This window comes from Halomonas organivorans, assembly GCF_014192055.1.
Classification (GTDB): domain Bacteria; phylum Pseudomonadota; class Gammaproteobacteria; order Pseudomonadales; family Halomonadaceae; genus Halomonas; species Halomonas organivorans.
The window spans coordinates 221,077-271,720 of the sequence record NZ_JACHXM010000005.1; the positions used below are offsets into that span (position 1 = coordinate 221,077).

The window sequence follows — 50,644 nt, forward strand, 5'->3', positions numbered from 1 at the left end:
TGCGCGATAGCGGTGGGCACGGGCGTGGCTTGCCACCGGAGGCGCCTGTCGGCGCCAATCGCTCAGACAACTGAGCTCCCACAGGGGGGAGTGCCACCGAACAGGCCTTCGTAGGAGCGCAGCTCCGCTGCGCGATAGCGGTGGGCACGGGCGTGGCTTGCCACCGGAGGCGCCTGTCGGCGCCAATCGCTCAGACAACTGAGCTCCCACAGGGGGGAGTGCCACCGGGCAGGCCTTCGTAGGAGCGCAGCTCCGCTGCGCGATAGCCCTGGGTCGAAGATGCGGCCGTGGCCGCGGCCATGTTAATATCCGAGTGAATTTCTCAGGAAAATCCACGATATATCCATGCCCAAGCTCAAGATCTTCGTTGGCACCATGTACGGCGGTGCGCTGGATGTCGCCGAGCAGGTCCAGCCACTGTTCGAGGACGCCGGCTACGCGGTCGAGATCCATGACCAGCCGACCCTGGACGATCTCGTCGACTCGCCCACCGACCTGGCGCTGTTCTGCGTGTCCACCACCGGCAGCGGCGACATTCCCGGCAACCTGGTGCCCTTCGTGCGCGACCTGGAGGCTCGGAGCCCGGGGCTCAACGAGCTACGCTACGGTCTGATCGCCCTGGGCGACAGCTCCTACGTCGATTCCTACTGCGGTGCCGGCCGTGCCCTGGACGAGACGCTGCAGGGCCAGGGGGCTACCCGCCTGGGCGAGCGACTGGAGATCGATGCCATGGAGACCTTCATGGCCGACGACGCGGCCGTGCCCTGGGTCGAGGAGTGGATCGCCAGCCAGCAGCTCAAGGTGGCCTGACATGGGCGCCACCTCGAGTCCGGAGCGGCTCAGCCTGCTGGTCGGGTTGGCGGTGATGATGGCGGCGACCCTGCCGCGCTATCTGGCCGGCGGCCACCAGACGCGGCTCACCCTGATCGTGATGGCGATCGTGGCGGTGCTCGGCGTGGCGCTGGCCCAGTGGCGGCTGCTGGCCGCCGAGGCCCGAGTACGCCTGCCGGCGCTGCTGCGCCGCCTGCTGGCCTGCCTGGCCCTGGGCCTGGTGGCGATGGCGGCCTGGCAGCTGGCCGTCGCCGGCTGGGGAGGCTGGGTGCTGCTCGCCTCCCACGGCACCACCCTGGGCCTGCTGCTGCATGCCGTGGGGCTATGGTGGAAGCCGGTGGCCGAGAGGTGAGTCGTTGGGGGTGAATGGTGAGCGCGCTTTGCGCTTGAGTATGAGTGAGTAGTGAGCGCCGCTTCGCGCCTTGTAAGTGGTAAGTGGCACCACTCACCACTCACCACTCACTTACGAATTCAGCCCAGCGTATAGCAGGGCTCGTACTCGCCGGCGAGCTTCATACGGCCCTGGGCGACGAACGAGTTCAGCAGCTCGTCGAGCTTGGCCATCAGCTCGGGTTCGGCGCTGAGGCGGAAGGGGCCGTGGGCCTCGATCAGCCTGATGCCGCGCTCCTTGACGTTGCCGGCGACGATCCCCGAGAAGGCCCGGCGCAGGTTGGCGGCGAGTTCGTGGACCGGCTGATTGCGGTGCAGGGCCAGGCCGGCCATCGACTCGTGGGTGGGCTCGAAGGGCGCCTGGAAATCGCGCGCCACGGTAAGCCGCCAGTTGTAGTAGAAGGCGTCCTGGCGGGCGCGGCGATACTCGGTGACGCCGTCGATGCCCTTGCGCATGGTGCGGGCTACCTCGATGGGGTCGTCGATAATGATGTCGTACAGCCGCCGTACCGACTCGCCTAGGGTGTAGACCAGGAACTCGTCGATGCGCCGGAAATAGTCGGCGGAATCGGCCGGGCCGGTCAGGATCACCGGCAGCTCCATATCGACGTTGTCCGGATGCAGCAGGATGCCCAGCAGGTAGAGGATCTCCTCGGCGGTGCCGACCCCGCCCGGGAACACGATGATGCCGTGGCCGAGACGCACGAAGGCCTCGAGGCGCTTCTCGATGTCCGGCATCACCACCAGCTCGTTGACGATCGGGTTGGGGGCCTCGGCGGCGATGATGCCGGGCTCCGACACGCCCAGGTAGCGGCCTTCATGGCGTCGCTGCTTGGCATGGGCGACGTTGGCGCCCTTCATCGGCCCCTTCATGGCCCCGGGGCCACAGCCGGTGCAGATGTCCAGCTCGCGCAGCCCCAGGTGGTAGCCGACGTGCTTGGTGTAGTCGTACTCCTCCCGGGAGATCGAGTGCCCGCCCCAGCAGACCACCATGCTCGGATCGCGGCTGGGCTTCAGGGTACCGGCCTTGCGCAGGATGTGGAAGACGGCGTTGGTGGTGCCCTCGCCGGTGGTCAGGTCGAAGCGGTCGTGGGTCTGGATCTCGTTGTAGACGTAGACGATGTCGCGCAGCACCGAGGAGAGGTGCTCGCGGATGCCGCGAATCATCTTGCCGTCGACGAAGGCTTCTGCCGGTGCATTGGTGAGCTTGAGCCGTACGCCACGATCCTGCTGGATGACCTCGATGTCGAAATCGGGATAGGTCTCCATCAGGGCCAGGCCGTCGTCGGTCGGGTTGCCGGAGTTGAGTACCGCCAGCGCGCAGCTGCGCAGCAGATCGTGCAGCCCGCTGCGGGAGGTGTCGTGCAGCCGGTTCACCTCGTGCTGGGAGAGAATCTCGAGGCTGCCTTCCGGAGAGATGATGCTGGAAATGGTATCGGCCATGCAGCGCGTCCGTGTCACTGAAGAAGGGAAGGGCGGCGATGCGCCGCCTGTCTCGATGCTATCACGCGACCGGCCGCGGCGCAGCGCTGCGGCGCCTCGGACGAGCTGATAGAATGAGGGCGCCCCGGTCCCCCTGGCCACGATGCGATCCGCCATGTTCAATGCCCAGTACTTCCGCACCTTCATCACTCTCGTCGAGACCGGCAGCTTCACCCGGACGGCGCAGCGCCTGGAAATGACCCAGCCCGGGGTCAGCCAGCACGTCCGCAAGCTGGAGCGCTACCTGGGCAAGTCGCTGATCGATCGCCAGGGGCGTCGTTTCGTCTTGACCGAGGCCGGGCGTCGCGCCTACGACTACGCCCTCAAGCTGTTCGCCGAGCATGAGCAGTTCCGCCACTCCCTGGACGACGAAAGCCTCGACAGCGGCGAGTGCCGGATTGCCTCGCCGGGCAGCGTGGGGCTGATGTTCTACCCCTTCATTCTCGGCCAGCAGCAGATGCATACCGGGCTGACGGTAAGCTACAGCTTTGCCTTCAACCACGAGATCGTCACCGACGTGCTGGCCGGCCGTCACGACCTTGGCATCGTCACCGAGGCGGTGCGCCACCCCGAGATCGACTGCGAGGCCTGGCATCAGGAGTCGCTGTGCCTGGTGGTGCCGGCGGACTTCTCCGGCACCGGGCTCGCCGACCTGATGGCGCTGGGCTTCATCGGCTATTCCGACGGCGTCAATCGGGCCGGGGGCATGCTGCGCCAGAACTTCCCCGGCGAATTCCGCTCGATGAGTCACTTCCCGCGCCAGGGTTTCACCAACGAGGTGAGCATGGTGCTCGACGCCGTGGCCCGCGGTCTCGGATTTACCGTGGTCTCCCGGCTGGTGCTCGAGACCTCGCCCTGGCAGCGCCAGGTCAAGGAACTGCCGCTGCCGAACCCGGTGCAGGAAACCCTTTACCTGATCAGCCGTCGCGGCATGCGCATGCCGCGACGCTACACTCGGCTGCTCGAGGCCTTCCGCGAGCATCGCCTGCACGAGCGCTACGGCCATGGCGAGCCGAGCCTGGGCGAGAGCGGCGAGCTGGGGCAGGGGCCCCTGGCTCAGGCCAGGGAGGAGAGGGCCGGGTAGCGGCGGCTGGACTGACGCCAAGCGCCGCCCACAATGCAATGCGCCCCGCCGGTTGGCGGGGCGCTTGTCGTTCAGGAGGAGGGGGTCACTCCCGGTAGGCGTCGATGCTCGGGCAGGAGCAGATCAGCTGCCGGTCGCCGAGCACGTTGTCGACCCGGTTCACGGCCGGCCAGTACTTGGCCGCCTTGACCGCCTCGGAGGGGAAGGCGCCCAGCTCGCGGGAGTAGGGGCGTTCCCAGCTCGCATCCATCAGGTCGGCCATGGTGTGCGGTGCGTTGACCAGCGGGTTGTCGTCGGCGGGCCACTCGCCGGCCTCGACCCGGGCCACTTCCTCGCGGATGGCGATCATGGCGTCGCAGAAGCGGTCCAGCTCGAACAGCGACTCCGATTCCGTGGGCTCGATCATCAGCGTGCCGGGCACCGGGAAGGACATGGTCGGCGCATGGAAGCCGTAGTCCATCAGGCGCTTGGCGATATCCTCCTCGCTGATGCCGGAGTCGGCCTTGAGCGGGCGAATGTCGATGATGCACTCGTGGGCCACGGTGCCGTTGGTGCCCTTGTAGAGCACCGGATAGTGGGCTTCCAGGCGCTTGGCGATGTAGTTGGCGCCGAGGATGGCCAGCTCGGTGGCCTCGCGCAGGCCGCGGGCGCCCATCATCTTGATGTAGGCCCAGGAGATCGGCAGGATCGAGGCGCTGCCGAAGGGCGCCGCCGAGACCGCGCCTGAGCCGGCTTCCACGCCGTCCAGCGGGCGCACCACGTGATTGGACACGTAGGGCGCCAGGTGCGCCTTGACGCCGATCGGGCCCATGCCCGGGCCGCCACCGCCGTGGGGGATGCAGAAGGTCTTGTGCAGGTTGAGGTGGCTGACGTCGCCGCCGAAGTCACCGGGCCGGGCCAGGCCGACCTGGGCGTTCATGTTGGCGCCGTCGATGTACACCTGGCCGCCATGCTGGTGGACGATCTCGCAGGCCTCGCGCACGCCCTCCTCGAACACCCCGTGGGTCGACGGATAGGTGAGCATGATCGCCGAGAGGTCATCGGCATGCTGCTCGGCCTTGGCGCGCAGGTCGGCGAGATCGATGTTGCCGGCCTCGTCGCACTCCACCACGACCACCTTCATGTGGGCCATGGCCGCCGAGGCCGGGTTGGTGCCGTGGGCGGAACTCGGGATCAGGCAGACGTCGCGATGCCCCTGGCCCTCGGCCTGCTGGTAGCGACGGATCGCCACCAGGCCGGCGTACTCGCCCTGGGCGCCGGAATTGGGCTGCATGGAGATATGGTCGTAGCCGGTGATTTCCACCAGGAAGTCGGCCAGTTCGTCGATGATCTGCTGGTAGCCGGCCACCTGGTCCTTGGGCGCGAAGGGGTGGATGCGCGCCAGCTCCGGCCAGGTGATGGGGATCATCTCGCTGGTGGCGTTGAGCTTCATGGTGCACGAGCCCAGCGGGATCATGGCGTGGGCCAGCGACAGGTCCTTGTTCTCTAGGCGCTTGAGGTAGCGCAGCATTTCCGTCTCGCTGTGATAGCGGCGGAAGGTCGGGTGGGTCAGGAAGTCGGATTCGCGGCGGCTGGCCGCGGGAATGCCGCTCTTGCCGGCCTCGACGATCTCGGCGTCGAGCGCGGCCACCGACTGGCCGTGTTCCTCATCGAGCAGTACGTCGAACAGCAGGTCCAGGTCGTGGGCGGTGGTGGTCTCGTCGAGGCTGACGCCGATGTCGCCGCCCTCGAAGTAGCGCAGGTTGACGTCATGGGCCATGGCGCGACCGTGGATCTTGCGCGCGTCGACGCCGGTCAGGCGCAGGGTGTCGAACCAGCTGTCGTGGACCAGGCTCACGCCGCAGCGGGTCAGGCCCTCGGCGAGGATGGTGGTCAAGCGGTGGATGCGCCCGGCGATGGTGCGCAGGCCCTCGGCGCCGTGGTAGACGGCGTAGAAGCCGGCGATGTTGGCCAGCAGCGCCTGGGCGGTACAGATGTTTGAGGTGGCCTTCTCGCGGCGGATGTGCTGCTCGCGGGTCTGCATGGCCATGCGCAGTGCGGTCTCGCCGCGACTGTCCTTGGAGACGCCGATGATGCGGCCCGGGATCGAGCGCTTGAGCTTGTCGGTGGTGGCGAAGAAGGCGGCATGGGGGCCGCCGAAGCCCATCGGCACGCCGAAGCGCTGGGCGCAGCCGACCACCATGTCGGCGCCCAGGGCGCCGGGCTCGCGCAGCAGCACCAGCGACATGATGTCGGCGGCCACGCAGGTCATGATGCCCTTGTCCTTGGCGGCCGCAAGCAGCGGCGCCAGGTCGTGGACCCGGCCGCTGTCGCCCGGGTACTGGAGCAGGGCGCCGAACACGTCGTGCTCGGCCACTTCCGCCGCCGGGGCGACGACCAGCTCGAAGTCGAAGTAATGGGCGCGGGTGCGCACCACGTCCAGCGTCTGCGGAAAGACGTCGTCGGCGACGAAGAAGGCGTTGGTCTTGGCCTTCTTGTTGGCGCGGCGACACAGCGCCATGGCCTCGGCGGCGGCGGTGGCCTCGTCGAGCAGCGACGCGTTGGCGAGGCTCATGCCGGTGAGGTCCATGACCATCTGCTGGAAGTTCAGCAACCCCTCCAGCCGGCCCTGGGAGATCTCCGGCTGGTAGGGCGTGTAGGCGGTGTACCAGCCGGGGTTTTCCAGCACGTTGCGCTGGATGACCGCCGGCAGGTGGGTGTCGTAGTAGCCCTGCCCGATGTAGCTCTTGGCCACGCGGTTCTGGCGGGCCAGGCGATAGAGGTAGTCCAGGGCCTCGGCCTCGCTGCGCGGCGGATCCAGGTCGAGTTCACGACCCAGTCGGATGCCGGCCGGCACCGTGCGTTCCAGCAGGCTGGCCAGGCTGTCCATGCCCAGTGTGTCCAGCATGGTGGCCACGTCGGAAGCCTCGGGGCCGTTGTGGCGGCGGATAAAGGCGTCATGGTTGGCCAGTTCGGCCAAGCGGCGAGTGTCGAAAGCCATGGAATACCCTATTGCGAAGTCGTCACCGGGGACGGGAAGGACGGGCCCGACGCTGGCGGGCCCGGCGGGCTGGGATCAGTCGTCGGCGTCGGCCACCGCCTGATAGGCGTCGGCGTCCAGCAGGTCGTTCAGGGCGCTGGCATCCTCGAGGCGCAGCTTCAGGATCCAGCCCTGCTCGTAGGGTGACTCGTTGAGGGTCTCGGGAGCGTCTTCCAGCTCCTCGTTGACCGCTACCACCTCGCCGGCGAGCGGGGCATACAGGTCGGAGGCGGCCTTGACCGATTCGACCACGCCGAACTCATCGCCCTTGGCCAGGGCGGTGCCTACTTCCGGCAGCTCGACGAAGACCACGTCGCCCAGCGACTGTTGAGCGTGATCGGTGATGCCGATGGTCACCGTGCCGTCGCCATTCTCGAGGATCCATTCATGGCTTTCGGCGTAGCGAAGATTGGCAGGGATAGCACTCATGGCATTTTCCTATACGAAAAAGGTTTTCTGATAACGGGGGCATCCTAACGCCCCCGACACCGTTTGGCGAGCCCCGTAGGGGCGAGAAGGCCGCCGCAAGGCGTCGTACCCTCCATAGCGTAGGCGTCTCGCGCGGCTCTTGCTCGCTCGCCGGCCTGTCATCCGCTCTGCGGGAACTCTCGGCCCCGCCGCCTCGCAGGTCGGCCAGTCCGCCGACGGGGCTTGCCCGGCCTCGAACGTGTCGCTAGAGTAGCCTGTGTTTCTTATAGGAAACAAGTTTCTTTGTTGGTCGTCTCGGGGCGCTCGTCGCCGCGGTGAGCCCGGTGCAGCGTGGTCGTCTATGCTTCGCACTGTGATGCTTCGTACTGCGACGGACGGCAATAGCCGAAATTTCCTATAGGAGACTAGAGCGCCAACGGAAGGATCCGCTATGGTACGCGGGTTCGTATCATCGGTGGTATCGCCCGCCCATGTGGCATGCACGTTGGTGCATAACAATAAGCTTTAGGGAGACAAGACGTGGAAACCTTGACCAATATCCTGTCAGCCATCGAGGGGGTCGTCTGGGGCCCGCTGATGCTGGTGCTGCTGCTGGGGGTCGGCCTCTACCTGCAGGCCGGCTTGAAAGTGTTGCCCATCCGCAAGCTGGGTATGGGCTTCAAGCTGCTGTGGCAGGGACGCAGCAGCGCCAAGGGCGATGAAAGCGAGGGTGAGGTATCGCCTTTCAACGCTCTGATGACCTCGCTGTCGGCGACCATCGGCACCGGCAATATCGCCGGTGTGGCAACCGCCATCTTCCTCGGCGGGCCGGGCGCGGTGTTCTGGATGTGGATCACCGCCCTGGTGGGCATGGCCACCAAGTTCTCCGAAGCCGTGCTCGCCGTGCGCTATCGTCAGGTCGACGAGGCCGGCGACCACGTCGGTGGCCCGATGTATTACATCCGCAACGGCCTCGGCAAGAAGTGGGCCTGGATGGGCGGCGCCTTCGCGCTGTTCGGTGCCGTGGCCGCCTTCGGCATCGGCAACACCGTGCAGTCCAACTCGGTGGCCGACGGCCTGGGCGAGTCCCTCGGGCTGCCGCACTGGATCACCGGCCTGGTGATCATGGTGCTGGCCGGCGCGGTCATCCTCGGCGGTATCAAGCGGATCGCCAAGGTGGCGGGCAAGCTGGTGCCGATCATGGCGGTGGCCTATATCGTCTGCGGCCTGCTGGTGCTGATCATCAACGCCGACCAGATCGGCCATGCCCTGGGCATGATCTTCGGCCACGCCTTCACGCCGATCTCGGCGGCGGGCGGCTTCGCCGGTGCGGCGGTGGCCAAGGCCATCCAGTTCGGCGTGGCGCGAGGCGTGTTCTCCAACGAGGCGGGCCTGGGCAGCGCCCCGATCGCCCACGCCGCGGCCCAGACCAAGAACCCGGTGCGCCAGGGCCTGATCGCCATGCTCGGTACCTTCATCGACACCATCGTGGTGTGCTCGATCACCGCCCTGGCGATCCTGACCACCGCCTGGACCTCCGGTGAGACCGGCGCCGCCCTGACCACCATGTCGTTCAACGAGGCGCTGCCCGGCATCGGCCAGTACGTGGTGTCCTTCGCCCTGGCGGTGTTCGCCTTCACCACCATCCTGGGCTGGGCCTTCTACGGCGAAAAGTGCTTCGAGTACCTGTTCGGCGTGGGCGCCATCAAGTACTACCGCGTGATCTACATCCTGGCGATCTTCGTTGGCTCGGTGCTGCCGCTCGGCTTCGTGTGGCTGCTGGCCAGCGTGTTCAACGCCATGATGGCGATTCCCAACCTGATCGCCCTGGCGCTGCTGTCGCCGGTGGTGTTCAAGCTGACCCGCGACTACTTCGACGGCAAGGAAGTGCTGCCCGGCGAAGAACTCAACAAGTGAGCCCTTGGCGGCCGGCCCTGGGCCGGCCGCCCAACCCGATTCCATGGGAAGAGCGATACGACACCGATGAACGAACCACGCAAGACCCCGCTTTACGACCTGCATCTCGAACTGGGTGGCAAGATGGTGCCCTTCGCCGGCTACAGCATGCCGGTCCAGTACGCGCTGGGGGTCAAGAAGGAACACGAGCATACCCGCCAGGCCTGTGGCCTGTTCGACGTCTCGCACATGGGCCAGGTGGTGCTGCGCGGCCCGCAAGCCGCCGAGGCGCTGGAGACCCTGGTGCCCGCCGACCTGGTGGGGCTGGGCGAGGGCATGCAGCGCTACGGCCTGTTCACCGCCGAAGACGGCGGCATCCTCGACGACCTGATGATCGTCAACGCCGGTGACCACCTCTACCTGGTGGTGAATGCCGCCTGCAAGGAGCAGGACATCGCGCATCTGCGCCGCGGGCTGCCCCATCACGAGATCGAGGTGCTGGATCGCGGCCTGCTGGCCCTGCAGGGGCCCAAGGCGGCAGAGGTCATGGCGCGGCTGTGCCCCGCGGCCTGCGAGATGGTCTTTATGCAGCATGGCAAGTTCACCATCGAGGGCATCGACGTGTGGATCAGCCGCAGCGGCTATACCGGGGAGGACGGCTTCGAGATCTCGGTGCCCGCCGAGCAGGCCGAGGCCCTGGCGCGACGCCTGCTCGCCGAGCAGGAGGTCGAGCCGATCGGCCTGGGGGCCCGCGACTCGCTGCGTCTCGAGGCCGGGCTATGCCTCTACGGCCACGATATCGACACCGGCACCACGCCGGTGGAAGGTGGGCTGATCTGGGCGATCGGCAAGCCGCGTCGCCGCGGCGGCGAGCGCCAGGGCGGTTTCCCGGGGGCCGACCTGATCCTGCATCAGGTGGCCGAGAAGGATCACCGTCGCAAGCGCGTGGGCCTGCTGGGCGAGGGGCGCGCCCCGGTGCGCGAAGGCGCCGAACTGTTCGATGCCGAAGGCCATGCCATCGGGGTGGTGACCTCCGGCGGCTTCGGCCCCAGCGTCGGCAAGCCGGTGGCGATGGGCTATGTGGTCATCGACCACGCGGCGGTCGACACCACCGTCTATGCCGAGGTGCGTGGCAAGCGCCTGCCGATGGTGGTGAGCAAGATGCCCTTCGTGACGCCCGGCTATTACCGCGGCTGACCTTATACCGTTATCTACCAAGGTCCGTGCCGACGGCCATCCAGATACCTGGGTGGCCGTTTTTTATTATTGGAATCAAAGGGTTGATAGTGTCTATCGGACGGTATCGAGGTTTCCCCTCAACCTGCCTGGCGCACCGGCACCCGGCTCAGGTGATTGTTCTCGTCGGCGATGCGTTGCAACAGCCGGCATAGCGTCTCCCGCTCGGCCTCGCTCAAGGGGGCCATGATCTCCTCCTGCACCTCGTCCACCGAAGGCTCGGCGGTGTGGCGCAGCCGTTGACCTTCCTCGGTCAGGGTGACCAGCATCGAGCGACGATCCTCCGGGTTGCGGCGCCGGGCGATCAGGCCGCGCTCCTCCAGCTTGCGGATCACCACCGCCACGGTATTGCGATCCAGCGCCGTATGGCCGCCGAGGGTGATCTGATCGCTGGGACCCAGTTCCTCGAGGGCACAGAGCAGGATGTACTGCAGCTGCGTCAGCTGGTAGGCCTCGCACTTGCGCAGGAAGATCGCGACGCTGATCTGGTGGCAGCGCCGCAGCAGGCTACCGGGAAAGCGGCTGGCGCTGGTGAAGGGAGCGGTGGTCATGTCATGGCGTCTCTTGGTAGTGAAGGCGTCAGGTGCAGCCTGGCGGCGGCCGCATCTCCACGGCAACGGCTGTCGGGGCAGGGGATACCGTAGCAGAGTCGACCCTGTCGGGCACCCGACGACGGCGGCCCGGGTGGCGAGCGAGGCACGCCGTCTGGCGGCTTCGGTGGCCAGGGCCGCTGTCGAAACCGCTCTTGGCCTCGCTGGCGCCAGTCGCCATCGAGCATGAATCCGCTGTGGTGTCGATAAAAGTCTAATTGTTCAGCGTGATATTAATCACAATACTGATCAATATCGTGGTGACGAGATAGCGACACCGCTGTCAGCGGCGCCATCGGTTTTCCCATCAACATTAACGAAACCCCGTAGCGCACGGGATGGAGAGCGAGCAGATGCAGTACTTCCTCGGTGGTTACCGCAGTGGCGACCCGCGGATTCAACCCGCGGCCGACGGTCGTGGCAACGGGCAGGGGCCGCTGCCTGACGAGGTGGACGTACTCATCGTCGGCACCGGCCCGGCCGGACTGCTGCTGGCGGCGCAGCTGTCGACTTTCCCCGATATCGTCACCCGCGTGGTGGAGAAGGCCGAGGGGCCCCTCGAGGTAGGCCGCGCCGATGGGGTGGCCTGCCGTACGGTGGAGATGTTCGAGGCCTTCGGCCTGGCCGAGCGGATGACCACCGAGGCCTACTGGATCAACGAGACCCACTTCTGGGGGCCGGATCCCGATGACCAGGCGCGCATCTCCCGGCTCGGCCGCGTGCAGGACGTGCGCGACGGCCTCTCCGAATTCCCGCATGTGATCGTCAACCAGGCCCGACTGCTCGACTTCCTGCTGGAGTACATGCACAACGCTCCCAGCCGCCTGCGGGTCGACTATCGTCATGAGACGCTCAAGGTGGACGTGCCCGAGGCCGCCGACGAGCGGGTGTCCGTCACCCTCGACACGCCCGACGGCGAGAAGACCGTGCGCGCAAGATACGTGGTCGGCTGCGACGGCGCACACAGCGTCGTGCGACAGTCCATCGGCCGGGTGCCGCAGGGCCACGGCGAGGACAAGGCCTGGGGCGTGATGGACGTGCTGGCGGTGACCGACTTCCCGGATATCCGCTTCAAGTGCACCATCCAGTCCGCCGATGCCGGCAACATCCTGCTGATTCCCCGCGAGGGCGGCTACATGGTCCGGCTGTACGTCGACATGGGCAGCATCGCGCCGGACGCCTGGCTGACCAAGGAGCAGGTGCTGGAGAAGGCTCAGGCGGTGCTGGCGCCGTACACCTTCGAGGTCAAGGAGACCGCCTGGTTCTCGGTGTATCGCGTCGGACACCGGGTCACCGACAAGTTCGACGATGTCGACGACGAGCGGATGGAAAGCCACACGCCTCGGGTGTTCATCGCCGGCGACGCCTGCCACACGCATACCGCCAAGGCCGGCCAGGGCATGAACGTGTCGATGCAGGACACCTTCAACCTGGGCTGGAAGCTGATCTCGGTGCTCGAGGGACGCAGCCCGGCCAGCCTGCTGCACACCTACAACGCCGAGCGCCACGTCATCGCGGAAAACCTGATCGAGATGGATACCCGCTGGTCGCGGGCGATCGGCGCCGCGCAGGATGCCGACGACCCCCAGGCATTGATGAAAGGCCTGGCCGAGGTGCAGCGCCAGTTCGTCACCAACAGCGAGTTCACCGCGGGGTTCGCCACCCACTACGCACCGGACCTGCTCACCGGTGACGATACCCACCTGGGCCTGGCCACTGGCTTCCCACCCGGGCGGCGCTTCCACTCTGCCGAGGTCATCCGCCTCGGCGATGCCAAGCAGGTCCATCTCGGCCACGTGCATCGCGCCGACGGTCGCTGGCGGCTCTATGCCTTCGCCGACATGGTCGACCCCAGAAGCTCGGGCTCTCGATTGAACAAGCTGATGGATTTCCTGGCCAGCGAGGCGTCACCGATTCGCCGCTTCACCCCCGAAGGGAGCGATCCGGACGCGGTCTTCGACGTGCATGCCATCATCCAGCAGTCCCACCTCGAGGTCGACTGGGCCGACATGCATGCCGTCGTCAAGCCGCACAAGGGGCCGCTCGGGCTCCAGGACTACCAGAAGGCCCATGCGCCGGTGCTCGGCACCGACCAGGACATCTTCGACTTGAGGGGCATCGATCGCGGGGCCGGCGCGCTGGTGGTGGTGCGCCCGGACCAGTATGTCTCGCTCGTGCTGCCGCTCGATGGCGTCGAGGAGCTCAGCGAGTTCTTCTCCCGCTTCATGGTGGAGCCGAGCTGATCGTGCGTCAGCGGGCCCTAGAGGCACTCAGTGGGAAGAGCCTTCAGCGTGACGTGAAGAGCCCTCAGCGTGATGTGAGCCTTCAGCGCGAAGAGACCCAGCGGAAGGTCAGGCTGATCCTGAGCTCCTGACGCCGACGCGGCAGCAGGGCATGCTCGAGCTCCGCCTGCACGCCCGGCCCCATCAGCAGCAGGCTGTCATGGGGCTGGTCGACGTTGAAGGCCGGAGCGCGGCGGTCCTTCCAGCGGAAGCGCAGCGGGCGGTCGGCGCCGAGGCTGACGGCGGCAATCAATGGCGCCTCGCCCAGCTCCGGCTCGTCGTCGCAGTGCCAGCCCATGCGCTCATCGCCGTCGGCGTAGCGGTTGAGCAACACGCTGTTGAAGCGCGCGTCGTGGCCCGCGGCGGCCAGTCTTGCGACGGCGGCGTCGCGGATGATCAAGACCGTAGGGTGCCAGGGATCCGGGGCGAAGTCTCGGCCCGAGTAACGGTAAGTGGCGTCGCCCATCCACACCTGTCGACGCGGAATGGGATGATCGCGCCCGTAGAGGCGCAGCACGGGGCGCTGCCAATCCAGCTCGGCGTCGAGTCGCGCCAGGGCATCATCGGCGGCCGGGCCGAGCAGGTCGGGAAATCGCTGCAGTGGCGGAGTCTCCAGCAGGCGCTCGCCGTCGCCGGGAGAACCCGCGGAAGTGAACAGATCCATCCACGCAGCGTGCCAGCGCCGGGCCCGATACGCCAGAGCGAGGCGCTAGGAGGCGCTAGCAAGCCTCAAGGCGTGAGTGCGAGGCTCGCCAGCGCCATGCCGTAGCCGATCGCGGCGCCGGCGGCCACGTCGCTGATGTAGTGCAGCCCGAGCCCGACCCGTGACACCGCGATCAGGGCGACCACCGGAATCAGCGACGGCAGCAGCCAGGGGGTGTGAGCCGCCACCAGGGTGCAGAACATCACCGCGTGCATGGTGTGCCCGCTGGGAAAGCTGTAGCGATCCCTGGCCGGTTCCTGGCAGGCGATGGTCGAGAAGGTGATGAAGGGCCGCTCGCGGCACAGCCGGGTCTTGACCAGCCGATAGAAGGCGATCGCCACCAACGCGGTGAGCGTGTATTGCAGGGCAATCCGCCAGCCCTCGCGGCCCTGCAGCCAGGGCTGGGCGGCGATCAGCGCCACCCACAGCGGCCAGTCGCCGGCCTTGCTGGCCAGGCGCAGCAGCCACAGCCAGGGGCGATGGATGCTGAACCCGGCCAGGCGCTGGCACAGGTGCCACTCGAGCAGGTCGAGGCGTTCAAACACCACAGGGGCGCGAGGCTTCATCGGACATCTCCCGGGCATGGGTGAGGGCGGCGAGAAAGTCGTCAGTGATGGCGGGCCAGCGATACTGCAGCGCTCGGTCGCGGGCGGCTCGGCCCAGACGGCCATAGCGGGCCGGCTGCTGGCACAGCGCGACGGCGGCTTCGCGGAAGCCGGCCTCGTCGCCGATGGCCAGCTGCACGCCGTTGGCATCATCGTCGATCAGTTCGGCCCCGGCGGCATGGCGGAAGGCAATCACCGCCAGGCCGCTGGCCATGGCCTCGAGCAGCACGTTGCCCCAGGTCTCGGAGATTGACGGGAAGACGAACAGGTCCGCGCTGGCGTAATGGCGGATCAAGTCGTCCGGCGAGACGAATCCGGTGAAATGGGCCTGGGGCAGGGCCCGCTCCAGCGCGGCACGGCCGGGGCCGTCGCCGACCACCACCAGCTTCATGTCCGGGCGGGCGTCGAGCATGGCAGCGAAAGTGTCGCGCAGCAGGTCGAGGTTCTTCTCCGGGGCCAGGCGGCCGACATACAGCGCCACCGGGTGATGAGGATCCGCGCCCCAGGCCTCGCGCAGGGCGGGGTCGCGATGCTCCGGCGAGAAGCGCGCGCCGTCGATGCCGCGGGCCATCACCTTTACGCGCTCGAAGCCCAGCGCCGTCAGGGTCCGCGCCTGGGCATGGGTCGGCACCAGGGTAGTGGCGCAGCGGTTGTGGAAGCGCCGCAGCCGCTGGGTGACCAGCGGACGCAGCCAGCCCACCCCGTAGTCGCGACAGTAGTGATCGAAATTGGTATGCCATCCGCTGACCACCGGAATGCCCAGCTTCTCGGCGACCGCCAGGGCGGACCAGCCCAGCGGCCCCTCGGTGGCCACGTAGACCGCGTCGGGGCGCTCGTCCTGCCACATCCGGCGGATCCGACGTGCGGCCGGCAGCCCCAGTCGCACTTCGCGGTAGCCCGGCACGGAAAACCCCTGGACCTGCAGTTCACGGCTCATTCCCTCGTCGCGATGCTGCCCGTCGACGGGGCATGGGCGAACCAGCTGCAGCGTGATGCCGCGCTGCCTCAGCTGGTCACTGAGCCGCGCCAGGGTATGGGCGACGCCGTTGATGTCGGGTGTCCAGGTTTCGCTGACCAGGCAGATGCGCATGACCGTCCTCGTGCCGTCGGAAGCCGGGATGGCTCCGTCAGCATCGAGAATGCCGAGGCCCGGTGACAGGCCTGAGACATCGGCATGACGCGGTGATGACAGTGGTTGAGAGCCATCGTTGTGAACGGCCGCTCAGCGCAGGATCGTGCGCGGGTCGATGGGCTTGCCGCCGTGGCGCATGTCGAACAGCAGGTCATGGCGCCCGGTGGCGGCATGCGGGCCCACGGTGCACAGCGGCGTGCCGCGACTCACGCGCTGGCCGCTGTCGACCAGCAGGGTGTCGCACAGCGCATAGACGCTCTGCAGATTGTCCGGATGGTGGACGATCACCACCCGGCCGAGTTGCCGCATGCTGCCGGCGAAGCGTACCTCGCCGTCGGCCACCGCCTTGGCCCGGGCGCCTTGCTGGGTCGCCAGCAGCATCGGCTGCAGGGTGCCGCGCGCGTCCTTGCCGAAATTGCGCGCGACCCGGTAATCGTCGAGCGGCCACGGCCAGTGCTTGGCGCTGCCGGGCACCGGGCCCGGGTCCGGTCGCGGTGCCGGGCGTGACGGCGTCGAGGAGGACGCGTGCTGGCGGCGGCTCGAGGACGCCGTCGCGCCGTGCAGCGGCACCGACACCAGCTGTCCGACGCGCAAGTCGGTCGGGGTGACCCCGGGGTTGGCCGAGGCGATGTTCACCGGCGAGGTGCCGAAGCGCCGGGCGATGGCACTGTAGGTATCGCCCGGCCGGACCTGGTAACGATAGGGGCCGCCGGACGGCGCCCGTTCGCGGCGGCTCGGCACCAGGATGCGCTGCCCCACGGCCAGGCCGCGCGGATCGACGCCGGGATTGAAGCGCCGTAGCCGCACCAGAGGGACATCGGCGCGCTTGGCGATCTCACCGAGCGTATCGCCGCGCTGGATGGTCACCCATTTGCCCGCCGGCGAGCCGTGCAGGGCAGAGGGGCCGGCACAGCCGGCCAGCAGGGTCATCAGCGACAGCAGTGCGATCAGAGCGAGTCGAGGCCGGCGTCCTTGGCCTGCCACAGGGCGTTGAGCCATGAGTGGAAGCGTTCCTTGTAGTCCGAGTCCTGGTGATAGTCGCCCTGGGTCATCCACTCGGGGACGGCGAGGCGACGGGCGCTGAGGTAGATAGTGCCTTCGCGGGCGCAGAGGAAATCCCAGAAGCTGGGATCTGGGCGCGAGTAGCGCAGCGTCACGTCGAGGATCCCTCCCAACCGGTCGCCGAGCAGGCCCAGGACCTGAGCGATACCGCCGGCACGAGGCGGCAGCAGGTGTTGGTAGGGGCTGTGCCGGGCCGCATGCTTGGCGGGCGTGAAGCGGGTGCCCTCGACGAAGTTGTAGATGGCGATCGGCCGCTCCCGCGCATGCTGGCACATGCGTTCGGTGGCCTCCTGATCGCGTCGGGCCAGGTGAGGATGGCGTTCGCGCTGCTCACGGGTCAAGCGGCGCAGCATCGGGAACTCCAGGGCCCAGAAGGCCAGCCCGACCACGGGAATCCAGATCAGTTGGCGTTTGACGAAGAAGTGCGGCATCGGCAGGCGACGATGCAGGGCCAGGAACAGCGCGAAGATATCGGTCCAGCTGCGATGGTTGGCCAGCACCAGCCACCATTCGTCACGGCTCAGCCCGTCGGGCAGGTCGAGGCGCAGATCGGGCCGGATCCAGTGGCGGATCCACCATAGATTGACACCGACCCAGCCCAGGGCCACGGCCTGGAGGCCACGCAGCACCCGGCGACGCAGCGGACGCCCCGGCGTCACCAGCTTGAGCAGCGTCAGCGCGATCAGGGGTACCGCCCAGATCAGGGTGTTGAGGGTCAGCAACAGCAGGCTGACGATCCCCCTGAGGGTCGACATGCCGATCTCCTTGGTGATGGCCGCAAAGCGACAATGCTAATGGATCGCGGCGGGGGTGCCCAGCGGTACGAGTCAACTGGCCCGTGCATTCTGGGGCTCTGAGGGGCGCTTTCGCGGGAGCGATCTTCAGATCGCGAAATGGCGCCGACAGGCGCCCCGGGTGGCAGGAAAAGCCTGTGCCCACCGCTATTCGCGCAGCGGAGCTGCGCTCCCACGCAAACCTGCCTGGGGGCTCCGACTTGCTGAGGGGGCTCTTCGTGGGAGATCAGCATGAAGCCGCTGCCGAGCCCAATGTGGCATGGTAAGAGCGCCCTTCGTGGGAGCGCTCTTCAGATCCGGTCCGACGCATCGGCGATCCGCCGCGTAGCGGCGGTGATAGCGGCACTGCTTCAGGATCTCACCCGGGCGCCTATCGGCGCCATTCGCGCAGAAGATCCGGAACGCCGGACCGTGTGCTCCCACGAAAACCTGCCTGGGGGCTCCGACTTGCTGAGGGGCTCTTCGTGGGAGCGATCTTCAGATCGCGAAATGGCGCCGACAGGCGCCCCGGGTGGCAGGAAAAGCTTGTGCCCACCGCTATTCGCGCAGCGGAGCTGCGCTCCCACGAAGACCTGCCTGGGGGCTCCGACTTGCTGAGGGGCTCTTCGTGGGAGATCAGCATGAAGCCGCTGCCGAGCCCAATGTGGCATGGTAAGAGCGCCCTTCGTGGGAGCGCTCTTCAGATCCGGTCCGACGCCTCGGCGATCCGCCGCGTAGCGGCGGCGATAGTGGCACTGCTTCAGGATCTCACCCGGGCGCCTATCGGCGCCATTCGCGCAGAAGATCCGGAACGCCGGACCGTGCGCTCCCACGAAGACCTGCCTGGGGGCTCCGACTTGCTGAGGGGCTCTTCGTGGGAGATCAGCATGAAGCCGCTGCCGAGTCCAATGTGGCATGGTAAGAGCGCCCTTCGTGGGAGCGCTCTTCAGATCCGGTCCGACGCATCGGCGATCCGCCGCGTAGCGGCGGTGATAGCGGCACCGCTTCAGGATCTCACCCGGGCGCCTGTCGGCGCCATTCGCGCAGAAGCTCCGGAACGCCGGACCGTGCGCTCCCACGAAGACCTGCTCATTGGCACAAATTCGCTGAGGGGGCTCTTCGTGGGAGCGATCTTCAGATCGCGAAATGGCGCCGACAGGCGCCCCGGGTGGCAGGAAAAGCCTGTGCCCACCGCTATTCGCGCAGCGGAGCTGCGCTCCCACGAAGACCTGCCTGGGGGCTCCGACTTGCTGAGGGGGCTCTTCGTGGGAGATCAGCATGAAGCCGCTGCCGAGCCCAATGTGGCATGGTGATAGTGCCCTTCGTGGGAGCGCTCTTCAGATCCGGTCCGACGCCTCGGCGATCCGCCGCGCAGCGGCGGCGATAGTGGCACTGCTCTCTCACGCAAACCTGCCTGGGGGCTCCGACTTGCTGAGTGGGGCTCTTCGTGGGAGCGATCTTCAGATCGCGAAATGGCGCCGACAGGCGCCCCGGGTGGCAGGAAAAGCCTGTGCCCACCGCTATTCGCGCAGCGGAGCTGCGCTCCCACACAAACCTGCCTGGGGGCTCCGACTTGCTGAGTAGGGCTCTTCGTGGGAGCGATCTTCAGATCGCGAAATGGCGCCGACAGGCGCCCCGGGTGGCAGGAAAAGCCTGTGCCCACCGCTATTCGCGCAGCGGAGCTGCGCTCCCACACAAACCTGCCTGGGGGCTCCGACTTGCTGAGTAGGGCTCTTCGTGGGAGCGATCTTCAGATCGCGAAATGGCGCCGACAGGCGCCCCGGGTGGCAGGAAAAGCCTGTGCCCACCGCTATTCGCGCAGCGGAGCTGCGCTCCCACGAAGACCTGCCTGGGGGCTCCGACTTGCTGAGGGGGCTCTTCGTGGGAGATCAGCATGAAGCCGCTGCCGAGCCCAATGTGGCATGGTAAGAGCGCCCTTCGTGGGAGCGCTCTTCAGATCCGGTCCGACGCCTCGGCGATAGTGGCACCGCTGCCACGGTATTCACGCCAAGGTGCGGAGAACCCCTTCCTGGCAAGTTTATTCCCTCAACTCAGGCAGATCCTCGAACAGCGCCAGGGCCTCTGGGTTGGCCAGCGCTTCGCGGTTCTTGACCGGCCGGCCATGCACCACGTTGCGCACCGCGAGCTCGACCAGCTTGCCCGACAGGGTGCGCGGCAGGTCCTCGACCTGGAGGATTTTCGCCGGCACGTGGCGCGGCGTGGCATTGGCGCGGATGGTATCGCGAATGCGCCGGCGCAGGGCGTCGTCCAGGGTCAGCCCCTCGCGCAGGCGCACGAACAGCACCACGCGGATGTCGTCCTGCCACTCCTGGCCGATGCACAGCGATTCCAGCACCTCCTCGACCTTCTCCACCTGGCGGTAGATCTCGGCGGTCCCGATTCGCACCCCGCCGGGGTTGAGCACCGCATCGGAACGGCCGTGGATGATCAGGCCGTCCTCCGCGGTGATCTCGGCGTAGTCGCCGTGGGCCCAGATACCCGGGAAGGTGGCGAAGTAGGCCTCGTGGTAGCGCTCGCCCTGCGGGTCGTTCCAGAAGCCGATGGGCATTGCCGGGAAAGGGCGCGTGCACACCAGTTCGCCTTTTTCGCCGCGCAGCGGCCGGCCGTCGTCGTCGAACACGTCCACTGCCATGCCGAGCCCGCGGCACTGCAGCTGTCCGCGGTACACCGGGCGTATCGGACAGCCCAGCGCGAAGCAGGACACGATGTCGGTGCCGCCGGAGATCGAGGCCAACAGCAGGTCGGCCTTGATGTCGCGATAGACGTAGTCGAAGGACTCATGGGACAGCGCTGACCCGGTCGACAGCACCGCGCGCAGCGACGACAGGTCGTGGTCGTACCCGGGACGCAGTCCCGCCTTCTCGCAGGCGGCGAGGTAGCGGGCGCTGGTGCCGAATACCGTGACGCCCTCGCGCTCGGCCATGGCCCACAGCGCATCCGGCGAGGGTGCAAAGGGTGCCCCGTCGAACAGCACCAGGGTGGCCCCGCTGGCCAGGCCCGAGACCAGCCAGTTCCACATCATCCAGCCGCAGGTGGTGTAGTAGAAGACCACGTCCGTGGCGTCGATGTCGGTGTGCAGCCGATGCTCCTTGAGGTGCTGCAGCAGCGTGCCGCCTGCCGAATGCACGATGCACTTGGGCGTGCCGGTGGTGCCGGAGGAATAGAGGATGTAGAGCGGATGATCGAAGGGCAGGGCGACGAAGTCGACGCCCTCGGCCTCGTTGTCCAGGAAGTCGTCCCAGGCCACGGCCTTGGGCATGTCGGTGAGGTCGGGGGAATCCGCCAGGAAGGGAAACACCACCACGCGTTCCAGGCTGTCGAAGGCCTCGGCGATCTCGGCCAGCCGATCGCGGGTGTCGATGGCCTTGCCGTTCCAGGTATAGCCGTCGGCGGCGATCAGCACGCGAGGCTCGATCTGGCCGAAGCGGTCGAGCACGCCCTGGAAGCCGAAGTCCGGCGAGCAGGAAGACCACACCGCCCCCAGGCTGGTGGTGGCCAGCATGGCGATCACCGCATGCTCGCTGTTGGGCACGAAGCCGGCGACCCGATCGCCCGGCGCGATGCCCAGCTCGCGCAGCGCCTTGGCCAGTGCCGCCACCTGGCGGTATAGCTCGTCGTAGCCCAGCTCGCGACGGCGCCCGCGTTCGTCGTGGGCGATCAGCGCCGGGTGCGCGTCGCGTCGGCTCAGCAGGTTGGCGGCGAAGTTGAGTCGCGCGTCCGGAAACCAGCGGGCGCCGGGCATGGCCTCGGGGTGCTCCAGCACGCGCTCCCCGCGGGTGTCGGCGACGATGTCGACGTCGTCCCACAGCAAGCACCAGAACGCTTCTGGGTGGTCGACGCTCCAGGCATGCAGGGCGGCATAGTCGGGCAGGGCGACGCCGTGTACCTGCTCGATGCGGCGCATCAGCGCGGTCATGTGGGACGCCTCGACGGCATCGGGAGACGGTTGCCAGAGCGGTTTGGCCATGGGACATCCCTCCAGATCGCACTTGCTTATCTGGAGCTTAGGAGGTACCCCGGACAACGGCGAGCCGAGCGGTTTTTCCTGGGCGCTGCCCGGAAGTGGACGAGTACCTGGGCTTATCGGATGCGGCTAGTCCGCGCCCAGCACGGGAGTGGCGATCGTCTCCTGTATCACCTCCCGCAGCGCCTGCGCGGCCACCGACAGGGCATCGGCGTTGGCCGACAGCACGCCGACGGCGCGCTGGATCACCGGCGCCTCGAGGGCCAGGCAGCGCGCGCCCAGCTCGTGCATCTGCTCGATGCACAGCGAGGGCACGGCGCTGACGCCGAGCCCGGCGGCGACCATGCGCCCCACGGTGGTCAACTGATGGCTCTCGAAGGCGACCGGCAGCTCGATACCCTGGGCGGCCAGCTGGCGCTCCAGCAGCAGTCGCACCATGGAGGGCCGCTGCAGGGTGATGAAGGCCTCGCTGAGCAGCGTCGTCCAGTCGATGGTGCTGCCCTCGGCCAGCGGCGAATTCGCCGGCACCACGGCCACGAAACGATCCTCGAACAGCGGCGTGAAATGCAGCGACTCGGGCGCCTCCGGGGCAAAGGCGATACCCAGCTCCACCCGTTCCTGGCGTACCATGTCGATGACCTGCTCGTTGATCACGTCGTGGACGGTGACGTTGATCTGCGGGTAGCGGGCGCGAAAGGCCTTGAGCACCGCGGGCAGTTGATTGCCGGCATACGACGGCATGGCGGCCAGGGCGACGCGGCCCAGGCGCAGGGTGAAGCGCTGGCGCAGCAGCTCTTCGGTGTTGTCCCAGTCGGCCAGCAGGCGCTTGGCCAGCGGCACCAGCGACTCGCCCTCCGGGGTCAGCCGCACGCTGCGGGTGCTGCGGATCAGCAGGTGGCCGCCTAGCGACTCTTCCAGATGCTTGATGGCCAGGCTCAGCGCCGGCTGGGAGAGATGCAGGCGTTCGCAGGCCTGGGTGAAGCTGAGGGTCTGGGCCACGGCGAGGAAGGCGCGAAGCTGCTTGACGGTCATGGGTGGCGACTCACGAGCATTTATTATAAAAATAAAAGAATCTATAAAAAAAACAAACTTAACAAATATATTGGCGGTCGCGACACTGCCGATATCCGCGACAACAATCACCTTCCAACCAGGCGAGGCAGCGATATGGCCGGATTCGACAAGCGAGTGAGTTCCTATGAAGAGGCGATGGACGGCATCGAGAGCGGCATGACCGTCATCGCCGGCGGCTTCGGGCTGTGCGGCATTCCCGAGAACCTGATCGGCGAGATCAAGCGCCGCGGCGTCAAGGACCTGACCATCTATTCCAACAACTGCGGCGTCGACGGCTTCGGCCTGGGCCTGCTGCTGGAGGATCGTCAGATCTCGAGCATCCATGCGTCCTACGTGGGCGAGAACGCGCTGTTCGAGCAGCAGATGCTCGAGGGCGACATCGAGGTCGTGCTGACTCCCCAGGGCACCCTGGCCGAGAAGATGCGCGCCGGCGGTGCTGGCATTCCCGCCTTCTACACGGCCACCGGTTACGGCACCCCGATCGGCGAAGGCAAGGAAGTGCGCGTGTTCAATGGTCGCCACTACATCCTCGAGGAATCCGTGGTCGGCGACTTCGCCATCGTCAAGGGCTGGAAGGCCGACCGCTACGGCAACGTCGTCTATCGCGACACCGCGCAGAACTTCAATCCCCTGGCCGCCACCGCGGGCAAGATCACCGTGGTCGAGGTGGAAGAGATCGTCGAGCCCGGTGAGCTGCCCCCCGACCAGATCCACACCCCGGGCATCTACGTCGACCGCATCATCCAGGGCAGCTTCGAGAAGCGCATCGAGAAGCGCACCGTGCACCAGGGCTGAGCGCTTTTCTCCATCTCCCGGACGGGCGCTGCTGGCTGGCGCGAGAGGCGCTGGCACCGGCCTCGAGCAAGGCTCACGGGCGCCTATTCCTGACAAGATACAAGAGGCATCAACGATGGCACTGACTCGCGAACAGATGGCAATGCGCGTGGCGCGCGAACTCGAGGACGGCTTCTACGTCAACCTGGGCATCGGTATCCCCACCCTGGTGGCCAACTACGTACCCGATGATATCGACGTCATGCTGCAGTCCGAGAACGGCCTGCTGGGCATGGGCCGCTTCCCCACCGAGGAAGAAGTCGACCCGGACATGATCAACGCCGGCAAGCAGACCGTCACCGCCCGGCCCGGTGCGGCGATCTTCTCCTCGGCGGAATCCTTCGCCATGATCCGCGGCGGCCACGTCGACCTGACCGTGCTGGGCGCCTTCGAGGTCGACCAGAACGGCAACATCGCCTCCTGGATGATTCCGGGCAAGCTGATCAAGGGCATGGGCGGCGCCATGGACCTGGTGGCCGGGGCCGAGAACATCATCTGCACCATGACCCACGCCTCCAAGCACGGCGAATCCAAGCTGCTGGAGTCCTGCAACCTGCCGCTCACCGGTGCCGGCTGCATCAATCGCGTGCTCACCGACCTGGCCTACCTCGAGATCAAGGACGGCGCCTTCATCCTCAAGGAGCGCGCCCCCGGCGTCTCCGTCGAGGAGATCAAGGAGAAGACCGCCGGCAAGCTGATCGTCCCCGAGCACGTGCCGGAGATGGTCTTCGCCGAGTAAGGCGGCCGAGGCGGCTGCTTCTTACTGTGGCTTCCTACGACGGCCCGGGCATTTGCCCGGGCCGTCGTCGTCGGGAGGACGAAACAAGGGAAGGGAAAACGCAGGCGGCGAACGGGGTGCCGAAAAACTGACCATTCCGAGTGTCCCGGCCAAGCCATGGGCCTCATGGTCGCTTGTGCCGGGGCGATGCACAGCGTTATCCACAGATTTTGTGGATGGACGCGAGATGTCAGGTCAGCTCGCAGCGCGTGTGATGGGGCAGCAGCAGCTCCACGGCGCGTTCCTGGTTGGCGCTGACCTGCTTCTGGACCAGCGCCAGTCCGCCGAAGGTCAGGCGATGCTCGTCGCCGTCGGCAAACACCAGCCGTCGCGGCAGGCTGGGGAAAAAGCGGTAATCGAGCAGCGGGGAGATCGGCAGGATGCCGTGATGGCGATCGGCATTGCCGGCCATGCCCGACTCGGTGAGGGCGCCATCGAGGTGGGCGATGTCCTGGCCGATGCGGCTGCAGTCGAAGCCCGGATGGTGCAGCCGTGGGCCCATCGCCGCCAGCCAGCCGGCCAGCGGATGGGCCGCCGCCAGGGTCTGGTAGGTGGTCCAGGTCGGCATCGGCCAGGGCCGGCCGCGGCACAGCAGGTTCTGTCCGCGACAGTCGGCGGGAGAAGCCTTTGACACCAGCTGCTGCAGGCTCTCCCGCGGCCCGCGCGACAGAGTACCGAGCTGCAATTCGGCCAGCACCAGCCAGGCCCCGTCGTCGGGCGCCGCCAGCAGCGTGGCCAGCAGGCCGCGGTCGGCCATGGCATAGCGTTGCACCGGCCGGTAGCCGAAGCGCACCAGAGGTGGCAGCAAGGCCTCCATGGCCCAGGGGCCGTGATTGAGCGTCAACAGCGCCAGATACTCCGGCGACAGCTCTCTCGGCCACAGTCGCAGCCCGCCCAATTCCGGATGTTGATGGACATAGTCCAGCCAAAGCTGCTGGACGAACTCTTCCCGTTGCATCCTGCCTACCCTCTGTACGGTTCCCGTGCCCTGAGTGGCAGTGTAAGCGGCGGGGGTGTGGGCAGATTCAACGAGTGAGGAAATGAATCTCATGATGCACGAAGGCCGCCCCGGAGGGCGGCCTTCGTGGCACGGGTGGGCGGGTGCTTACTGGGCAGCCGCGGCCGGCAGCAGTTCCTGCTCACGCACATACTGGTCAAATTCGGTGAAGCCGCCGATGTGCGTCTGATCGGCGAAGATCTGCGGCACCGTCTCGACCGGCTTGCCGATGGTCTTCTCCATGTCGGCCTTGGTGATGCCTTCCTCGTGGATGTCCACGTAGCGGAAGCCCTGGATGGCATCGTGGCTCTCGAGCTTCTCGGCGAGGTCCTTGGCGCGAACGCAGAAGGGGCAGCCGGGACGACCGAAGATAACGACGAACATGCAATGACTCCTTGCATCGACGATGCATGATAAAAGGGGGGATAAAAACGGTCGCCATTGTGACCCAGGCGAGATCGTTTGGCCAATAGGCGTCGCCTGATGCCGCGATAACCCTCTGCTATAGCCCGCTGTTATACCCCCTGCCATGGCGTTCCCACCGGGCGCTCGGGCGCTCGGCGGGGCGCGCATCAGACGCTGCCGTTGTCGCTGACGTCGGCGCGCCGCAGCAGCTGGGCGAGCGGGTCGTGGATGGCGGGGCTGGTGACCAGCAGGTTCTCGCCATACAGGTCCTCGGGAATGCCCCCCGGCACGGGATAGAGATGCCCGGTGCGCGCCCCCGCCTCACGGGCGACCAGCAGCCCGGCGGCCAGGTCCCAGGGCGAGACGCTCTCGTAGTAGGCGTCCAGGCGACCGCAGGCCACCGCGCACAGGTCGAGGGCCGCGGAGCCGGCGCGGCGCACGTCCTGGCAGTGGGTCAGCACGGCGGTCAGGCGGCGCATCAGCGGCGGGCGGCTGTCCTGGCGATAGGGAAAGCCGGTGCCGACCAGGCTGTGTGTGAGGCTTCGTGCGTCGCTGACGTGGATCGGCTCACCGTTGCGCCAGGCGCCGCGCCCGGCCAGCGCCGTGAAGGTTTCGCCGAGGAAGGGGGCGTGGACCACGCCGACACGCAGCTGTCCACCGCTGGCCCAGCCGATGGAGACCGCCACATGGTGCAGCCCGTGGGCGAAATTGACGGTGCCGTCGATGGGGTCCACCACCCACAGCGCATGGGGCTTCTCCAGCGCCTCGCGGTCGGGGGCCAGCTCTTCGCTGAGCCGCGACTCGTCGGGAAAGCTCGCCTGGAGGCGTTCACTGATGTAGGTATCGACCTCCACGTCGACATCGGTGACCAACTCCTGGCCGTGCTTGTAGCGATGATCGAAGCCGCCTTCCTCGCGGGCCTCGACGATCAGCCGGCCGGCGTGGGTGGCGATGTCGACGGCAATTTCCAGGCGCTGTTCGGGGGACATGGCGGCTCCTCTGGGTGAACGAACGCCTCCATGCTAGCAGGCCCTCCGTCCCATGCCGAACCCCGCCGTGGCGGTTATACTGGCGGCTTCGTCGCTCACGGAGGCAGGATGCAGGCACTCACGGCCGATCAGTACGACCGCCTGGCATGGCTGGCGAAGGCCTGGCAGCGCGAACACCTCGTGGCAGCCAAGGCCGAGCCCCACTTCAATCCGCGCCTGGGCGTGGACGCGCTGTGTTTCCAGCCCTGGACGACGGATCAAGGCCACCACGGCCTGCTGGGCGCCCTCATCACGCCCGTCTCGCTGTCGCTGGCATGGGTGCCGGACGACGCCGAACGGCCCGCCCAGGCACCCGGTGAACACCTGGTGCTGGCGCTGCCCTCCGGCCGCTATCCCTTCCACGCCGAACGGCTCGGCGACAACATGCGGCTGTGGCACTGCCCGCTGCTCGACGACCTCTCCGATCTCGAGTCACTGGCCCACGGCAGCCGGCTGGCCCAGCGGCTGATGGAGCAGGTGATGGAGGGTGAAGACTGAAGAAGGGAAGAGGGAAGGAGCCCGCAGCCCGAAGCCCGCAGCCCGAAGCCCGAAGCCCGCAGCCCGCAGCCCGCAGCCCGCAGCCCGCAGCCCGAAGCCCGAAGCCCGAAGCCCGAAGCCCGAAGCCCGAAGCCCGAAGCCCGCAGCCCGAAGCCCGAAGCCACACCGTCTTCTGGTGCACTGCGGCAAAGGCTCATATGCTGGAGGCACACTCACCACTCACCACTCACCACTCACCACCAGCCACGATCCGGAGCGAGGAGATACCATGACCGTCCAGACAACTAGCCCACGCGTCGCGCTGGTCACCGGCACCAGCAGCGGGATCGGCGAGGCCGTCGTACGCCACTTCTGCGAACTGGGGCATCAGGTCCTGGCCGTGGACTTCAATCCCGACGGGAAGGACGTCGCGGAACGTGCCGGGGCCGCCTTCTTCCAGGCCGACCTGACCGATGGCGAGGCCTGCAAGGCGGCGGTGGCCGATGCCCTGAAGCGCTTCGGCCGGCTCGATATCCTGGTCAACAACGCCGGCATCCAGCACGTCTCGCCGATCGAAGACTTTCCCGAACAGCAGTGGCGGCGAATCATCGACCTGATGCTGACCGCGCCGTTCCTGCTCACCCAGGCCGCCTGGCCATCGATGCGCGAAGCCGGCTGGGGGCGCATCGTCAATATCGCCTCGGTGCATGCCCAGGTCGCCTCGCCGGGCAAGGCCGCCTACATCAGTGCCAAGCACGGGCTGATCGGCCTGACCAAGACCGCCGCGCTGGAAGGCGGCTCCCAGGGCATCACCGCCAACGCCCTGTGCCCGGCCTACGTGAAGACGCCGCTGGTCGACAACCAGATCGCCGACCAGGCCAAGCTGCACGGCATGGAAGAGCAGGAAGTGATCGAGCAGATCATGCTCAAGAACGCCGCCGTCAAGCGACTCATCGACCCCGGCGAAGTCGCCTCGCTGGTCGGCTACCTCGCCTCCGACGCCGCCGGCGCTGTCACCGGCGCCAGCTGGAACATCGATCTGGGGTGGACGGCGCAGTAGCCCGGCTTCACCGGCTTAAGCTTGAAGAGCCGGGCTTCGCCCGGAGCTGGAAGCTGGAAGAAAACCCGGCCGGGCTTCGCCCGGAGCTTGAAGTCATAAGCTTGAAGCTGGAAGAAAACCCTTGACCCGATGATGGCGGGGTTCATGCTGCCTTCCAGCTTCCAGCTTCCAGCTTCCAGCTTCCAGCTTCCAGCTTCCAGCTTCCAGCTTCCAGCTTCCAGCTTCCAGCTTCCGGCAAAGCCGCCGCTTCAGCGCCTCACCGGCCTCTTCTGCAGCTTGCGCTGCAGCGTGCGGCGGTGCATGCCGAGCGCTCGGGCGGTGGCGGAGATGTTGCCGTCGTGCTCCTGGAGCACCTTCTGGATGTGTTCCCAGGTCAGGCGGTTGATCGATGGCGGGTGCTCGGCGACTTCGGCCTCGGGGTCGCCTTCCTCACGGGAGAGGGCGGTCAGCACCTCGTCGGCGTCTGCCGGCTTGCACAGGTAGTTCACCGCGCCGAGCTTGATGGCTTCCACCGCCGTGGCGATGCTCGAGTAGCCGGTCAGCACCACCACGCGGCAGTCCGGCACCAGCGCCAGCAGCTCGGGCAGCAGCTTGAGGCCTGACTCCTGCTCCAGCTTGAGGTCCAGGGTGGCCATGGTCGGGCGGTGCTGACGCGCCAGCGACAACGCCTGGGCCGCATCGTGGGCCACCAGCGCATCGAAGCCCCGCCGGCTCATGGCGCGATGCAGCACGTGGCAGAACATCTCGTCGTCGTCGATGATCAGCAGGCGTTCGGCAGTCTCTTGCATGGCATCCTCGCGGGTCGTGTCAGTTGGCGGCGGCGCTGCGAGGCAGTGTCACCTCGGTCAGGGTCCCGCCCTCGGGATGATTGTACAGTCTCACTCCGCCGCCGAAGCGGTTGATGGTGGCGTGGGTCAGGAACAGGCCGATCCCCAACCCCTTGCTCTTGGTGGAAACGAAGGTCTCGCCGAGCTGGTCGGCAATGGTCAGCGAGACCCCGGGGCCGTGGTCGCGGATGTCGATCACCACCTCATCGGGGTTCCAGTCGAGCTGGATCATGATGTCGTTCGGGTTGGCGTCGGCGGCGTTGTTGAGCAGGTTGGTCAGCGCCTGGGCGAGGGTGGTGTCCACCGCCAGGCGCGGGGTGCCGCGGCGTCCGGTCACCTCGAGCCGGTAGCCGACATCGGGGCGCAACACCAGCCAGCGCTGTACCACCTCGGCCAACCACTCCTGGGCATCGCGGATCTCGGGGCGCGCCATGCGCCGCCGATCGGCGTTGTCCACCAGATGCCTCAGCCGCGACTTGCAGGTGTCGACCTGCTCGCGCAGCAGGTCGATGTCCTTCTCCAGCAGCTCGTTGCCCTTGGCATCCTCACGCATCTCCTTGAGCAGCACCGCCATGGTCGACAGCGGAGTGCCCAGCTCGTGGGCGGTACCAGCGGCCTGGGTGGCCACCGCCAGCACCTGCTCATTGCGCAGCACCGCCTCGCGGGTCCGCGACAGGGCCTGTTCGCGGCCGCGCAGGGCGCGGGCCATCTTGAAAATGAAGAAGGTCACCAGGCCCGCAGAGAGCGCAAAGTTCATCCAAACGCCCAGGATATGCAGGCTGATGCCGTCCTGGAGATGGGGCATGCCGAGCTGCGGCACCGGGTGATAGAAGAACATCAGGAAGCTGGTGCCGGCCAGGCCGGCGGCGGCCACGCCCCAGGCATAGCGCCAGGGCAGGGTCGCGGCAGCGATGGTCACCGGCACCAGATAGTAGTTGATGAACGGATTGGTGGCGCCGCCGGTAAAGTAGAACAGCAGGGTCAAGCCGGCCATGTCGGCCAGCAGGTGCGCCAGGTATTCGCGATGGGTGACGTCCCGCGGGCGGCCCAGCCGCCACCAGGTCCCGATGTTGATCAGCGCCATCACCACGATCACCGCGCCCACCGCGGGCAGGTCAAGCTCGAAGCCGAGCCCCTGCACGCCGATGACGATGCCGGCCAGAAAGCCGGTCCAGGTAATGCCGCGCACGATGGTCAGGCGCACCATGTTGCGGTTGGGGGTGGACAACGGCAGGGGCAGGGCGGCTTGCATGGGCACTCCACGAGACAGGGGCTGGTCGATGATAACCGATCCCCGGGGTCGCCCGTCGCCCCGCGGCGATCTGTCGCCCGGCGCGTCGCGCACTGGACCCTCGCGCAGCAAGCTGCGCTCCCACGAACACCTGGCTGGTGGCACTCAAGCCCTGTGGGAGTGCTCTTCGTGGGAGTGCTCTTTAGATCCGGTCCGACGCATCGGCGAATGGTGCCGCCAGGCGCCTGGGGCTTGCCACCAAATCGCGCAGCAAGCTGCGCTTCCACGAAAACCTGTTCGGTGGCACTCAAGCCCTGTGGTAGCGCCCTTCGTGGGAGTGCTCTTTAGAGCACGAATGGCGCCGCGAGGCGCCTGGGGCTTGCCACCGAATCGCGCAGAAGATCCACGCTCCCATGAAAGCCTATCTGGTGGCTCCGACTTGCATGGCGCGAGGATCCTCTGCAGCTGCTAGGGTGGATGGAGGTCACAAGAAGTGAACTTTCATCATGCCGGCTTCCCACTCTTGCCGCCTCAGGAAGGGGCGCAGTTCCTCGCCCGGTTACTGCTACCTGATCACCATGGTGACGGCATCTCGTCGCCCGGTGTTCCACGATCACCGGCATGCTGCCAGCGCCTCCCGCCAATTCTATGCTCCGGCCGTCGTCCAGCACGGCGATACGCTTTGCTACGTGGTCATGCCTGACCATGTTCACTGGCTAGTACAGTTGAAGGGCGACCTGTCCTTACTGGTGCGAATCTACAAGTCGCGGGTATCCATCGCAGTCGGCAGGCCAATCTGGCAGCCGGGCTTCCACGATCATGCCCTGCGACACGAGGAAGAGCTCAAGGCCATGGCCCGCTATGTGGTGGCCAACCCCCTGAGAGCTGGGCTTGTGAGCCATATTACTGATTACCCTTACTGGAATGCGGTCTGGTTGTGAACCTCGCTGAGCCCGATGGTAGACAACACAAAAACCATCGCGCAGCAAGCTGCGCTCCCACGAAGACCTGGCTGGTGGCACTCAAACCCTGTGGGAGCGCTCTTCGTGGGAGTGCTCTTCAGATCCGGTCCGACGCATCGGCGAATGGCGCCGCCAGGCGCCTGGGGCCTTGCCACCGAATCGCGCAGCAAGCTGCGCTCCCACGAACACCTGGCTGGTGCCACTCAAGCCCTGTGGTAGCGCTCTTCGTGGGAGTGCTCTTCAGATCCGGTCCGACGCATCGGCGAATGGCGCCGCCAGGCGCCTGGGGCTTGCCACGCAGCAGAGCCGGAACTCGGACCGTGCGCTCCCACGAACACCTGGCTGGTGCCACTCAAGCCCTGTGGTAGCGCTCTTCGTGGGAGTGCTCTTCAGATCCGGTCCGACGCATCGGCGAATGGCGCCGCCAGGCGCCTGGGGCTTGCCACGCAGCAGAGCCGGAACTCGGACCGTGCGCTCCCACGAAAACCTGGCTGGTGGCACTCAAGCCCTGTGGGAGCGCTCTTCAGAGCGCGAAATCGGAGCCTCGAGGTATCCGGTCACCCCTCGCGCAGCAAGCTGCGCTCCCACGAAGACCTGGCTGGTGGCACTCAAACCCTGTGGGAGCGCTCTTCGTGGGAGTGCTCTTTAGATCCGGTCCGACGCATCGGCGAATGGCGCCGCCAGGCGCCTGGGATCCGGTCACCAAATCGCGCAGAAGATCTTCGCTCCCACGAAGACCTGGCTGGTGGCACTCAAACCCTGTGGGAGCGCTCTTCGTGGGAGTGCTCTTCAGATCCGGTCCGACGCATCGGCGAATGGTCCCGCCAGGCGCCTGGGGCCCTGCCACCGAATCGCGCAGAAGATCTGCGCTCCTACGAAAACCTGTTCGGTGGCACTCAAGCCCTGTGGAAGCGCCCTTCGTGGGAGTGCTCTTTAGATCCGGTCCGACGCATCGGCGAATGGTGCCGCCAGGCGCCTGGGGCTTGCCACCGAATCGCGCAGCAAGCTGCGCTCCTACGAAGACCTGCTTGGTGGCACTCAAGCCCTGTGGGAGCGCTCTTCAGAGCGCGAAATCGGAGCCTCGAGGTATCCGGTTACCCCTCGCGCAGCAAGCTGCGCTCCCACGAAGACCTGGCTGGTGGCACTCAAGCACTGTGGGAGCGCCCTTCGTGGGAGTGCTCTTTAGATCCGGTCCGACGCATCGGCGAATGGCGCCGCCAGGCGCCTGGGGCTTGCCACCGAATCGCGCAGAAGATCTGCGCTTCTACGAAAACCTGTTCGGTGGCACTCAAGCCCTGTGGGAGCGCTCTTCAGAGCGCGAAAGCAGAGCCTCGAGGTATCCAGTCACCCCTCGCGCAGCAAGCCGGAACGCCGGACCGTGCGCTCCTACGAAGACCTGCCAGGTGGCTCCGATGCGCTGAGGGGCGCTTTTCGGTGTGCGCTGGTCGTCGGGGGCGGTCGGTATTGTATATTGGGGATCTCGAATTCTGGCCAATGGGCGTGCTCGATGCGACGAATGCTGATCCCCGTGCTGTTCCTGGCCCTCGGCCTGGCGGCCTTTATGGGGCTGCGCGCCACCCGGCCCGAGCCCGCCCAGGTGACGCCCCAGGAGCGCAGCTGGCGGGTCGACACGCTCAGCGTGAGGCTGGCATCCCATGCGCCGCTGCTGCCGCTGTATGGCGAGATCGTGGCGCCCGAGGCGATCACCTTCACCGCGCCGCTCCCCGCCCGCGTTGCCAGCCGCCCGGTGCGCGATGGCCAGCAGGTGACCGAGGGCGAGACGCTGGTCACCCTCGACGAGGCCGATGTGGCGCCCGTGGTTGCCCGCGCCGAGGCTCGGGTCGCCGATCTCGAGGCGCAGATCGACGCCGAACGAGTGCGCCAGGAAAGTGACCAGACGGCGCTGACGCGTGAGCGGGAACTGCTCGACAACGCCCAGCGGCGGCTCTCCCGAACCCGCTCGCTGGCCGAGCGCAACCTGGCCTCGCCGTCGGCGTTGGATGATGCCCGTGATGCCCTGGCCCAGGCCCGCGTCACCGTGGATGCCCGCGAAGGCGCCATCGCCGGGCATCCGGCGCGGCTGGCCCAGCTTGAGGCGGGACTCGCCGAGGCCCGGGCCAGTCTCGCCGAGGCGCGCCGCGACGCCGAGCGTTCCAGCGTCGCGGCGCCTTTCGACGGCATCGTCAGCAGCGTGGCCGTGGCGCCCGGCGAGCGCGTCGCTGAAGGCGCCGAGCTGCTGTCGATCTATCCCCGCGACGGCCTCGAGCTGCGTGCCCTGGTGCCCAACGCTTATCTCGCCGAGCTGCAGGCCGCTCTGGACACTGGGCAACGCCCGATCGCCATCGGCGAGGGCGCGCGCTTCCGGCTGACCGGTTTCGTCGGCGAGAGCGCCCCCGGTGGCACCGAGGCGATCCTGCGTCTCGACGGCGAGCCCCATGGCCTGCGGCCGGGCAGCCTGGTGGACGTGCGCCTGCAGCGCCCGACCGTGCCCGACAGCCTGGCGGTGCCGGCCAGCGCGCTGTACGGCGACGACGTGCTCTACCTGCGCGACGCCGACGATCGCATGCACCGCCTTCAGGTGATGCGTCACGGCCTGGTGGCCGGTCCCGGTGCGGCTAGCTCTGGCGACAGCTGGGTGCTGGTCAGCGGCGAAGGGCTCAGCGACGGCCAGCGGGTGATCGTCACCCACCTGCCCAACGCCGTCGAGGGGCTCAAGGTCGAGGTCGCCGGCGACGAGGAGGACGCATGAGCCGACGCGGCGGGCCGCTGGGCTTCTTCGTCCATCATCGAGTCGCCGCCAACCTGGTGATGCTGGTCATGCTGCTGGGCGGCGCCCTGGGCCTGACGCGCATGAACATCCAGTTCTTTCCCGACTTCGCCCTCGACGTGGTCAGCGTGAGCACGGTGTGGAGCGGTGCCGCGGCAGAGGACGTGGAGCAGGGCATCACCGTGCCGCTGGAGCAGCGCCTGCGCAGCGTCGACGGCCTCAAGCGCATGACCTCGACGTCGGCCCAGGGCGTCTCCAGCATTACCCTGGAGTTTCGCGAAGGCACCGACCCGGTGCTGGCGCTGGACGACGTTCGTCAGCGGGTCGACGAATTCACCCATCTGCCGGTCGACGCCGAGGAGCCGCGGATCAGTCGGGTGGCGCACTACGAGCCGGTGGCGAGGCTGCTGATTCACGGCGGGGTGTCCGCCGATGAACTGCGCCACCTCGCCAACCGCCTGGAGGATTCGCTGCTGCAGGCGGGCATCGACCGAGTGGAGACCCAGGGGCTGCCCGAGCAGCAGATCAGCATCGAGGTCCCCGCGGAAAGGCTGCAGGGCCTGCAGCTGAGCCTCGACGAGATCGCCGAGCGCATCGGCGTCATGTCGCGTGACCTGCCCGCCGGGTTGCTCGGCCAGCAGGACGGTGCCCGTGAGTTGCGTGCCGTCGAGCAGCGACGCAGCGCGGCCGGGTTTGCCGAGCTGCCGATCCTGAGCAGCGACCGCGTCCAGATACGGCTCGGCGATATCGCTACCATCCGCCAGGAGCCGCGCGACGGGGAAGTCACCCTCAGCCAGGACGGCCAGGCGGCGGTGGAGCTGCTGCTGCAGCGCACCGCCGACGGCAACTCCCTGGCGGCCGCAGACACCCTACAGCGCTGGCTCGACGAGACGCGTCCCGGGCTCCCACCCACGGTGGCCCTTGAGGTTCACGACGAGACCTGGCAGCTGATTGCCGAGCGCATCTGGCTGCTGATCGGCAACGGGCTGGGTGGCCTGCTGCTGGTGCTGGGCCTGCTCTACTTCTTCCTGCCGGCGAGGGTGGCTTTCTGGGTGGCGATCGGCATCCCCACCGCCTTCCTCGGCGCCATGGCGACGTTCTGGATCATCGGCGGCTCGATCAACATGATCTCGCTGTTCGCGCTGATCATGGCGCTGGGGGTGATCGTCGACGACGCCATCGTGGTCGGCGAGGACGCCGACGCCCACTTCCGCCAGGGCGAGGCGCCGCGGCACGCCTCGGAAGGCGCGGCGCGGCGTATGCTGTGGCCGGTCATGGCCTCGTCGCTGACCACCATCGCGGCCTTCATGCCGCTGCTGATGGTGGGCGGCGTGATCGGCAGCATCCTCGGCGACATCCCGATGGTGATGATCTGCGTGCTGGTCGCCTCGCTGCTGGAGTGCTTCGTGGTGCTGCCCGCCCACCTGCGCAACGCCTTCGTGCCCGCCCGGTCCGCCAGGCGCCACCCGCTGGCGCGCGCCCGGGAGCGCTTCGAGGCCGCCTTCGACGCCTTCCGCGAGGGCCCGTTCCGGCGTTTCTCGGCACTGACCCTGCGCCATCGTGCCGCCACCCTGGCCGCGGCGGTGGCCGTGGTGCTGGCCACGGTGGGGCTGCTGGCTGGCGGGCGGCTGGCCTTCAACTTCTTCCCCACCCCGGAGCCCAACGTGCTCTACGCCAACGCCAGCTTCGTCGCCGGCACCGACCGCGAGCGCGTCGACGCCTTCCTGGCGCGGCTCGAAGCGAGCCTCGAAGCCACCGACGAGGCGCTGGGCGGCGAGCTGGTCAGCCATGCCGTGACCCGTCACGGCGCGGTGATCGCCGAAGGCGCGGCCGGGCGCACCGGCGACAACCTGGGCTCGATCATGGTCGAACTGGTGCCCTCCGACGATCGTACGGTGCGCAACGCCGAGTTCATCCGCGCCTGGCGCGAGCGCCTGGCCCTGCCGGCGGGGCTAGAGAACCTGACCATCAGCGAGCGCAGCGCCGGCCCGCCCGGCAAGGACGTCAACGTGCGCCTGACCGGCGAGTCCGCCGAGGCCCTGAAGCGGGCCGCCGAATCGCTGTCGCGTTCCCTGGCGCAGCTGCCCGGCGTGCTCGCCACCGAGGACGACATGCCCTGGGGACGCGAGCAGCTGATCTACCGGGTCAGCCCGCGCGGCGAGGCGCTGGGGCTGACCACCCGCGAACTGGGCCGCCAGCTGCGCGCCGCCTTCGACGGCCAGCTGGTGCAGGTCTACCAGGACGGGCCCGACGAAGTCGAGGTGCGGGTGCTGCTGCCCCGCGAGCAGCGCGAACGCCTGGCCTCGCTGTCGCGGCTATCGATCCGCACGCCGGACGGGCGCTTCGTGCCCCTCGACCAGGTCATGTCGCTCGACCATCGCCAGGGCTTCGAGGCGCTGCGCCATGCCGACGGGCGCCTGGCGGTGGAGGTCACCGCCGAGGTGGACACCGCGGTCAACACGCCCGACCGCATCCTTGCCGATCTCGAGGCCTCGGTGCTGCCGGCGCTGATGCGCGATCACGGCGTGCGCTACAGCTTCGAGGGCCGCGCCGCCGACCAGCGCGAGACCTTCGCCGACATGCGTGTCGGGCTGATGGTCGGCCTGGCGCTGATGTACGTGGTGCTGGCCTGGGTGTTCGCCTCCTGGAGCCTGCCGCTGATCGTCATGGCAATCATTCCGCTGGCCCTGGTGGGGGCGCTGGTGGGGCACTGGCTGCTGGGTCTCGACCTGACCATGCTGTCGCTCTTCGGCCTGTTCGGGCTGTCCGGCATCGTGGTCAACAACGCCATCATCCTGGTGGCCTTCTACCGCCAGCAGCGCCACCGAGGGCTTGAGATCGACGCCGCGCTCAACGAGGCGGTGGTGCAACGGGTGAGGGCGGTGCTGCTGACTTCGCTGACCACCATCGGCGGGCTGATGCCGCTGCTGTTCGAGACCTCGCTGCAGGCCCAGTTCCTGATTCCCATGGCGGTCTCCATTGCCTTCGGCCTCGGGCTCTCGACGCTGCTGGTGCTGGCGGTAATCCCGGCGCTGCTCAGCTACCTGGAACACCTGCGCATGCGCCTCGGGCGCGATGCGCTGCCGGAATCGACCTGAGCCCGGCGGCCGGGTGGCTAGTTTGTTGGTGGTCAGCCGATCCGTGTTCAGAGAGTGTGTTCAGAGAGTGTGTTCAGAGCGAGTTGCCCTCGACCAGTTCCGCCAGCAGCTCGGGCTGCCGTGGCAGCAGGCCGACCCTGAGCCCCAGTGGCCGGAAGACTCGATCGAGGCTCGCCATGGAAGCATTGCCCGCATCCCGCTCGATGTCCGACAGGGTACGCCGGCTGACGCCGGCCAGCTCGGCGTAGGCCGTCTGGGTCAGGCCAAGCACCTCGCGACGCAGGGTGCGCAGCACGCGGCCCTCGGTCGTCTCGCCGCGCATCAGCAGGCGCAACTGTTCGAGCAGCGCCGCCTGGCGGTCGTCTGGAGAGCGCAGCCGAGGCTTCATGCCAGCCCCCAGCGCGCCAGGCGGGCATCGAGATGGTTCAACCCCACCGCCGGCATATCCAGGATGCGCGCCGGTACGCCGCGATCCGCCAGTCGGTCGCGAAGGCCCCTCAGCCGTTCGCCCTGCGCCTGCAACTCGGCCATCAGCCGCTCCGGCGCCACCAGGTCGCCCAGGCTGTCGGCGACGGCTGGCCAGTCGACGTCGAAGCGAGGCAGCCACAGAGAGGGGTAGCGCGAGCCTTCATGGAGTTCCAGCCCATCATCGGCGATGGTGTCTACTCCGAGGGCATGCAGCTCGCGTTAGTAGTGGTATTCGGCGCGCAGGATGTCGCAGTCATCGTCGCTGCACCTTCCTCGGGGAAGCTTGACCAGATAATGGGCGTCGAGCGTGGTCGCGTCGTCCTGCCAGGTATCGATCCAGATCTCCTGGCTCGAGTTGCGGCGTATCAGCAGCTTGGGAGCCTCGCCGCCAGGCGCCTGGGGGCCTGCCACCGAATCGCGCAGAAGATCTGCGCTCCCACGAAAACCTGTTCGTTGGCACTGAGCCGAGGAGGGAGTGCTCTTCGTGGGAGTGCTCTTTAGAGCACGAATGGCGCCGCCAGGCGCCCGATAGTATCCAGAACCCCAACTTCTCGCGCAGCAAGCTGCGCTCCCACGAAAACCTGTTCGGTGGCACTGAGCTGAGGCGGGAGTGCCTTCGTGGGAGATTCTATGTTGCCCTGCAAGCCTCGATGGCGCCGTCAGGCGCCTGGGGGCCTACCACTGAATCGCGCAGAAGATCTGCGCTCCCACGAAGACCTGCCGGTGGCTCTGGCTCGCTGAGGATTGCTTTTCGTGGGAGAGCTCTTTAGATCCGGTCCGACGCATCGGCGAATGGCGCCGTCAGGCGCCTGGGGGCCTACCACTGAATCGCGCAGAAGATCTGCGCTCTCACGAAGACCTGCCGGTGGCTCTGGCTCGCTGAGGATTGCTCTTCGTGGGAGTGCTCTTCAGATCCGGTCCGACGCATCGGCGAATGGCGCCGTTAGGCGCCCGATAGTATCCAGAACCCCAACTTCTCGCGCAGCAAGCTGCGCTCCCACGAAAACCTGTTTGGTGGCTCTGGCTCGCTGAGGATTGCTTTTCGTGGGAGTGCTCTTTAGATCCGGTCCGACGCATCGGCGAATGGCGCCGCCAGGCGCCCGATAGTATCCAGAACCCAACTTCTCGCGCAGCAAGCTGCGCTCCCACGAAGACCTGCCGGTGGCTCTGGCTCGCTGAGGATTGCTTTTCGTGGGAGTGCTCTTTAGATCCGGTCCGACGCATCGGCGAATGGCGCCGTCAGGCGCCCGATAGTATCCAGAACCCGAGTCCTCGCGCAGCAAGCTGCGCTCCCACGAAAACCTGTTCGGTGGCACTGAGCTGAGGCGGGAGTGCCTTCGTGGGAGATTCTATGTTGCCCTGCAAGCCTCGATGGCGCCGCCAGGCACCTGCAGACATCCAGAACCCCAACTTCTCGCGCAGCAAGCTGCGCTCCCACGAAAACCTGCCAGTGGCTCTGGCTCGCTGAGGATTGCTCTTCGTGGGAGTGCTCTTCAGATCCGGTCCGACGCATCGGCGAATGGCGCCGCCAGGCGCCTGGGGCTTGTCACTGAATCGCGCAGCAAGCTGCGCTCCCACGAAAACCTGTTTGGTGGCTCCGGCTCGCTGAGGGGCGCTTTTCGTGGGAGTGCTCTTTAGATCCGGTCCGACGCATCGGCGAATGGCGCCGTTAGGCGCCCGATAGTATCCAGAACCCCAACTTCTCGCGCAGCAAGCTGCGCTCCCACGAAAACCTGTTCGGTGGCACTGAGCCGAGGCGGGAGTGCCTTCGTGGGAGATTCTATGTTGCCCTGCAAGCCTCGATGGCGCCGCCAGGCACCTGCAGACATCCAGAACCCCAACTTCTCGCGCAGCAAGCTGCGCTCCCACGAAAACCTGCCTGGTGGCTCCGGCTCGTCATCGCCCAAACGCAAGCATGCCGGGCGCTGGGCCCGGCATGTGTCATGCGTCATGCGGCAACGGCATCAGAAGCGATAAGTGATGCCGCCACCGATGGTCACGGGGTTGAGCTTGACGGTGCCAAGGTCATTGCCGTTGCGCTCGGCTTCCGCATCGATATCGGCATATTGGGCGAAGCCGGAGACGCTGAGGTAGTCATTCACCATCAGGTCGACGCCAAGCTGGCCCATTACGCCGTAATCGGAGTCGATGTCGATATCACCCGCTGAGGTGTCAACGTTGGAGAAGTGGGTGTAGTTGACACCCAGGCCCATGTAAGGCTGAACGCGAGAGTCCAGGCCGCCCAGCGGATAGTAGTTCACCAGCAGGTTGACCGGCAGGCGGTCGACGCTGCCCAGTTCCTTGCCTGCCAGGCCGAAGTCGTGCTCGATCTCTTCACTGGTGGACAGTTCAATGCCGAACTTGTCGTGGAACAGATAACCGCCGGCGAGAGTGGCGCCACCTTCGTCGGAGACGTTGTGGGTCTTGATGTCGCTCTTGGCGTAGCCGCCGCGAACGTAGACGTCGCCGGCCTGATAGGCCATGGCGGCGGAGCTGGCCAGGACCATGGTGGACAGGGTGCCGATGGTGAGTAGGGCGGTGCGCTTCATGATGATCTCCATTTCATGTTGGGTGCATTCCCTGCGTGGCCAAGGAAAATCATGTTTCCTTGTTTATTTGTCGTCAAACTTGGTGTGTGACATTTTGTGACTATTAAGTGGCCAACTTGACGGATGGGTAAGTTGCCAAATAGTCAGCACTTCGGAGTGTGACGCTATTTTCAACTATTGCCAAGTAATACCGTCGAGTAGTGGGCGTGCCGTATTCGACGTCAAACATGAGTGGTATCGATTCTTTGACGTCTTCACGATGTTTTCGGCTCGATGCTTTCGGCTTGATGTTTCCAGCACTAGATGGGTTGCTGAGGCGCCCTGAAGCTCATTGATGGTCGCCAGGCCACCCTGCGCCTGCGTGGCGGCTGACTGCTCTGGGAAGGGCGCCGGCCATGGCTTCGCCATGTCATGTGGCCGGGCTGACATCCTGGGGCGATCTATCAATACGACGCCTCAGGCTTGATATGGCGCGGGAAGTAACCTCTATGCACCTCATTTATTTTAGCAAACGCTATTTTATGCGTCTACGGTAGCCTCCCTTGCTTGAGGCGTATCTCTTAATCATGGTTGTCGCTATGTGGCGACTAGCTGTAAGGGGTATGAGCCCGTATAATGCGCACCTCGTTGGTATTCTCATATAAGCCGATCACAGGACGTGGTACATAGGCATCGGCGCCATCGTTGATCAAGGGCAAGGGAATCGCCCGGTGTCAATCCCCGGGCGGTAGCGTGCCTGCTCAGTTGGAGTACGTTTTCTCATGGCATGGGATGCCTGGCTCAGTCTGTCGTGCGTCATTGCCGTGCTGCTGGCGCTCGCCCTCACTCGCATCGCCCCGGATGCGCTGCTCATGGCCTCGCTGGCCTTCCTCGTGGTCAGCGGCGTGCTCGACCCCTCCCAGGCACTGGCCGGCTTTTCCAATCCGGGGGTAATGACGATCGGCGCCCTGTACGTGGTCGCCGCCGGCCTCAAGGAAACCGGGGCCGTGCTGTGGGTCGCCAATGCGCTGCTTGGCCAGCCCGCGACGCTCAAGCGCGCGCAGTGCCGGATGCTGGTGCCGGCCTCGGTACTCAGCTCCTTCATGAACAACACCACCGTGGTGGCCATGTTCATTCCCGCCATCCAGGAATGGTCGCGCAAGCTCGGGCTCACGCCCTCCAAGCTGCTGCTGCCTTTGAGCTACATCGCCATCCTCGGCGGCACCTGTACCCTGATCGGCACCAGCACCAACCTGGTGGTGGATGGCCTGCTGCAGAGCGAAAAGCAGGTCTCGCTGGGCATGTTCGACCTGGCGGCGGTGGGCATTCCGGTGCTGCTGATCGGCGGGGTCTTCCTGACGCTGTTCGCCGACCGCCTGCTGCCGCGCCGCGAAGGCGTGATCGAGCAGCTCGACCACGCCCGGGAATACAGCGTCGAATTCGTGGTGGCCGAGGGCGGCGCCCTGGTGGACAAGACCATCGCCGAGGCCGGGCTGCGCAACCTGCGTCACGGTTACCTGGTCGACATCGAACGAGGCGGCCGCTTGATGACCGCGGTGCCGCCGGATACCCAACTGATGAGCGGCGACGTGCTGATTTTCATCGGCGCCCCGGAATGTGCCCGCGAGCTGCGGAGGGTGCGCGGCCTGACCCCGGCCAACGGCGACATCCACAAGCTCGACATCGACAATCACCACCGCTGCCTGGTCGAGGCCGTCATCGGCTCGGACTTTGCCGGGCTCGGCCAGACCGTCAAGGCCTCGCGCTTCCGTTCGCGCTACCAGGCGGTGATCCTCTCGATCTCCCGCCAGGGCCAACGCCTGCCGGGCAAGGTCGGCGACATTCAACTGCAGGTCGGTGACACCCTGCTGATGGAGACCGGCCAGCAGTTCGTCGAGCAGTATCGCTACCGCAAGGATTTCCTGCTGGTCAGCGCCCTGAACGATTCCACGCCTCCCGACTTTCACAAGGCGCCCATCGCCATGGCGGTACTGTCGATGCTGGTGCTGTCGGCGGCCTCGGGCATGCTGTCGATCCTCGAGGCCGCCCTGCTGGCGGCCGGCGGCATGCTGGTGACCGGCTGCATCACCGTCAGCAAGGCGCGCCGCTACGTCGATCTTTCGGTGCTGATCGTGATCTCCGCCTCGTTCGCCCTGGGCGCGGCGATGACCACCTCGGGCGCCGCCCAGGCGATCGCCGGAGCGCTCGTCGATGCCCGCATGGCGCCCTGGCTGGCGCTGGCGATGGTCTACCTGCTGACCACGCTGTTTACCGAACTGATCACCAACAACGCCGCCGCGGTGCTGATGTTCCCCATCGCCATGTCGGTGGCCGAGCAGTTGGGTGTCGATTTCATGCCCTTCGCCGTCGCCATCATGTTCGCCGCCTCGGCCAGCTTCATGACCCCGCTCGGCTACCAGACCAACCTGATGGTCTACGGCCCCGGCGGCTACCGCCTGCTCGACTACCTGAGGCTCGGCGCCCCGCTGAGCCTGATCGTCGGCACCACCGCCGTCGGGCTGATACCGATGGTGTGGCCGTTCTGACCGCTTTGCGGTCAGAGAGCTGGAAGAGCACCGCTTCGCGGCTGGAAGCTAGAAGCTGGAAGAAAACCCGCTGATCTAGCTGCTCGGTGCATGGGTTTTGCCCTTGGGGTGACTTCCAGCTTCAAGCTTCCAGCTCATGGCTTGTTTTAAAGGAGTTTTCGTGACCGATTTCGTAACTAACGACCTGCGCGCCCGCCTGATCGATGGCGTTCACGCCGCGGGCCGCCGCGTTCTGGCGGTCTACGAGCGCGATTTCGCGGTCGAGACCAAGGACGACCAGAGCCCGCTGACCGAGGCGGACATGGCGTCGCATCACGCGCTGGTCGAGCTGCTGGAGGCGGCCACGCCCGAGGTGCCGATCCTCTCCGAGGAGTCGGGCGACATTCCCTACGCGACTCGCCAGACCTGGCAGCGCTACTGGTTGATCGATCCGCTGGACGGCACCAAGGAATTCATCAAGAAGAACGGTGAGTTCACCCTCAACGTGGCGCTGATCGAAGACGGCGTGCCGGTGTTCGGTATCGTGCACGCTCCGGTGCTGGAGACGACCTGGGTCGGCCAGCACGGGCAGGGCGCCTGGAAGCAGGGCACCAACGGCCCCGCCGAGTCGATCAGCGTGCGTTCGTTGCCAAACCCCGAGCAGGAGGCCTGGAAGATCGTCGGCAGCCGCTCCCACGGCTCGGCCGAGTTCGAAGCCTTCTGCGCCGAGCTGCCGGCCCACGAACGGGTCTCCATGGGCAGCTCGCTCAAGCTGTGCCTGGTCGCCGAAGGCGCCGCCGACCTCTACCCGCGCCTCGCCCCGACCAGCGAATGGGACACCGCCGCCGCCCAGGCCGTGGTCACCGCCGCCGGCGGCGACGTGCTCAACGCCCACACCCTCGAACCGCTGCGCTGCAATCAGCAGGACAGCGTGCTCAACCCGTTCTTCATCGTCAGTGGTCAGCGCGACGAGCGCTGGGAAAACGCGCTGCGCTTCCAGCGCAAGCTTGAAGCTTGAAGCCGGAAGTCCCCGGCTTCGCCGGGAGCTAGAAGCCGGAAGCTTGAAGCTGGAAGAAACCCCACGGGAGCCCAGCTTTGGGCATGGTTTTGACTTTGGTGTTTCTTCCAGCTTCTAGCTTCCAGCCGCGAAGCGGGGCTCTTCCAGCTTCGAGCCTTCCCCATTGAATCTGAATTCCTGGATACCCCATGACTGAGATAACCCCCGAACGCCAGACCCACCTCAAGCAGCTCGAGGCCGAGTCGATCCACATCATCCGCGAGGTGGCGGCCGAGTTCCGCAACCCGGTGATGCTGTACTCCATCGGCAAGGATTCCTCGGTGATGCTGCACCTGGCGCGCAAGGCCTTCTACCCGGGCACGCCGCCGTTCCCGCTGATGCACGTCAACACCACCTGGAAATTCCGCGAGATGATCGAGTTCCGCGATCGCATGGCCGAAAAGGCCGGCATGGAACTGATCGAGCACATCAACGAGGAAGGCCGGGCCGCGGGCATCAACCCCTTCGACCACGGCAGCTCCAAGTACACCGACATCATGAAGACCCAGTCGCTGAAGCAGGCGCTGGACAAGTACCGCTTCGATGCCGCCTTCGGCGGCGCGCGCCGCGACGAGGAAGCCAGCCGCGCCAAGGAGCGGGTGTTCTCGTTCCGTGACAAGCACCACCGCTGGGACCCCAAGAACCAGCGCCCCGAGCTGTGGAACACCTACAACGCCAAGGTGAACCAGGGCGAATCGATCCGCGTGTTCCCGCTCTCCAACTGGACCGAGCTGGACATCTGGCAGTACATCTACCTCGAATCGATCGACATCGTCCCGCTCTACTACTCCGCCCCGCGCCCGGTGGTACACCGCGACGGCATGGACATCATGGTCGACGACGACCGCCTGCCGCTGGAAGACGGCGAAGTGCCCGAAGAGAAATGGGTCCGCTTCCGCACCCTCGGCTGCTACCCGCTGACCGGCGCGGTGGAATCCAAAGCCACCACGTTGCCCGAAATCATCCAGGAAATGCTGCTCACCCGCACCAGCGAACGCAGCGGCCGCGCCATTGATCATGACCAGGCGGGCAGCATGGAGAAGAAGAAGAGGGAGGGGTACTTCTAACGCGCCTCAGGCGCGTTAGAAAGCGGGAAGCTTGAAGAGCGGCGCTTCGCGCCTGGAAGCTGGAAGAGAAAAGCTTTCTACCCCTGGCCTACCTTGTAGGCATGACCGGAGGAGGGAGGGGAGGACATGGACTTCGAAAAGCTTCAGGTGTGGAAACGATCGGCGAGATTATCGGCCGAACTCTACAAGTCGATGCGCGACCTTCGCGACTTTGGATTCAAGGATCAGATCACTCGTTCCGGGCTTTCGGTACCGAGCAATATCGCAGAGGGCATGACGCGTGGCACGGCCAAGGATAAGCGACACTTCCTGCTGATTGCCAAGGGCTCATGCGCCGAGCTGAGAACACAGATCTACATCGGCATCGATATTGGCTACATCGAGAAAGTCAGTGGAAACCGGTGGATACAGGAAACAAGAGAAATTGCCGCCATGCTCTCCGGACTGATCGGCAAGCTCACCATCGAATGAACAGCTGTGAAGCTAACGGGGTTGGGGGTTCTTCCAGCTTCAAGCTTCCAGCTTCCAGCTAGGGATTCCGGCAATGTCACATTCATCCGCTTTGATCTCAGACGACATCGAAAGCTACCTCAAGGAACACGAGCAGAAAGACCTGCTGCGTTTCATCACCTGCGGTAGCGTCGACGACGGCAAGTCGACGCTGATCGGTCGGCTGCTGCACGATTCCAAGATGATCTACGAGGATCAGTTGGCGGCGATCACCCAGGCGTCCAAGACCAGTGGGACCACCGGCGATGAGGTGGATCTGGCGCTGCTGGTGGATGGCCTGCAGTCCGAGCGGGAGCAGGGCATCACCATCGACGTGGCCTATCGCTTCTTCTCCACCGACCGGCGCAAGTTCATCATCGCCGACACCCCGGGGCATGAGCAGTACACCCGCAACATGGCCACCGGCGCCTCCACCGCCAGCCTGGCGGTGATCCTGATCGATGCTCGCCACGGCGTGCAGACCCAGACGCGTCGCCACAGCTTCATCGCCGACCTGCTGGGCATCCAGCACCTGGTGGTGGCGATCAACAAGATGGACCTGGTCGACTACTCCCAGCAGCGCTACGAGGAGATCGTCGCCGAGTATCAGGAAATCGCCGCCAAGCTCGGCGCTCCCGATATCCGCTTCGTGCCGCTCTCGGCGCTCAAGGGCGACAACGTCGTCAACAAGAGCGAGTCGATGAACTGGTACGACGGCCCGGCGCTGCTCGAGCTGCTCGAAACCGTCGAGATCACCCACGACCAGAACCTGCGCGACCTGCGCCTGCCGGTGCAGTACGTCAACCGTCCCAACCTCGACTTCCGCGGCTACTGCGGTACCCTGGCCGCCGGCGTGATGAGCCCGGGCCAGAAGGTGAGGGCGCTGCCGTCCGGCAAGGTCTCCACCGTCGAACGGCTGGTCACCTGGGACGGCGATCTCGACGTGGCCTATCCCGGCCAGGCGATCACCGTGACCCTGGAAGACGAGATCGACATCTCGCGCGGCGACTGGCTGGTGGCCGAGAACGACCAGGTGCCGCTGGCCAACAGCTTCGAGGCCGATATCGTGTGGATGCACGAGACCGCGCTGGAGCCCGGCAAGCTGTACGACATCAAGCTGGCCACCCGCGATGCGGCGGGCAAGGTGAGCGCGATCGACTACCAGGTCGACGTCAACACCCTCGAGCATCGCCACGCCGACCACCTGGACCTCAACGCCATCGCCCGCTGCCGGCTGGAGCTGACCGCCCCGGTGCCGGTCGACGACTACCGCACCAGCCCGGGTACCGGCAGCTTCATCATCATCGACCGGCTGACCAACATCACCGTCGGTGCCGGCATGATCCACCAGCCGCTGGATAGCGAGCTGCCCTACGAGTTCCGCGACAACGACAGCAAGGCCAACGTGGTGTGGAACCGCACCAGCGTGACCCAGGGCATGCGCGAGCAGCTCAACGGCCACGCCGGCAAGTGCGTGTGGTTCACCGGCTACTCCGGTTCCGGCAAGTCGACCCTGGCCAACGCCCTGGAAGTGGAGCTCAACCGCCGCGGCTATCACACCATGCTGCTGGACGGCGACAACATCCGCCACGGCCTGTGCAAGGACCTCGGCATGGGCGAGGCCGACCGCGCCGAGAACATCCGCCGGGTGGGCGAAGTGGCGCGGCTGTTCGCCGAGGCCGGGGTGATCGTGATCACCGCCTTCATCTCGCCGTTCCGCGCCGATCGCGACGCCGCCCGCGAGCTGTTCGACGAAGGCAGCTTCATCGAAGTGCACGTCAACACGCCGCTGGATATCTGCGAAGAGCGCGATCCCAAGGGGCTCTACCAGAAGGCGCGCGAGGGCAAGATCCTGGACTTCACCGGCATCAACAGCCCCTATGAAGTGCCGCGTGACGCGGAAGTCACGGTCAACACCCAGGAAATGAGCCAGCAGGACATGGTCAGCCGCCTGCTCAAGGAGCTATAAGCTCAAGGGCCATAAGCTCAAGGGGCTATTAGCTCAAGGGCCATAAGTGCGGGCCTGGCACTGCGATAGCGGCGCCAGGCCCTCGTTCGCCAGCCACTATCGAAGCTCATTCGTCATTGTCGGGGAACGCAGGTTCCAGCGGCCTGCGTTCCCCGACAATGATTCATGAACAATACCGCAGGAAACTCTTCATGCACGATATCCCAACTTTTCGGCCTGGCCGGAAGCGGGCCAAGCGGCATTCGGCCTGCCGGATTTCACGCCAATGGCGGATGTTCTCTCCGCTGCTGATGGCGCTGACGCTTGGCCTCACGGGCTGTGCCGCGCTGCAGCCGCCGGCAATGCAGAGCGGCTCGGTGATGGCCGATGCCAACGACGGGCAGCCGCTCGGCGACAACCTCAACGGCTTTCTCAGCCAATCGGCTCCCGGCAGCGCGCTGGCCCTGGACAACAGCCCCTGGGGCGGCAACGTCCAGGTGATGGCCGATGCGCCTTACTACGCGGCCAGCGGCCGTACCTGCCGCCAGCTCCAGGTCACCCAGCTGCGTAGCGGCAACGTGCGCTTCGAGGTGGCCTGCCAACTGGCCAACGGCCAGTGGGTCAGCCAGCGGTTGGTGACGCAAACCGAGTCAGGGAGGACTCGCCGGTGAACCATCGTGATACTTCATGGCTGAGCGCCGCCCTGGTGACGGGCCTGCTGGCCCTGCCCAGCGTGGCCAACGCCCAGAATCTCACGCCCTCGCTGGGCCTTTCCGACCAGCAGGGGGCGACGGCAGCCGCAGCGGCAGCCCAGGCCAGCGGGCAGGGCGAGAGCGTGGATGCCAACCCGCGAGCCAACTGGAACAACGCCAACTATGGCCCCGTCGCCAACCCGCCCAAGGCGGAGATGGATGAGCTGCCGCCGTTCGGTGCCAACCTCTTCGAAGGCGGCTTTCGCGGCGCCATGGCCGACGGCCTGAATGCCGGCTATAAGGTCAAGCCCGGCGACCAGGTGACCCTGCGCGCCTGGGGCGCCGTGGAACTCGACCGCACCATGGCGGTGGATGCCCAGGGCAATGTCTTCATTCCCTCGATCGGCCCGGTGCAGGTGCAAGGCATGAGCAGCCAGCAGCTGGATGCCCAGGTGCGCCAGGCGATCAAGAGCGTCTACCCGCAGGACGTCGAGGTCTACACCAACTTGCAGGGCGTGCAGCCGGTCGGCGTGTTCGTTACCGGCTACGTCGACAACCCGGGGCGCTATTCCGGCACGCCGTCGGATTCGGTGCTGTACTTCCTCGACCAGGCCGGCGGCATCGACCAGGATCTCGGCAGCTACCGTCAGATTCGGGTCGAGCGCAACGGTCGCACCGTCGCGACGGTCGACCTGTACGACTTCCTGCTCGACGGCGACATCCAGCGCCCGCAGTTCAAGGACGGCGACACCATCGTCGTCGAGGAACGCGGCCCGGCCATCGCCGTCACCGGCGACGTGAAGCGCGAGTATCGCTACGAGCTGACGGGCCAGCAGCTGAGCGGCGCCGACGTGACCCGCCTGGCGCGCCTGCGCAGCGGCGTGTCCCACGTCCTGCTGCGCGGCGATCGCTCCGACGGCCCGGTGGCCGATTACGTTCCGCTCAGCGAATTCGGCAGCCGCACCGTGCAAAGCGGCGACGAGGTGCTGTTCAGCTCCGACCAGCGCAGCGAGAACATCGTCGTCGAGCTGCAGGGCAGCTTCTTCGGCCCGTCGCGCTACGTGCTGCCGCGCAACGCCCGGCTCGGCGAGCTGCTCGATGCCGTCAGCGTGCCCAAGGAAATGACCAGCGTGCGGGACATCTCGATCCTGCGCGAAAGCGTCGCCGAGCAGCAGGAAGAAGCCTTGGACAAGAGCCTGCATCGCCTGCAGACCACCTATCTGGGCTACCCGGCACGCACCGCCGCCGAAGGCGAGATCCAGGTGCGCCAGGCCGAGCTGATCGAACGCTTCGTGGAGCAGGCCTCACAGGTCGAGCCCACCGGCCAGCTCGTCGTGGCACGCCGCGGCCAGGGGCTCGCCGACGTGCGCCTGCAGGACGGCGACGTGATCCGGATTCCCGAGACCAACGACGCCATCCTGCTCAGCGGCGAGATCACCATGCCCCAGGCGGTGGTGTATACCCCGGGCATGTCCGTCGACGACTACATCGAACAGGCCGGCGGCTTCACGCCACGCGCCAACGACGACGAAGTGCTGGTCGCCCATCGCAACGGCGCCGTGGTCCCGGCCGGCGATGCACGGCTGAGAGCCGGCGACGAGATCATCGTTCTCCCGCGCGCCCCGACCAGCAACATCGAACTCGGCAAGTCGATCACGCAGATCCTCTACCAGGTGGCCGTGGCCACGAAGGTCGCCCTCGATCTCTGACCGGCTTGCGCCGGGAGCTGGAAGCTAAAAGCTAGAAGCTGGAAGAAAACCCAAGGTCAACACCATTACTCAAAGCTGGTCTCCAGTGGGTTTCTTCCAGCTTAAGCCCGCGAAGCGGGCGTTCTTCCAGCTTCTAGCTCCCGGCGAAGCCGGGGACTTCCAGCTTTCATGGATAAGCCAATGACACAGCCAACTTCCTCTGCCACTCCAACGCGTCGCACGCCTTGGCAGGTAACCCGCAGCGTCTGGTACGCGATGTTCATGCGCGAGGCCGTATCTCGCACCATGACCGACCGCATGGGCTGGTTCTGGATGATCTTCGAACCGCTGGCCTTCACGCTGATCATGGTGGGGATTCGTTCCTTCATTCGCGGCGATCGACTGATCGTTGGCGCCGACTTCATCCCCTGGATGATCGTCGGGATGATGGGTTTCTTCCTGATCCGCGAAGGCATGATGCGGGGCCTGGGCGCGGTGGAAGCCAACAGCGCCCTGTTCGCCTATCGCCAGGTGCAGCCGATCGACCCGGTGCTGGTGCGCAACTTCCTGGAAGGCATGCTGCGTACCTTCATCTTCCTGCTGTTTATCGTCGGCGGGCTGATGCTGGGGCTGGATATCAACCCGGACGATGCGATTGGCGCCTTTGCATGGTGGGCTTCGGCCTGGTGCCTCGGGTTGGGGCTGGGGCTTGTCGTCTCGGTGATAGCGAATCTTGTGCCGGAATTCGGCAAGGTATTGCGTATGATCACGATGCCGCTGTTGATCCTCTCCGGGGTGATCTTCCCGCTGAACCATCTGCCGCACTGGCTGCTGGAATACCTGATGCTCAACCCCATCGTGCATGCCCTCGAGCTGCTGCGGGCGAGCTTCTTCGAGGGTTACTACGTCGTGCACGGCACCAGCGCCACCTACTTCTGGATGTTCACGCTCTCCACGCTTGCGCTGGGGATGCTGCTGCACGTTCGCTTCAAGGACAAATTGAAGGCCAAGTAGTCGTAAGCTGGAAGAGCGCCCGCTTCGCGGGCTTAAGCTTGAAGCTTGAAGAAAAAACCTTGACCCGATGATGGCGGGGTTCATGCTGCCTTCCAGCTTCCAGCTTCCAGCTTCCAGCTTCCAGCTTCCAGCTTCCAGCTTCCAGCTTCCAG

41 protein-coding genes are annotated in these 50,644 nt (G+C 66.4%); 21 read left to right on the forward strand and 20 right to left on the reverse strand.

Annotated features, from left to right (window positions below):
- Positions 1 to 345 precede the first annotated feature (345 nt).
- Together FHR96_RS07935 and FHR96_RS07940 are read left to right on the forward strand one after the other, a co-directional pair.
- Complete coding sequence (locus FHR96_RS07935; protein WP_183387127.1) at positions 346 to 810, forward strand: flavodoxin domain-containing protein; 465 nt, start codon at positions 346 to 348, stop codon at positions 808 to 810.
- 1 nt (position 811) lies between these two features.
- Positions 812 to 1,183 (forward strand): hypothetical protein, encoded by a 372-nt coding sequence (locus FHR96_RS07940; RefSeq protein WP_183387128.1) that lies wholly within the window; start codon positions 812 to 814, stop codon positions 1,181 to 1,183.
- Positions 1,184 to 1,302: 119 nt separating this feature from the next.
- On the opposite strand, the gene ppnN is transcribed toward FHR96_RS07940, so the two are convergent.
- Entirely contained in the window at positions 1,303 to 2,664 is a 1,362-nt protein-coding gene (gene ppnN, locus FHR96_RS07945) for a nucleotide 5'-monophosphate nucleosidase PpnN (protein WP_221195740.1), read from the reverse strand.
- A gap of 154 nt (positions 2,665 to 2,818) precedes the next feature.
- On the opposite strand from ppnN, the gene FHR96_RS07950 reads away from it, so the two are divergent.
- Entirely contained in the window at positions 2,819 to 3,787 is a 969-nt protein-coding gene (locus FHR96_RS07950) for a LysR family transcriptional regulator (RefSeq protein WP_183387129.1), read from the forward strand.
- Positions 3,788 to 3,872: 85 nt separating this feature from the next.
- Here FHR96_RS07950 and gcvP read toward each other — a convergent pair whose 3' ends face one another.
- Complete coding sequence (gene gcvP, locus FHR96_RS07955; RefSeq protein ID WP_183387130.1) at positions 3,873 to 6,767, reverse strand: aminomethyl-transferring glycine dehydrogenase; 2,895 nt, start codon at positions 6,765 to 6,767, stop codon at positions 3,873 to 3,875.
- A gap of 75 nt (positions 6,768 to 6,842) precedes the next feature.
- Positions 6,843 to 7,235 (reverse strand): glycine cleavage system protein GcvH, encoded by a 393-nt coding sequence (gene gcvH / locus FHR96_RS07960; RefSeq protein WP_183387131.1) that lies wholly within the window; start codon positions 7,233 to 7,235, stop codon positions 6,843 to 6,845.
- Between the two features lie 519 nt (positions 7,236 to 7,754).
- Here gcvH and FHR96_RS07965 point away from each other — a divergent pair.
- Both FHR96_RS07965 and gcvT read left to right on the forward strand, forming a co-directional pair.
- Positions 7,755 to 9,131: an amino acid carrier protein gene (locus FHR96_RS07965; RefSeq protein ID WP_183387132.1), complete on the forward strand. Its 1,377-nt coding sequence runs from the start codon at positions 7,755 to 7,757 to the stop codon at positions 9,129 to 9,131.
- A 66-nt stretch (positions 9,132 to 9,197) separates the two neighbouring features.
- Entirely contained in the window at positions 9,198 to 10,307 is a 1,110-nt protein-coding gene (gene gcvT / locus FHR96_RS07970) for a glycine cleavage system aminomethyltransferase GcvT (protein WP_183387133.1), read from the forward strand.
- A gap of 119 nt (positions 10,308 to 10,426) precedes the next feature.
- Here the strand turns inward: gcvT and FHR96_RS07975 are convergent, their stop codons facing one another.
- Positions 10,427 to 10,897 (reverse strand): MarR family winged helix-turn-helix transcriptional regulator, encoded by a 471-nt coding sequence (locus FHR96_RS07975; RefSeq protein ID WP_183387134.1) that lies wholly within the window; start codon positions 10,895 to 10,897, stop codon positions 10,427 to 10,429.
- A gap of 392 nt (positions 10,898 to 11,289) precedes the next feature.
- Between FHR96_RS07975 and FHR96_RS07980 the strand changes: the two genes are divergently transcribed.
- Entirely contained in the window at positions 11,290 to 13,179 is a 1,890-nt protein-coding gene (locus FHR96_RS07980) for an FAD-dependent monooxygenase (protein ID WP_183387135.1), read from the forward strand.
- Positions 13,180 to 13,261: 82 nt separating this feature from the next.
- On the opposite strand, the gene FHR96_RS07985 is transcribed toward FHR96_RS07980, so the two are convergent.
- The 7 genes from FHR96_RS07985 to FHR96_RS08015 form a co-directional block, all read right to left on the reverse strand.
- Entirely contained in the window at positions 13,262 to 13,882 is a 621-nt protein-coding gene (locus tag FHR96_RS07985; RefSeq protein WP_183387136.1) for an alpha-ketoglutarate-dependent dioxygenase AlkB family protein, read from the reverse strand.
- A gap of 65 nt (positions 13,883 to 13,947) precedes the next feature.
- Positions 13,948 to 14,487 carry a phosphatase PAP2 family protein gene (locus tag FHR96_RS07990; protein ID WP_183387137.1) on the reverse strand — a complete coding sequence of 180 codons (540 nt, stop codon included), beginning with the start codon at positions 14,485 to 14,487 and terminating at the stop codon, positions 13,948 to 13,950.
- Positions 14,459 to 15,616, reverse strand: a complete 1,158-nt coding sequence (locus FHR96_RS07995) for a glycosyltransferase family 4 protein (RefSeq protein WP_183387138.1) — start codon at positions 15,614 to 15,616, stop codon at positions 14,459 to 14,461. The genes FHR96_RS07990 and FHR96_RS07995 overlap by 29 nt, the downstream gene beginning before the upstream one ends.
- A gap of 132 nt (positions 15,617 to 15,748) precedes the next feature.
- A complete protein-coding gene (locus tag FHR96_RS08000; RefSeq protein WP_183387139.1) occupies positions 15,749 to 16,657 on the reverse strand; it encodes a M23 family metallopeptidase in 909 nt (302 codons plus the stop codon).
- The gene (locus tag FHR96_RS08005; protein WP_183387140.1) at positions 16,606 to 17,475 is read right to left on the reverse strand and encodes an acetyltransferase; all 870 of its coding nucleotides are present in this window, start codon (positions 17,473 to 17,475) and stop codon (positions 16,606 to 16,608) included. Before FHR96_RS08005 ends, FHR96_RS08000 begins: the two co-directional genes overlap by 52 nt.
- Before the next feature lie 2,056 nt (positions 17,476 to 19,531).
- Positions 19,532 to 21,481, reverse strand: coding sequence for an acetoacetate--CoA ligase (locus FHR96_RS08010; RefSeq protein ID WP_183387141.1), 1,950 nt, complete (start codon positions 21,479 to 21,481; stop codon positions 19,532 to 19,534).
- A gap of 126 nt (positions 21,482 to 21,607) precedes the next feature.
- Complete coding sequence (locus tag FHR96_RS08015; protein ID WP_183387142.1) at positions 21,608 to 22,510, reverse strand: LysR family transcriptional regulator; 903 nt, start codon at positions 22,508 to 22,510, stop codon at positions 21,608 to 21,610.
- A 135-nt stretch (positions 22,511 to 22,645) separates the two neighbouring features.
- Between FHR96_RS08015 and FHR96_RS08020 the strand changes: the two genes are divergently transcribed.
- On the forward strand, positions 22,646 to 23,347 hold the full coding sequence (locus tag FHR96_RS08020; protein ID WP_183387143.1) for a CoA transferase subunit A: 702 nt from the start codon (positions 22,646 to 22,648) through the stop codon (positions 23,345 to 23,347).
- A 115-nt stretch (positions 23,348 to 23,462) separates the two neighbouring features.
- A complete protein-coding gene (locus FHR96_RS08025; protein WP_183387144.1) occupies positions 23,463 to 24,125 on the forward strand; it encodes a CoA transferase subunit B in 663 nt (220 codons plus the stop codon).
- Positions 24,126 to 24,354: 229 nt separating this feature from the next.
- Here FHR96_RS08025 and FHR96_RS08030 read toward each other — a convergent pair whose 3' ends face one another.
- The 3 genes from FHR96_RS08030 to FHR96_RS08040 form a co-directional block, all read right to left on the reverse strand.
- Positions 24,355 to 25,122 carry a VOC family protein gene (locus FHR96_RS08030; RefSeq protein WP_183387145.1) on the reverse strand — a complete coding sequence of 256 codons (768 nt, stop codon included), beginning with the start codon at positions 25,120 to 25,122 and terminating at the stop codon, positions 24,355 to 24,357.
- A gap of 147 nt (positions 25,123 to 25,269) precedes the next feature.
- A complete protein-coding gene (locus FHR96_RS08035) occupies positions 25,270 to 25,545 on the reverse strand; it encodes a GrxA family glutaredoxin (RefSeq protein ID WP_183387146.1) in 276 nt (91 codons plus the stop codon).
- A gap of 188 nt (positions 25,546 to 25,733) precedes the next feature.
- Entirely contained in the window at positions 25,734 to 26,555 is an 822-nt protein-coding gene (locus tag FHR96_RS08040) for an inositol monophosphatase family protein (protein ID WP_183387147.1), read from the reverse strand.
- A gap of 108 nt (positions 26,556 to 26,663) precedes the next feature.
- On the opposite strand from FHR96_RS08040, the gene hybE reads away from it, so the two are divergent.
- The gene (gene hybE, locus FHR96_RS08045) at positions 26,664 to 27,092 is read left to right on the forward strand and encodes a [NiFe]-hydrogenase assembly chaperone HybE (protein WP_183387148.1); all 429 of its coding nucleotides are present in this window, start codon (positions 26,664 to 26,666) and stop codon (positions 27,090 to 27,092) included.
- 268 nt (positions 27,093 to 27,360) lie between these two features.
- Entirely contained in the window at positions 27,361 to 28,131 is a 771-nt protein-coding gene (locus FHR96_RS08050) for a 3-hydroxybutyrate dehydrogenase (protein ID WP_183387149.1), read from the forward strand.
- Positions 28,132 to 28,379: 248 nt separating this feature from the next.
- Here the strand turns inward: FHR96_RS08050 and FHR96_RS08055 are convergent, their stop codons facing one another.
- Together FHR96_RS08055 and FHR96_RS08060 are read right to left on the reverse strand one after the other, a co-directional pair.
- Positions 28,380 to 28,919 (reverse strand): response regulator transcription factor, encoded by a 540-nt coding sequence (locus FHR96_RS08055; RefSeq protein ID WP_183387150.1) that lies wholly within the window; start codon positions 28,917 to 28,919, stop codon positions 28,380 to 28,382.
- A gap of 19 nt (positions 28,920 to 28,938) precedes the next feature.
- Positions 28,939 to 30,210: an ATP-binding protein gene (locus tag FHR96_RS08060; RefSeq protein ID WP_183387151.1), complete on the reverse strand. Its 1,272-nt coding sequence runs from the start codon at positions 30,208 to 30,210 to the stop codon at positions 28,939 to 28,941.
- A 485-nt stretch (positions 30,211 to 30,695) separates the two neighbouring features.
- Between FHR96_RS08060 and FHR96_RS08065 the strand changes: the two genes are divergently transcribed.
- The 3 genes from FHR96_RS08065 (at position 30,696) to FHR96_RS08075 (ending at position 37,016) form a co-directional block, all read left to right on the forward strand.
- On the forward strand, positions 30,696 to 31,130 hold the full coding sequence (locus tag FHR96_RS08065) for an REP-associated tyrosine transposase (protein ID WP_183387152.1): 435 nt from the start codon (positions 30,696 to 30,698) through the stop codon (positions 31,128 to 31,130).
- A 1,528-nt stretch (positions 31,131 to 32,658) separates the two neighbouring features.
- Positions 32,659 to 33,900, forward strand: coding sequence for an efflux RND transporter periplasmic adaptor subunit (locus FHR96_RS08070; RefSeq protein ID WP_183387153.1), 1,242 nt, complete (start codon positions 32,659 to 32,661; stop codon positions 33,898 to 33,900).
- The gene (locus tag FHR96_RS08075; RefSeq protein WP_183387154.1) at positions 33,897 to 37,016 is read left to right on the forward strand and encodes an efflux RND transporter permease subunit; all 3,120 of its coding nucleotides are present in this window, start codon (positions 33,897 to 33,899) and stop codon (positions 37,014 to 37,016) included. The genes FHR96_RS08070 and FHR96_RS08075 overlap by 4 nt, the downstream gene beginning before the upstream one ends.
- Positions 37,017 to 37,089: 73 nt before the next feature.
- Here the strand turns inward: FHR96_RS08075 and FHR96_RS08080 are convergent, their stop codons facing one another.
- From FHR96_RS08080 to FHR96_RS08095, 4 genes are all read right to left on the reverse strand, one after another.
- On the reverse strand, positions 37,090 to 37,404 hold the full coding sequence (locus tag FHR96_RS08080) for a helix-turn-helix transcriptional regulator (RefSeq protein WP_183387155.1): 315 nt from the start codon (positions 37,402 to 37,404) through the stop codon (positions 37,090 to 37,092).
- The gene (locus FHR96_RS08085; RefSeq protein ID WP_183387156.1) at positions 37,401 to 37,547 is read right to left on the reverse strand and encodes a hypothetical protein; all 147 of its coding nucleotides are present in this window, start codon (positions 37,545 to 37,547) and stop codon (positions 37,401 to 37,403) included. The genes FHR96_RS08080 and FHR96_RS08085 overlap by 4 nt, the downstream gene beginning before the upstream one ends.
- Before the next feature lie 156 nt (positions 37,548 to 37,703).
- Positions 37,704 to 37,895 (reverse strand): hypothetical protein, encoded by a 192-nt coding sequence (locus FHR96_RS08090; RefSeq protein ID WP_183387157.1) that lies wholly within the window; start codon positions 37,893 to 37,895, stop codon positions 37,704 to 37,706.
- Positions 37,896 to 39,448: 1,553 nt separating this feature from the next.
- The gene (locus tag FHR96_RS08095; RefSeq protein WP_183387158.1) at positions 39,449 to 40,033 is read right to left on the reverse strand and encodes an OmpW/AlkL family protein; all 585 of its coding nucleotides are present in this window, start codon (positions 40,031 to 40,033) and stop codon (positions 39,449 to 39,451) included.
- 761 nt (positions 40,034 to 40,794) lie between these two features.
- On the opposite strand from FHR96_RS08095, the gene FHR96_RS08100 reads away from it, so the two are divergent.
- The 8 genes from FHR96_RS08100 to FHR96_RS08135 all read left to right on the forward strand — a co-directional run bounded on the left by FHR96_RS08100 (position 40,795) and on the right by FHR96_RS08135 (position 50,492).
- Complete coding sequence (locus FHR96_RS08100; protein WP_183387159.1) at positions 40,795 to 42,558, forward strand: SLC13 family permease; 1,764 nt, start codon at positions 40,795 to 40,797, stop codon at positions 42,556 to 42,558.
- A gap of 160 nt (positions 42,559 to 42,718) precedes the next feature.
- On the forward strand, positions 42,719 to 43,555 hold the full coding sequence (cysQ, locus tag FHR96_RS08105) for a 3'(2'),5'-bisphosphate nucleotidase CysQ (RefSeq protein ID WP_343066348.1): 837 nt from the start codon (positions 42,719 to 42,721) through the stop codon (positions 43,553 to 43,555).
- 188 nt (positions 43,556 to 43,743) lie between these two features.
- Positions 43,744 to 44,661, forward strand: coding sequence for a sulfate adenylyltransferase subunit CysD (gene cysD / locus FHR96_RS08110; protein WP_183387161.1), 918 nt, complete (start codon positions 43,744 to 43,746; stop codon positions 44,659 to 44,661).
- Positions 44,662 to 44,787: 126 nt separating this feature from the next.
- Entirely contained in the window at positions 44,788 to 45,132 is a 345-nt protein-coding gene (locus tag FHR96_RS08115; RefSeq protein ID WP_183387162.1) for a four helix bundle protein, read from the forward strand.
- 73 nt (positions 45,133 to 45,205) lie between these two features.
- Positions 45,206 to 47,119, forward strand: coding sequence for a sulfate adenylyltransferase subunit CysN (gene cysN / locus FHR96_RS08120; protein ID WP_183387163.1), 1,914 nt, complete (start codon positions 45,206 to 45,208; stop codon positions 47,117 to 47,119).
- Between the two features lie 191 nt (positions 47,120 to 47,310).
- The gene (locus FHR96_RS08125; RefSeq protein WP_221195741.1) at positions 47,311 to 47,769 is read left to right on the forward strand and encodes a DVU3141 family protein; all 459 of its coding nucleotides are present in this window, start codon (positions 47,311 to 47,313) and stop codon (positions 47,767 to 47,769) included.
- Positions 47,766 to 49,499 carry a polysaccharide biosynthesis/export family protein gene (locus FHR96_RS08130; RefSeq protein ID WP_183387164.1) on the forward strand — a complete coding sequence of 578 codons (1,734 nt, stop codon included), beginning with the start codon at positions 47,766 to 47,768 and terminating at the stop codon, positions 49,497 to 49,499. The genes FHR96_RS08125 and FHR96_RS08130 overlap by 4 nt, the downstream gene beginning before the upstream one ends.
- Positions 49,500 to 49,679: 180 nt before the next feature.
- Complete coding sequence (locus FHR96_RS08135) at positions 49,680 to 50,492, forward strand: ABC transporter permease (protein WP_183387165.1); 813 nt, start codon at positions 49,680 to 49,682, stop codon at positions 50,490 to 50,492.
- Positions 50,493 to 50,644: the final 152 nt, after the last annotated feature.

Coding starts and splice junctions, on each gene's coding strand:
- FHR96_RS08070 (WP_183387153.1), top strand. CDS start 32,659: ATGCGACGAATGCTGATCCCCGTGCTGTTCCTGGCCCTCGGCCTGGCG.
- gcvT (WP_183387133.1), top strand. CDS start 9,198: ATGAACGAACCACGCAAGACCCCGCTTTACGACCTGCATCTCGAACTG.
- hybE (WP_183387148.1), top strand. CDS start 26,664: ATGCAGGCACTCACGGCCGATCAGTACGACCGCCTGGCATGGCTGGCG.
- FHR96_RS08000 (WP_183387139.1), bottom strand. CDS start 16,657: ATGGCTCAACGCCCTGTGGCAGGCCAAGGACGCCGGCCTCGACTCGCT.
- FHR96_RS08030 (WP_183387145.1), bottom strand. CDS start 25,122: ATGCAACGGGAAGAGTTCGTCCAGCAGCTTTGGCTGGACTATGTCCAT.
- FHR96_RS07985 (WP_183387136.1), bottom strand. CDS start 13,882: ATGGATCTGTTCACTTCCGCGGGTTCTCCCGGCGACGGCGAGCGCCTG.
- FHR96_RS08085 (WP_183387156.1), bottom strand. CDS start 37,547: ATGGCCGAGTTGCAGGCGCAGGGCGAACGGCTGAGGGGCCTTCGCGAC.
- cysN (WP_183387163.1), top strand. CDS start 45,206: ATGTCACATTCATCCGCTTTGATCTCAGACGACATCGAAAGCTACCTC.
- FHR96_RS07940 (WP_183387128.1), top strand. CDS start 812: ATGGGCGCCACCTCGAGTCCGGAGCGGCTCAGCCTGCTGGTCGGGTTG.
- FHR96_RS07975 (WP_183387134.1), bottom strand. CDS start 10,897: ATGACCACCGCTCCCTTCACCAGCGCCAGCCGCTTTCCCGGTAGCCTG.
- FHR96_RS08020 (WP_183387143.1), top strand. CDS start 22,646: ATGGCCGGATTCGACAAGCGAGTGAGTTCCTATGAAGAGGCGATGGAC.
- ppnN (WP_221195740.1), bottom strand. CDS start 2,664: ATGGCCGATACCATTTCCAGCATCATCTCTCCGGAAGGCAGCCTCGAG.
- FHR96_RS07980 (WP_183387135.1), top strand. CDS start 11,290: ATGCAGTACTTCCTCGGTGGTTACCGCAGTGGCGACCCGCGGATTCAA.
- FHR96_RS08135 (WP_183387165.1), top strand. CDS start 49,680: ATGACACAGCCAACTTCCTCTGCCACTCCAACGCGTCGCACGCCTTGG.
- FHR96_RS07950 (WP_183387129.1), top strand. CDS start 2,819: ATGTTCAATGCCCAGTACTTCCGCACCTTCATCACTCTCGTCGAGACC.
- FHR96_RS08050 (WP_183387149.1), top strand. CDS start 27,361: ATGACCGTCCAGACAACTAGCCCACGCGTCGCGCTGGTCACCGGCACC.
- FHR96_RS08125 (WP_221195741.1), top strand. CDS start 47,311: ATGCACGATATCCCAACTTTTCGGCCTGGCCGGAAGCGGGCCAAGCGG.
- FHR96_RS08095 (WP_183387158.1), bottom strand. CDS start 40,033: ATGAAGCGCACCGCCCTACTCACCATCGGCACCCTGTCCACCATGGTC.
- FHR96_RS08005 (WP_183387140.1), bottom strand. CDS start 17,475: ATGTCGACCCTCAGGGGGATCGTCAGCCTGCTGTTGCTGACCCTCAAC.
- FHR96_RS08060 (WP_183387151.1), bottom strand. CDS start 30,210: ATGCAAGCCGCCCTGCCCCTGCCGTTGTCCACCCCCAACCGCAACATG.
- FHR96_RS08115 (WP_183387162.1), top strand. CDS start 44,788: ATGGACTTCGAAAAGCTTCAGGTGTGGAAACGATCGGCGAGATTATCG.
- FHR96_RS08100 (WP_183387159.1), top strand. CDS start 40,795: ATGGCATGGGATGCCTGGCTCAGTCTGTCGTGCGTCATTGCCGTGCTG.
- gcvH (WP_183387131.1), bottom strand. CDS start 7,235: ATGAGTGCTATCCCTGCCAATCTTCGCTACGCCGAAAGCCATGAATGG.
- FHR96_RS07990 (WP_183387137.1), bottom strand. CDS start 14,487: ATGAAGCCTCGCGCCCCTGTGGTGTTTGAACGCCTCGACCTGCTCGAG.
- FHR96_RS08035 (WP_183387146.1), bottom strand. CDS start 25,545: ATGTTCGTCGTTATCTTCGGTCGTCCCGGCTGCCCCTTCTGCGTTCGC.
- FHR96_RS08015 (WP_183387142.1), bottom strand. CDS start 22,510: ATGACCGTCAAGCAGCTTCGCGCCTTCCTCGCCGTGGCCCAGACCCTC.
- FHR96_RS08010 (WP_183387141.1), bottom strand. CDS start 21,481: ATGGCCAAACCGCTCTGGCAACCGTCTCCCGATGCCGTCGAGGCGTCC.
- FHR96_RS08025 (WP_183387144.1), top strand. CDS start 23,463: ATGGCACTGACTCGCGAACAGATGGCAATGCGCGTGGCGCGCGAACTC.
- FHR96_RS08080 (WP_183387155.1), bottom strand. CDS start 37,404: ATGAAGCCTCGGCTGCGCTCTCCAGACGACCGCCAGGCGGCGCTGCTC.
- FHR96_RS08040 (WP_183387147.1), bottom strand. CDS start 26,555: ATGTCCCCCGAACAGCGCCTGGAAATTGCCGTCGACATCGCCACCCAC.
- FHR96_RS08065 (WP_183387152.1), top strand. CDS start 30,696: ATGCCGGCTTCCCACTCTTGCCGCCTCAGGAAGGGGCGCAGTTCCTCG.
- FHR96_RS08055 (WP_183387150.1), bottom strand. CDS start 28,919: ATGCAAGAGACTGCCGAACGCCTGCTGATCATCGACGACGACGAGATG.
- cysD (WP_183387161.1), top strand. CDS start 43,744: ATGACTGAGATAACCCCCGAACGCCAGACCCACCTCAAGCAGCTCGAG.
- FHR96_RS07935 (WP_183387127.1), top strand. CDS start 346: ATGCCCAAGCTCAAGATCTTCGTTGGCACCATGTACGGCGGTGCGCTG.
- gcvP (WP_183387130.1), bottom strand. CDS start 6,767: ATGGCTTTCGACACTCGCCGCTTGGCCGAACTGGCCAACCATGACGCC.
- FHR96_RS07995 (WP_183387138.1), bottom strand. CDS start 15,616: ATGCGCATCTGCCTGGTCAGCGAAACCTGGACACCCGACATCAACGGC.
- FHR96_RS08075 (WP_183387154.1), top strand. CDS start 33,897: ATGAGCCGACGCGGCGGGCCGCTGGGCTTCTTCGTCCATCATCGAGTC.